This window comes from Streptomyces sp. NPDC048516 (assembly GCF_043199875.1).
Classification (GTDB): Bacteria; Actinomycetota; Actinomycetes; order Streptomycetales; family Streptomycetaceae; genus Streptomyces.
This window is the reverse complement of sequence record NZ_JBICWS010000024.1, coordinates 1-57671: the sequence shown is the minus strand read 5'-3', so window position 1 is coordinate 57671 and position 57671 is coordinate 1. Positions and strand designations below refer to the sequence as shown.

Annotated in this window: 43 protein-coding genes and 8 tRNA genes (1 of these 51 running past the window's edge); 21 read left to right on the top strand and 30 right to left on the bottom strand. The window is 71.1% G+C overall.

From position 1 onward, the window contains the following. The 5 genes from ACGFR7_RS32695 to ACGFR7_RS32675 all read right to left on the bottom strand — a co-directional run. On the bottom strand, window positions 1–819 hold the beginning of the coding sequence (locus ACGFR7_RS32695) for an alpha/beta hydrolase (protein WP_393326203.1). 879 nt of this gene lie to the left of the window's left edge; 819 of the gene's 1698 nt are visible here — the first part of the coding sequence; the start codon lies at window positions 817–819; the stop codon falls past the left edge of the window. Window positions 820–1950: 1131 nt separating this feature from the next. Continuing rightward, window positions 1951–2023: transfer RNA gene (locus ACGFR7_RS32690), tRNA-Lys, on the bottom strand. A gap of 204 nt (window positions 2024–2227) precedes the next feature. Beyond that, window positions 2228–4411: a DEAD/DEAH box helicase gene (locus tag ACGFR7_RS32685; RefSeq protein WP_393326201.1), complete on the bottom strand. Its 2184-nt coding sequence runs from the start codon at window positions 4409–4411 to the stop codon at window positions 2228–2230. Between the two features lie 324 nt (window positions 4412–4735). Next, window positions 4736–5278 carry a hypothetical protein gene (locus ACGFR7_RS32680; RefSeq protein ID WP_393326199.1) on the bottom strand — a complete coding sequence of 181 codons (543 nt, stop codon included), beginning with the start codon at window positions 5276–5278 and terminating at the stop codon, window positions 4736–4738. 264 nt (window positions 5279–5542) lie between these two features. After that, window positions 5543–5893, bottom strand: a complete 351-nt coding sequence (locus ACGFR7_RS32675; RefSeq protein WP_311625801.1) for a metallopeptidase family protein — start codon at window positions 5891–5893, stop codon at window positions 5543–5545. 121 nt (window positions 5894–6014) lie between these two features. Between ACGFR7_RS32675 and ACGFR7_RS32670 the strand changes: the two genes are divergently transcribed. The 4 genes from ACGFR7_RS32670 (at window position 6015) to ACGFR7_RS32655 (ending at window position 8116) form a co-directional block, all read left to right on the top strand. Further along, window positions 6015–7760 carry a metallophosphoesterase gene (locus tag ACGFR7_RS32670; protein WP_393326196.1) on the top strand — a complete coding sequence of 582 codons (1746 nt, stop codon included), beginning with the start codon at window positions 6015–6017 and terminating at the stop codon, window positions 7758–7760. Between the two features lie 82 nt (window positions 7761–7842). Continuing rightward, window positions 7843–7915: transfer RNA gene (locus tag ACGFR7_RS32665), tRNA-Glu, on the top strand. Between the two features lie 48 nt (window positions 7916–7963). Continuing rightward, a tRNA-Asp gene (locus tag ACGFR7_RS32660) sits at window positions 7964–8038 on the top strand. 4 nt (window positions 8039–8042) lie between these two features. Next, window positions 8043–8116, top strand: a tRNA-Phe gene (locus ACGFR7_RS32655). A gap of 92 nt (window positions 8117–8208) precedes the next feature. On the opposite strand, the gene ACGFR7_RS32650 is transcribed toward ACGFR7_RS32655, so the two are convergent. Next, the gene (locus tag ACGFR7_RS32650; RefSeq protein WP_393326194.1) at window positions 8209–8448 is read right to left on the bottom strand and encodes a hypothetical protein; all 240 of its coding nucleotides are present in this window, start codon (window positions 8446–8448) and stop codon (window positions 8209–8211) included. A gap of 66 nt (window positions 8449–8514) precedes the next feature. Beyond that, entirely contained in the window at window positions 8515–9606 is a 1092-nt protein-coding gene (locus ACGFR7_RS32645; protein ID WP_393326191.1) for an ABC transporter permease, read from the bottom strand. A gap of 135 nt (window positions 9607–9741) precedes the next feature. Between ACGFR7_RS32645 and hrpA the strand changes: the two genes are divergently transcribed. From hrpA to ACGFR7_RS32630, 3 genes are all read left to right on the top strand, one after another. Continuing rightward, window positions 9742–13875, top strand: coding sequence for an ATP-dependent RNA helicase HrpA (hrpA, locus tag ACGFR7_RS32640; protein WP_393326188.1), 4134 nt, complete (start codon window positions 9742–9744; stop codon window positions 13873–13875). A gap of 115 nt (window positions 13876–13990) precedes the next feature. Continuing rightward, a tRNA-Asp gene (locus ACGFR7_RS32635) sits at window positions 13991–14065 on the top strand. Between the two features lie 290 nt (window positions 14066–14355). After that, a complete protein-coding gene (locus tag ACGFR7_RS32630) occupies window positions 14356–14589 on the top strand; it encodes a DUF6274 family protein (RefSeq protein ID WP_393326185.1) in 234 nt (77 codons plus the stop codon). Between the two features lie 529 nt (window positions 14590–15118). On the opposite strand, the gene bldC is transcribed toward ACGFR7_RS32630, so the two are convergent. Next, window positions 15119–15325 carry a developmental transcriptional regulator BldC gene (gene bldC, locus ACGFR7_RS32625; RefSeq protein WP_003949541.1) on the bottom strand — a complete coding sequence of 69 codons (207 nt, stop codon included), beginning with the start codon at window positions 15323–15325 and terminating at the stop codon, window positions 15119–15121. A gap of 512 nt (window positions 15326–15837) precedes the next feature. Beyond that, window positions 15838–16674, bottom strand: coding sequence for a hypothetical protein (locus ACGFR7_RS32620; protein WP_393326182.1), 837 nt, complete (start codon window positions 16672–16674; stop codon window positions 15838–15840). A gap of 197 nt (window positions 16675–16871) precedes the next feature. Here ACGFR7_RS32620 and ACGFR7_RS32615 point away from each other — a divergent pair, with 197 nt between their 5' ends. Continuing rightward, window positions 16872–17990, top strand: coding sequence for a Leu/Phe/Val dehydrogenase (locus tag ACGFR7_RS32615; protein WP_393326179.1), 1119 nt, complete (start codon window positions 16872–16874; stop codon window positions 17988–17990). A gap of 319 nt (window positions 17991–18309) precedes the next feature. Then, window positions 18310–18561 carry a DUF3073 domain-containing protein gene (locus ACGFR7_RS32610; RefSeq protein WP_030086208.1) on the top strand — a complete coding sequence of 84 codons (252 nt, stop codon included), beginning with the start codon at window positions 18310–18312 and terminating at the stop codon, window positions 18559–18561. A gap of 173 nt (window positions 18562–18734) precedes the next feature. On the opposite strand, the gene purM is transcribed toward ACGFR7_RS32610, so the two are convergent. The 8 genes from purM to purS form a co-directional block, all read right to left on the bottom strand. Continuing rightward, window positions 18735–19802 carry a phosphoribosylformylglycinamidine cyclo-ligase gene (gene purM, locus ACGFR7_RS32605; RefSeq protein ID WP_350251772.1) on the bottom strand — a complete coding sequence of 356 codons (1068 nt, stop codon included), beginning with the start codon at window positions 19800–19802 and terminating at the stop codon, window positions 18735–18737. A 34-nt stretch (window positions 19803–19836) separates the two neighbouring features. Beyond that, window positions 19837–21396: an amidophosphoribosyltransferase gene (purF, locus tag ACGFR7_RS32600; protein WP_393326176.1), complete on the bottom strand. Its 1560-nt coding sequence runs from the start codon at window positions 21394–21396 to the stop codon at window positions 19837–19839. A gap of 316 nt (window positions 21397–21712) precedes the next feature. Next, window positions 21713–22510, bottom strand: coding sequence for a sterol carrier family protein (locus tag ACGFR7_RS32595; RefSeq protein WP_393326173.1), 798 nt, complete (start codon window positions 22508–22510; stop codon window positions 21713–21715). Between the two features lie 72 nt (window positions 22511–22582). Next, entirely contained in the window at window positions 22583–23428 is an 846-nt protein-coding gene (locus ACGFR7_RS32590) for a murein hydrolase activator EnvC family protein (RefSeq protein ID WP_393326171.1), read from the bottom strand. Window positions 23429–23461: 33 nt separating this feature from the next. Then, on the bottom strand, window positions 23462–23977 hold the full coding sequence (locus tag ACGFR7_RS32585) for an ArsR family transcriptional regulator (protein WP_393326169.1): 516 nt from the start codon (window positions 23975–23977) through the stop codon (window positions 23462–23464). A gap of 158 nt (window positions 23978–24135) precedes the next feature. Next, the gene (gene purL, locus ACGFR7_RS32580; protein WP_393326167.1) at window positions 24136–26385 is read right to left on the bottom strand and encodes a phosphoribosylformylglycinamidine synthase subunit PurL; all 2250 of its coding nucleotides are present in this window, start codon (window positions 26383–26385) and stop codon (window positions 24136–24138) included. Then, on the bottom strand, window positions 26382–27062 hold the full coding sequence (gene purQ, locus ACGFR7_RS32575) for a phosphoribosylformylglycinamidine synthase subunit PurQ (RefSeq protein WP_393326165.1): 681 nt from the start codon (window positions 27060–27062) through the stop codon (window positions 26382–26384). Before purQ ends, purL begins: the two co-directional genes overlap by 4 nt. Further along, entirely contained in the window at window positions 27059–27304 is a 246-nt protein-coding gene (purS, locus tag ACGFR7_RS32570; RefSeq protein WP_393326163.1) for a phosphoribosylformylglycinamidine synthase subunit PurS, read from the bottom strand. The genes purQ and purS overlap by 4 nt, the downstream gene beginning before the upstream one ends. Window positions 27305–27604: 300 nt before the next feature. Between purS and ACGFR7_RS32565 the strand changes: the two genes are divergently transcribed. The 8 genes from ACGFR7_RS32565 (at window position 27605) to ACGFR7_RS32530 (ending at window position 32613) form a co-directional block, all read left to right on the top strand. Then, the gene (locus tag ACGFR7_RS32565) at window positions 27605–27925 is read left to right on the top strand and encodes an Lsr2 family protein (RefSeq protein ID WP_086720559.1); all 321 of its coding nucleotides are present in this window, start codon (window positions 27605–27607) and stop codon (window positions 27923–27925) included. Window positions 27926–28044: 119 nt separating this feature from the next. Continuing rightward, window positions 28045–28116 (top strand) — tRNA-Gly (locus tag ACGFR7_RS32560). Between the two features lie 79 nt (window positions 28117–28195). Further along, a tRNA-Gly gene (locus tag ACGFR7_RS32555) sits at window positions 28196–28268 on the top strand. 193 nt (window positions 28269–28461) lie between these two features. After that, on the top strand, window positions 28462–29556 hold the full coding sequence (locus ACGFR7_RS32550) for an ABC transporter ATP-binding protein (protein ID WP_393326160.1): 1095 nt from the start codon (window positions 28462–28464) through the stop codon (window positions 29554–29556). Beyond that, the gene (locus ACGFR7_RS32545) at window positions 29553–30371 is read left to right on the top strand and encodes an ABC transporter permease (RefSeq protein WP_393326158.1); all 819 of its coding nucleotides are present in this window, start codon (window positions 29553–29555) and stop codon (window positions 30369–30371) included. Before ACGFR7_RS32550 ends, ACGFR7_RS32545 begins: the two co-directional genes overlap by 4 nt. 36 nt (window positions 30372–30407) lie before the next feature. Then, a complete protein-coding gene (locus tag ACGFR7_RS32540; RefSeq protein WP_393326155.1) occupies window positions 30408–31685 on the top strand; it encodes a sensor histidine kinase in 1278 nt (425 codons plus the stop codon). A 172-nt stretch (window positions 31686–31857) separates the two neighbouring features. Beyond that, the gene (locus ACGFR7_RS32535) at window positions 31858–32487 is read left to right on the top strand and encodes a DNA-binding response regulator (protein ID WP_393326153.1); all 630 of its coding nucleotides are present in this window, start codon (window positions 31858–31860) and stop codon (window positions 32485–32487) included. A gap of 53 nt (window positions 32488–32540) precedes the next feature. Next, window positions 32541–32613: transfer RNA gene (locus tag ACGFR7_RS32530), tRNA-Gly, on the top strand. Between the two features lie 232 nt (window positions 32614–32845). On the opposite strand, the gene ACGFR7_RS32525 is transcribed toward ACGFR7_RS32530, so the two are convergent. Further along, window positions 32846–33745: a phosphoribosylaminoimidazolesuccinocarboxamide synthase gene (locus ACGFR7_RS32525; RefSeq protein WP_393326151.1), complete on the bottom strand. Its 900-nt coding sequence runs from the start codon at window positions 33743–33745 to the stop codon at window positions 32846–32848. A 140-nt stretch (window positions 33746–33885) separates the two neighbouring features. Beyond that, window positions 33886–35169, bottom strand: a complete 1284-nt coding sequence (locus tag ACGFR7_RS32520) for an MFS transporter (RefSeq protein WP_393326149.1) — start codon at window positions 35167–35169, stop codon at window positions 33886–33888. Between the two features lie 101 nt (window positions 35170–35270). Between ACGFR7_RS32520 and ACGFR7_RS32515 the strand changes: the two genes are divergently transcribed. Further along, window positions 35271–36170, top strand: coding sequence for a LysR substrate-binding domain-containing protein (locus ACGFR7_RS32515; RefSeq protein WP_393326146.1), 900 nt, complete (start codon window positions 35271–35273; stop codon window positions 36168–36170). Window positions 36171–36304: 134 nt separating this feature from the next. Here ACGFR7_RS32515 and ACGFR7_RS32510 read toward each other — a convergent pair whose 3' ends face one another. The 3 genes from ACGFR7_RS32510 to purD all read right to left on the bottom strand — a co-directional run bounded on the left by ACGFR7_RS32510 (window position 36305) and on the right by purD (window position 41837). Further along, on the bottom strand, window positions 36305–37786 hold the full coding sequence (locus tag ACGFR7_RS32510) for a N,N-dimethylformamidase beta subunit family domain-containing protein (RefSeq protein WP_393326144.1): 1482 nt from the start codon (window positions 37784–37786) through the stop codon (window positions 36305–36307). A gap of 469 nt (window positions 37787–38255) precedes the next feature. Continuing rightward, window positions 38256–40085: a hypothetical protein gene (locus ACGFR7_RS32505; RefSeq protein ID WP_393326142.1), complete on the bottom strand. Its 1830-nt coding sequence runs from the start codon at window positions 40083–40085 to the stop codon at window positions 38256–38258. 477 nt (window positions 40086–40562) lie between these two features. After that, the gene (purD, locus tag ACGFR7_RS32500) at window positions 40563–41837 is read right to left on the bottom strand and encodes a phosphoribosylamine--glycine ligase (protein WP_393326140.1); all 1275 of its coding nucleotides are present in this window, start codon (window positions 41835–41837) and stop codon (window positions 40563–40565) included. A gap of 452 nt (window positions 41838–42289) precedes the next feature. Between purD and ACGFR7_RS32495 the strand changes: the two genes are divergently transcribed. After that, window positions 42290–43057: an SLATT domain-containing protein gene (locus tag ACGFR7_RS32495; protein WP_393326138.1), complete on the top strand. Its 768-nt coding sequence runs from the start codon at window positions 42290–42292 to the stop codon at window positions 43055–43057. Window positions 43058–43429: 372 nt separating this feature from the next. On the opposite strand, the gene ACGFR7_RS32490 is transcribed toward ACGFR7_RS32495, so the two are convergent. The 4 genes from ACGFR7_RS32490 to ACGFR7_RS32475 form a co-directional block, all read right to left on the bottom strand. Further along, window positions 43430–44080, bottom strand: a complete 651-nt coding sequence (locus ACGFR7_RS32490; protein WP_393326136.1) for a hypothetical protein — start codon at window positions 44078–44080, stop codon at window positions 43430–43432. A 95-nt stretch (window positions 44081–44175) separates the two neighbouring features. Further along, the gene (locus tag ACGFR7_RS32485; RefSeq protein WP_393326134.1) at window positions 44176–44853 is read right to left on the bottom strand and encodes a GntR family transcriptional regulator; all 678 of its coding nucleotides are present in this window, start codon (window positions 44851–44853) and stop codon (window positions 44176–44178) included. A gap of 164 nt (window positions 44854–45017) precedes the next feature. Then, window positions 45018–46388, bottom strand: coding sequence for an aspartate aminotransferase family protein (locus ACGFR7_RS32480; RefSeq protein ID WP_393326132.1), 1371 nt, complete (start codon window positions 46386–46388; stop codon window positions 45018–45020). Window positions 46389–46574: 186 nt separating this feature from the next. Next, entirely contained in the window at window positions 46575–47411 is an 837-nt protein-coding gene (locus ACGFR7_RS32475; protein WP_393326129.1) for a VTC domain-containing protein, read from the bottom strand. Window positions 47412–47980: 569 nt separating this feature from the next. On the opposite strand from ACGFR7_RS32475, the gene ACGFR7_RS32470 reads away from it, so the two are divergent. Together ACGFR7_RS32470 and ACGFR7_RS32465 are read left to right on the top strand one after the other, a co-directional pair. Beyond that, window positions 47981–49591 carry a serine/threonine-protein kinase gene (locus ACGFR7_RS32470; protein ID WP_393326256.1) on the top strand — a complete coding sequence of 537 codons (1611 nt, stop codon included), beginning with the start codon at window positions 47981–47983 and terminating at the stop codon, window positions 49589–49591. A gap of 310 nt (window positions 49592–49901) precedes the next feature. Then, the gene (locus ACGFR7_RS32465) at window positions 49902–51725 is read left to right on the top strand and encodes a serine/threonine-protein kinase (RefSeq protein ID WP_393326127.1); all 1824 of its coding nucleotides are present in this window, start codon (window positions 49902–49904) and stop codon (window positions 51723–51725) included. Window positions 51726–51765: 40 nt separating this feature from the next. Here the strand turns inward: ACGFR7_RS32465 and ACGFR7_RS32460 are convergent, their stop codons facing one another. The 4 genes from ACGFR7_RS32460 to ACGFR7_RS32445 form a co-directional block, all read right to left on the bottom strand. Continuing rightward, entirely contained in the window at window positions 51766–52608 is an 843-nt protein-coding gene (locus ACGFR7_RS32460; protein ID WP_393326124.1) for a M48 family metallopeptidase, read from the bottom strand. 4 nt (window positions 52609–52612) lie between these two features. Continuing rightward, complete coding sequence (locus tag ACGFR7_RS32455) at window positions 52613–56407, bottom strand: type I restriction endonuclease subunit R (protein ID WP_393326121.1); 3795 nt, start codon at window positions 56405–56407, stop codon at window positions 52613–52615. A 184-nt stretch (window positions 56408–56591) separates the two neighbouring features. Further along, on the bottom strand, window positions 56592–56855 hold the full coding sequence (locus ACGFR7_RS32450) for a hypothetical protein (protein ID WP_393326118.1): 264 nt from the start codon (window positions 56853–56855) through the stop codon (window positions 56592–56594). Window positions 56856–56917: 62 nt separating this feature from the next. After that, the gene (locus tag ACGFR7_RS32445) at window positions 56918–57331 is read right to left on the bottom strand and encodes a hypothetical protein (protein WP_393326116.1); all 414 of its coding nucleotides are present in this window, start codon (window positions 57329–57331) and stop codon (window positions 56918–56920) included. Between the last annotated feature and the right edge of the window lie 340 nt (window positions 57332–57671).

The window sequence follows — 57671 nt, the reverse complement described above, 5'->3', positions numbered from 1 at the left end:
CCGCTCTTGCTCGTCATCCGACAGCGGCGCTCTCGACTGATAGCTGACGATCAGCCGGTCGAGATTCTCACGGTTCGCTTTGTCTCTGATTGTTGCGGGGATGCCGTCGAGATTGCCGATAAGATCGGGGTGTAGCGCCTGCTGCTCCTCCCGCTCTTCGTCACTTAGGCCATTCCACCATTTATTAACGTCCTTGGGGTCCGCACCTTTTATGGGTGCGGAGTCCAATCCTAAAGCGTCCCCGGCTACCTTGGATACGCTCTTCGCGTCCCGCGCGGCATCGGCCGCATCAATCTTCAATCCACGGTTGACCCGTAACTTCGCCAGCAATTCGCGGTAGCGTGAATCAGTCTCGGTGGCCGCCTTGAGGGTGGCCGCTATGCCCTCTTCAATCTCTCTCCTGTGCTGCTCTTGCGGGGCCACCGGGTCCTCAGGTGCCGTTACAGGGATGTCACCCTCGTCTGCGTAATCGACCTTTCCTTTATCGCTGACCTGTAATCGGCGATCAGCTGCCTCATCCAGCCAAGATCTCAGATTCTTCTGGTGCCCTTTCAGCTCCGTGATCACACCATCCAAGGCCGCTCGAATGAGTGAGCACTCTTGGTGTCCGTATTGAAAATTAGAGCTGAGGGTATCTAATCTCACCTGAGCGATCTGGGCGTCTAACCCCACCCAGTCCTGTTCCAGGGGTCTGATTACGTAGCAGTTCATTCGATCGCGATATCCACCGAGCCTGGAAGCCATCTCACCCCACTCCCCCTTTGCCCTCTCCAGAACCTCGAATCGAAAATCGTCGAGCTCTCGTAACGCAATCACCATGAATCATCCAAAGGGGTTGTTTTCTTTACCGCTAAGGGGACCCTTCGCGGTAGGTCCAGCAACTGGGGACTTCCCTGTCGTCCTGAATGATGAGGAAACTTTTTCCTCATTTTTTTCGTGATTTTCTGCTGTCGCCCTGAGTATTTGCGAAACTTTTGCACATTCTCCTCCAACATCACCAAGGCGCCCATGCCAAGAGTCGTGTACGCGCATGAGCTCTTTGGCGAACGCGAAACCCTCCGTCTGCCAGTCGACGCCCCTGTGTTCGGAGTCGAGCTGATTGACAGCCGTACCGAGCCCGGAATGCATCTCGTCGGTATGAGTCGCAGCCTTCCGCAGCGATTCCGGCTTTACTTGCGAATCGAACATCCCCATCTTCAGCCCCCACGTACGCCACCTTGTGTACCCGCCGTGGAAGCGTTGCCGTCGCGCGTCCGTGCCGCGGAGCAACTAGCAGGCGAGCGTGCCGACTTGAGGGTAGCTGTCCAGTTCTGCCGGCGCGTGAGTACGGGTACCCAGATCAGGGTTCATTCGCGCACTCGTGCCCGACGGCGGCATGTGACGCTTGAGTCGGCCCGTATGCCTCGTCCGACAGGCCAGGTTGATGCCGATGGCGTTGGGTGGTCGGAGCAGGGCCGGCGCAGGACGCGAGGTGGGCGGCGCTCGGCTCCCCGCAGCGGAACTGGTGCCGTCCAGGACGGTCATGAAGGGTGGCACGCCTTGCCCGCCCACGCCGAGGTCTACGCCACGCTGTGCGGCCACCTGGGGCCGTCGTGCACCTCGACCCGAGGCGCCCTACCCCGCGCGCCGTGACACCTCGGCCCTTGAGCGCATCACCGCACTCACCGAGGAACCCGACCAGTCCCTGCGGACCGCGGAAGTGCCATCGGCAGGCACCAGGGCCTCGGCTCCGCGGCTTCCTGGTACCGGACCAGCACAGGAGGCGAAGGCCAACAGGACGGACAGGGCAGCCCTCTGCGCCGTCCCTCCGAGTGAATGCCCTTATAGGGCACCATCCGCCCGCCTCTCGGGCCGGCAGCGGCCCAGCAGGCCCCGCTTCAAGGCCCCCGAGACAGACAGCGGCCCCGCCGCCTGGATGCATCGTTCCAGGCGGCGGGGCCTTCACCGTTGTGGGCCATCAGGGGCTCGAACCCTGAACCAATGGATTAAAAGTCCACTGCTCTGCCAATTGAGCTAATGGCCCGCACCGAGCAGCATAGCCCGAGGTTGTGCCGCAGCCCGAAGGCATTAGGGATCGGGCTGCCCGGCGGGGTGCCGCGGGGCCCGTCGGCGAGCCGGGCGGGGTGCCCCGCTCGCCCCTCAACACGCAGGGCCCGTACGGCACTTGAGTGCGTACGGGCCCTGCGGTTCAGCGGGTGTGATCAGTGGGCGTGATCAGCGAGTGTGATCAGCCGTTGCGCTTCCAGCGCGGCTTGTCGTCACGGCGACCGCCGGAGCCGGTCGTGGCGCCACGGTGGTCGTCACGGCGGCCGTACGGACGGTCGCCGCCGGAGCGGTGGCCACCGGAGGACGGACGGCCGCCGGAGCGGTCGTCACGGTTGAACGGACGGTCGCCGCCACCGGAGCGGTAGCCACCGGAGGACGGACGGCCGCCGGAGCGGTCGTCACGGTTGAACGGACGGCTCGGACGGTCGCCGCGGTCGCGGTTGAAGCCACCGCCGGAGCGGTCGTCACGGCGGTCGCGGTCGAAGGACCGGCCACCGGAACGGTCGTCACGACGGTCGCGGTTGAAACCGCCACCCGAGCGGTCGTCACGGCGGTCGCGGTCGAAGGACCGGCCACCGGAACGGTCATCGCGGCGGTCGCGGTTGAAGCCACCGCCCGAACGGTCGTCACGACGGTCGCGGTTGAAACCGCCACCCGAACGGTCGTCACGACGGTCGCGGTCGAAGGACCGGCCACCGGAACGGTCGTCACGACGGTCGCGGTTGAAGCCACCGCCCGAACGGTCATCGCGACGGTCGCGGTCGAAGGACCGGCCACCCGAGCGGTCGTCACGACGGTCACGGCGCTCGAAGTTGCCCCGGTCGTCGCGGCGCTCGTCCGACGCTCCGGCCTGCGCCGGTACGGCGGCCTCGGCGGCGGCCTCGGCCTCGGCGGTGACGGCCGCGGCGGCAAGCGCCTCGGCCGGGTCCTCGCCCCGCTCACGGGCGGCGCGGGCGGTCAGCCGGTCGGCCTCCTCGCGCAGCTCGGTGGCGCGGCGCTGCAGACGCTCCAGCTCGCGGGTGACCTCGGCCACCTCGCGCTCGGCCTGCTTGGCGGAGTTGTTGGCACCGTCGGCCTGGACCTCGGTGAGCGAGCGCGCACCGGTGATCCGGGCGACGTCCTCGTCGAAGGCACCGGAGCCGCCGACGATGTGGCGCGAGGCGTCCACGCCCGCGTCCTCCATCAGGCGGAAGATCTGCCGGCGCTGGTGCGGCAGCGACAGCGAGACGACGGTGCCGGACTGGCCGGCGCGGGCGGTACGGCCCGAGCGGTGCAGGTAGTCCTTGTGGTCACCGGCCGGGTCGACGTTCAGGACCAGGTCGATGCCGTCGACGTGGATACCGCGGGCGGCGACGTCGGTGGCGACCAGCGCGTTGACGTAGCCGTCCTTGAAGTCCGCGAGCACCCGGGTGCGGGCGCCCTGCGTCATGCCGCCGTGCAGCGCGTCGGCCTTCACGCCGGACTCGACGAGCTGCTCGGCGATGCGGTCGGCGCCCAGCTGGGTGCGGACGAAGATGATGGTGCGGCCCTTGCGGGCGGCGATGGCGGCGGTGACCGGCGCCTTGTCCTTCGGCTTCACGACCAGGACGTGGTGGGTCATGGTGGTGACGTTGCCCTGGGCGCTGTCGACCTCGTGGGTGACCGGGTTGGTCAGGTAACGCTTGACCAGGGTGCCGATCTCGTTCTCCATGGTGGCGGAGAAGAGCATCCGCTGGCCGCCGCCGGGGATCTGGTCGAGCAGCTCGGTGACCTCGGGCAGGAAGCCCAGGTCGGACATCTGGTCGGCCTCGTCGAGGACCGCGACCTGGACGTTCTCCAGGGAGCAGGCGCCACGGTTGATGATGTCGCGCAGCCGGCCCGGGGTGGCGACGAGGACGTCGACGCCGCGCTCCAGGGCGTAGATCTGGTTGCCCATGGACGTACCGCCGCAGACGACCTTCATCTTCAGGCCGAGCACGTCGCCGTACGGCTGGAGCGCGTCCGCGACCTGCATCGCGAGCTCACGGGTCGGGGTGAGGATGATCGCGCGGGGCTTCTTCTTCTCGGTGTTGCCGCCGGCGAGCTGGGCCAGGGTCGGCAGACCGAAGGAGAGGGTCTTGCCGGAGCCGGTGCGGCCGCGGCCGAGGATGTCCTTGCCGGCCAGCGCGTCCGGGATGGTCGCGGCCTGGATCGGGAAGGGGGTGGTGACGCCGTTCTGCGCGAGCTTGCGGACGACGCCCTCGGGCAGTCCGAGGTCGGCGAAGGTGACGGTGTCGGTGGCGGCTTCGGCCGCGTCGGTCTCGGGCGCCTCGTCGGCCGCCGTCACCTCGGGAACCGTCTGCTCGTCGAGTGCGGGCATGACGGACTGCTCAGTGGAAATGGACATGCGAAATGCGAAACCTTCCGGAGTCTCGGCACGCGCCCAAACTCCGTGTGTTTCACACGACCGCCTCTATGCGGTCAGCCACGGCAAGGGAGAGAACGCGCCACGCGGCGCGCTTCTGTTCTGGCGCCGGGCAAATGGGATCAAACGATCTACCACCATACGCACTCCGCCCCCCGGATGGCAAATGACCTTCCGGCCCCTGCCGTCCGCCCCCTGACGCCCCCGCCCGCACAAGGCTGCGCTCCCCGGCGGCACCCCTCATCCCCGGCCGATACGCGCCTTCCGCCCCCTACACACCTTCCGCCCCTCCGCCCCTTTTCCCTCCTACGCCTCTTCCCCGTACGGATCCGGCTGCGACTGCGACGGAGACAACGGCGAGACGGGAGACGGTCCGGACGCCTGGGAGCTCGGCGGCGGCGGAGCACTGCTGGGCGGCGGGGTCGGCTGCGCGGTGGGGGCACCGGGCGGCGGCGAGGCCGGCGGGGTGGGGCGGTCGGGGCGGGACGGCGTGGGCTTCGGGTGTCCGGGGCGCCCGCCCTGGCCGTCGGAGCCGCCGTGGACACCGCCCGCCCCCGGCTCGGGCCCCGACGGCTGCACGGGCTGGGACGGCTCACCGGGCCCGGACGGCGTCGGTTTCGCGCTCCCCGGCTTCTTCTTCGCCTTGTCGTCCTCGCCGGCCGGGCGCCCGGCGCCGTGGTGGCCCATCCGCCGCGGCCCGCCGCCACGGCCGTCCACGGTCACCCCGCCGGGGCCGGGCAGCCCGCCCTCCCCGTCGTGCCGCGCGGTACTGCCGGACGGTCTCGGTTTTTCCGGATCGCTCACGCTCATACAGCCGGCCAGCGACGCGGCCAGCGCGGAGACGGCCACGGCCGCGGCGACGGCACGGGAGTGCCTGCGGCGCGCCGGCGGACGCGACGAGGGGGCAGGGGTGGCGGACGGCGACGGGGACGGTGTCGGCGTCAGGGACGAATGGCAGGGGCTCGGGCGCACGGCGGGACCTCCGGATCCGGAGCGCAGGGACAGCGGCACGGACTCCCTGCCCAACTCCCGCTCCCCACCCGAGGACACGCACCCGGCCCGGCCGATCGCGCCGACCGCCGCGGACCGGGCCCGGGGATCTCCCCGGCCGTACTAGCCGTAGCCGAGCGCGTGCAGCCGCTCGTCGTCGATTCCGAAGTGGTGCGCGACCTCGTGAACGACCGTCACCTCGGTCTCCGCGACCACGTCCTCGCGTGTGTCGCACATCCGCAGCGTCGGCCCCCGGTAGACGGTGATCCGGTCCGGCAGCACACCCGCGTACCACTCCCCGCGGTCGGTCAGCGGCGTCCCCTCGTACAGCCCGAGCAACTCGGGATCGCCGGCCGGGGGCTCGTCCTCGACGAAGACCGCCACGTTGTCCATCAGCCGGGTCAGCTCCGGCGGAATCCGGTCCAGCGCCTCGGCGACCAGTTCCTCGAACTCCTCGCGCGTCATTTCCAGCACACCACCATTCTCCGCCACCCGGACCCACCACCGATCGTCGCGTCCCGCCCGCCACTCCGCACCCCAACCGGAAGCCGCTGCTCCCCGCATAGCGGTGCCACCGGCCGGGCATACGGGACCAATGGCCCGCGCCGCGCGCTCCCGGACTCCGCACCCCGACTCCCCGCGCAACCCGCCGCACCGGCTGCTGTTCTCCTGGCTCCACGGCGTACCCGCACTGCCCGCAGCCGTCCGCCGCGCCTACCGCTCCCGCCGTACGGCACCGGCTGCCCCCGCCCTCGGCCCGTCGCGCTCCTTAGCCCACCCGGCCTCCGCCGCCCTGCCCGGTGCCGCCCCGCGCCGCCCCCTGCGCTCCGCCCTCGGCCTGATATCCGTGACCGTCCTCGGTGCCTGGCTGGGGCTGGTCCTGATCGGCGGCGTCCACGCCCCCGTCGGCCCGATGGACACCAGCATGGCGCTGCGCCCCTCGCTGACCGGCGGCACCAGGATCAATGTCCCGCCGCTCGGCGACCTGGAACTGAGCAGCCACTACGCACCCGTATCGCTCGATGTCGACGTCGACCGGCTGGACCCGGTCCGCTCCCAGGCGCTGGTCGACCACCCCGAGCGGTTCGCCGGCCTGCAGGACGAGGTCACCCATGACGTCACCCGCGGCGCCCTGGGGCTGGCGCTGCACTCCGCCCTCGCCGTGGCGTCCGGCGCGACCGCGCTGAGCCTGGCCGTCCACCGCCGCCCGCGCCGCGCGCTGGCCGCCGGAGGTCTGGCGCTCGCCCTGCTCGCCGCCTCCGCCGGCACCGCGTACGCCACCTGGAACCCCCGGTCCGTACTGGAGCCGAAGTTCTCCGGACTGCTCTCCTCGGCCCCCTCCGTGGTCGGCAACGCCCGCAACATCGTCAGCGAATTCAACGTCTACCAGAAGGAGTTGGCGCGCCTGGTGACCAATGTGACCAAGCTCTACGACGCCACCTCGACGCTGCCGGTCTACCAGCCCGACCCCACCACCATCCGGGTGCTGCACGTCTCCGACATCCATCTCAACCCCGGCAGCTGGCGGATCATCGCCTCCCTGGTGAAGCAGTACCGGATCAACGTGATCATCGATACCGGCGACACCATGGACCACGGCTCGGCCGCCGAGAACCACTTCCTGGACCCGGTCTCCGCCCTCGGCGCCCCGTACGTCTGGGTGCGCGGCAACCACGACTCGCGCGGCACGCAGAAGTACCTGACCGGCCGCACCCACGTCACCGTCCTCGACCGCGGCAGGGCCGTCCGGGTCGCCGGCCTGCGTCTCGCGGGCGTCGGCGACCCGCAGTTCACCCCGGACCGCTCCGTGGTGGCGGCCGGCGAGCCCGCCGAGCGCACCGCCGGCGGCAGGCTCGCCGACTCGCTGCGCACCCAGCGGCTGGCCGGCACCCCCGTCGACATCGCACTGGCCCACAACCCCACCGCCGTGACCGAGGCGGACGGCCTGGCCCCGCTGGCGCTGGCCGGCCACCTCCACCACCGCGAGATCACCACGCTCCCCCAGGGCACCCGGCTGATGGTCGAGGGCTCCACGGGCGGCGGCGGGCTGCGCGCTGTGCAGAACAAGAAGCCCGCGCCGGTCGAGGCGTCGGTGCTCTATCTGGAGCGGACGACGAAACGGCTGCAGGCGTGGGACGAGATCACCCTCGGCGGGCTGGGCCTGTCGCGGGCCGAGGTCAGCCGCCACCTCCCCCGCGAGAACCAACCCGGCGCCACGCCCTCGCCGTCCGGCTCCCCGCACCCGCCTCACTCGTCCGGACCCTCTTCCGGACTCTCTTCCGGACCCTCTTCCGGCCCGCTTCCGCGCCCGGCCAGGAGCCCTTCCGGCGGCCCCCGGTAAACCGTTTTGGCGAACGGTCCTCCCATCCCATATGCTTCTCACGTCCCCGACGGCGCCGGTAACGACGCCAAGGTGGCCACCAGCCCTCATCGTCTAGTGGCCCAGGACGCCGCCCTTTCAAGGCGGTAGCACGGGTTCGAATCCCGTTGGGGGCACGCATCACCGTGTGCGAGACTGGTTCACGCCGCTTTCGCACAATGCAAGGTCCTGTGGAGCAGTTTGGAGTGCTCGCCACCCTGTCAAGGTGGAGGCCGCGGGTTCAAATCCCGTCAGGACCGCTGCGGCTGGGTAGCTCAGTTGGTACGAGCGATCGCCTGAAAAGCGATAGGTCGCCGGTTCGACCCCGGCCCCAGCCACACCCATTGGGAGAAGGCCCCGATTCCTGGAATCGGGGCCTTTTCCGTGTGCGGTCGTTGCCGTGGCCGTTCCGACCGGTGCCGATGACGCCTTATGCCCGGTCGGCGGCCGCTTTCTCCGGGGCCCCGTCGCGCTCGCTCTTCGGCTGCGAGAAAAACAGCCAGGCGCCACCGCTCACCGCCCCCGTCGCCGTCGAGCCCACTGCCATCCGCACCAGCCGCCACCAGCCGTCCTCCCCGGCCGGCGGCGCGCCGAAGACCAGCCAGGCGGCAATTCCGAAACCGGCGGCCATCACTGCGATACCCGCCGTCCGTCGTAATCCGTTGTCCATGCCGTCATCCTCACAGGTGCGCGAACGCCGCGTAACCTCTTTTTCCGCCCAACGGCCCCCGCCACCTCACGCGTCCGCGACGGGCGCCACCGCCTCCTCGCGGCCACCCGGGTGGCGGTGCCGCCAGATCCAGAACACCGTGCACGAGAGCACCGACCAGCCGGCCAGCACCAGAAAGGGGAAGGCGTGCTGGTGGCCGCCGAAGTAGACGGCGGTGTGCTGGGCGTTGACCGAGCCGCCCGGCGGCAGCCAGCGGCCGACGAGTCCGAGGGCGGACGGCAGCAGCGGCCAGGAGACCGCACCGCCCGAGGAGGGGTTGCCCAGCAGCACCATCAGTCCCCAGGTGGGGATCATCGCCCAGCGCCCCATGAGGGTGTTGAACATCGTGAAGACCATGCCGGACGTGAACATCGTCAGCGCCAGGATCAGCCAGGACTCCACGAACGGCAGCCGCAGCGCGCCCAGCCACCAGTCGACCACCGCCGCGATGCAAAAGCCCCCCAGCAGCGCATAGACCGCGGTGCAAGCGATCCGCTCGGCCGGCTCCAGGCCGCGGGCGTGCACGCTGAGCTGGATGGCGCCGACGAAGCCGATGATCACCGCGGCCAGCGAGATGTAGAACAGCGCCAGACCGCGCGGATCGCCCTTCTGCAGCGGCTTGATGTCCCGGATCCGGACGTCCACGCCGATCTCCCTGCCGACCTTCGCGCCCGACTGGGTCAGCAGCTGCGCCACCGTGGCCCCCGAGGCACCGGAGACGTCCAGCTCCACGCCCCGGCCGCGGGCGCGCAGGATCGCGAACTCCTGCTGCTCGTCGACGGCCCGCCGGGCCCGGCCGTACGTGCGGTACCCGGTCAGCACGAGCGAAGCGTTCAGCGCCTTCTCCATCCCCTGGGTGAAGGCCTTCACCGGTGGGGTGTCGGGAGAGCCGACCACGGCGGTCGGGACGGACCGCGGGGTCGGGTTGGCCATGGCGTACGTGTACGAGCCGGCGAACAGGCCGGCCGCCGCGGCGACGATGAAGACCAGCACGGCCGCGGGGAAGTAGGGCGACTTCTTGAAGGCCGCCCACTTCTCCGCGCCCGTCCGCGGCCTGCCGTGCGCGCCGTGCGGAGCGGACGCCCCGGGCGGGCCGGAATCGCCGCGATGATCAGCCATAGGGACACGCTAAGGCAGCGACACGGGGCATACCCGGGCAGATGCCCCGTATGCGGCGGCCCGGGGGCCCGTGATCCGGCCGTACGGGCAAATGGTTCGCCAGTCGATTACGTGAGGTGAGATCCTGGGGGACGTATGTCCAGTCAGCCTGCCTCCGCCCTGCCCGACGGCGCTGCCTCCACCCCGCCCGGCACCCCCGCTCCCACCCTGACCGCTCTGCTGGAGCGGCTGCCCGAGCTGATGCTGCGCGACCAGCAGCGGCTGGGACGCCGGCTCGACGGCGCGCGCCGGATCCGTAAGCCCGAGGCCCGGGCCGCCGTGCTCGCCGAGATCTCCGCCGGCCTCGACGAGGCGGAGCTGCGGGTCGCCCAGCGGCAGGCCGCGGTGCCCGGGATCACCTATCCGGAAGAGCTGCCGGTCAGCCAGAAGAAGGACGAGATCCTCGCCGCGATCCGCGACCACCAGGTCGTGATCGTCGCCGGTGAGACCGGCTCCGGCAAGACGACGCAGATCCCCAAGATCTGTCTGGAGCTCGGCCGCGGCATCCGGGGCCTGATCGGGCACACCCAGCCCCGCCGGATCGCGGCCCGTACGGTCGCCGAGCGGGTGGCCGAGGAGCTGAAGACCCCGCTGGGCGAGGCGGTCGGCTGGAAGGTCCGCTTCACCGACCAGGTCAGCGGCGACACCCTCGTCAAGCTGATGACGGACGGCATTCTGCTGGCCGAGATCCAGACGGACCGCGAGCTGCGCCAGTACGACACGATCATCATCGACGAGGCACACGAGCGCAGCCTCAACATCGACTTCATCCTCGGTTACCTGGCACAGCTGCTGCCCCGGCGCCCGGACCTGAAGGTCGTGATCACGTCCGCGACCATCGACCCCGAACGGTTCGCGCGGCACTTCGGCGCCTTCGCCGCCGTGGACGCGAGGGACGGCCGGGAGGCCTCGGAGCCGTCCGGCCCCACCGGCGACGACGAGGCGAAGCCGAGCGCGCCCGTCGTGGAGGTCTCCGGCCGGACGTATCCGGTGGAGGTGCGCTACCGCCCGCTGCTGGAGGAAGGCGGCCAGGCCGCGAACAACCCGGAGGGCGACCGCGACCAGATCACCGCGATCTGCGACGCCGTGGACGAGCTGCAGGCCGAGGGCCCCGGCGACATCCTGGTCTTCCTCTCCGGTGAGCGGGAGATCCGCGACACCGCGGACGCACTCAACAAGAAGGCCCTGCCGTTCACCGAGGTCCTTCCGCTCTACGCCCGCCTGTCGCACGCCGAGCAGCACCGCGTCTTCCAGCGGCACACGGGCAGACGGATCGTGCTGGCCACGAACGTCGCCGAGACCTCGCTGACCGTCCCGGGCATCCGGTACGTCATCGACCCGGGCATGGCACGTATCTCCCGCTACAGCTACCGCACCAAGGTCCAGCGGCTGCCCATCGAGCCGGTCTCGCAGGCCAGCGCCAACCAGCGCAAGGGCCGCTGCGGCCGTACCAGCGACGGCATCTGCATCCGTCTCTACTCCGAGGACGACTTCCTCTCCCGTCCCGAGTTCACGGACGCGGAGATCCTGCGGACGAACCTCGCCTCCGTCATCCTGCAGATGACCGCGGCCGGCCTCGGCGACATCGAGAAGTTCCCGTTCATCGACCCGCCGGACCGCCGCAACATCAAGGACGGCGTCGATCTGCTGCGCGAGCTCGGGGCGCTCGACACCGAGCAGAAGCCCTCCCGGTCGGGACAGAAGGGGCAGCGGCTGACCCCGCTCGGCCGCAAGCTCTCCCAGCTGCCGGTCGACCCGCGGCTGGCGCGGATGGTGCTGGAGGCGGACCGCAACGGCTGCGTCCGCGAGGTCATGGTCATCGCGGCGGCGCTGTCCATTCAGGACCCGCGCGAGCGGCCCGCCGACAAACAGCAGCAGGCCGACCAGCAGCACGCCCGCTTCAAGGACGAGACCTCCGACTTCCTGGCCTTCCTCAACCTGTGGCGGTACATCCGCGAGCGGCAAAAGGAGCTGTCCTCCTCGGCGTTCCGCCGGATGTGCCGCAGCGAATTCCTGAATTACCTGCGGATACGTGAGTGGCAGGACATCTACTCCCAGCTGCGTTCGGTCGCCAAGACCATGGGCGTCCACCTCAGCGAGGAGGACGCGGCGCCGGACCATATCCACACCTCCCTGCTTTCCGGTCTGCTCTCGCATATCGGCCTCAAGGACACGGAGGCCAAGAACGAGTACCTGGGCGCCCGCAGCGCCAAGTTCGCGGTGTTCCCCGGCTCCGCGCTCTTCAAGAAGCCCCCGCGCTGGGTGATGTCGGCCGAGCTGGTCGAGACGTCGCGCCTGTGGGCGCGGGTGAATGCGAAGATCGAGCCGGAGTGGATCGAACCGCTCGCCCAGCATCTGGTGAAGCGCACGTACAGCGAGCCGCACTGGGAACAGAAGATGGCCGCGGTGATGGCCTACGAGCGGGTGACGCTCTACGGCGTCCCGATCGTCGCCCAGCGCAAGATCGCCTACGGCCGGATCGACCCGGAGACCTCGCGGGATCTGTTCATCCGCAACGCCCTGGTCGAGGGCGACTGGCGCACCCATCATCAGTTCTTCCATGACAACCGCAAACTTCTCGGCGAGGTCGAGGAGTTGGAGCACCGCGCCCGGCGCCGCGACATCCTCGTGGACGACGAAACCCTCTTCGACTTCTACGACCAGCGGATTCCGGCCGATGTGGTCTCCGGTGCGCATTTCGACGCCTGGTGGAAGAAGCAGCACCGCGAAGAGCCGGAGCTGCTGAACTTCGAGCACTCGATGCTCATCAATGAATCCGCCGAGGCCGTCACCAAGGACGACTACCCGGATTCCTGGCGGCAGGGAAAGCTGAAGTTCAAGGTCACCTACCAGTTCGAGCCGGGCGCGGACGCGGACGGCGTGACCGTCCACATCCCCCTCCAGGTCCTCAACCAGGTCTCCTCCGAGGGCTTCGACTGGCAGATCCCGGGCCTGCGCGAGCAGTTGGTGACCGAGCTGATCCGGTCGCTTCCCAAGCCGATCCGCCGTAACTACGTCCCGGCGCCGAACTTCGCCGCCCGCTTCCTGGACTCCACGGTCCCCCTGCAGGGCGCCCTGACGACCTCGCTGGCCGCGGGGCTGCAGCGGATGGTGGGCGTGCCCGTCGACGCCGCGGACTTCGATCCGGACAAGATCCCCGATCACCTCAAGATCACCTTCCGGGTGGTCGACGAGCGCCGTCGCAAGCTCGCCGAGGACAAGGACCTGGAGGCGCTGCGGCTGAAGCTCAAGCCGAAGACCAGGGCGGCCATCTCCAAGGCCTTCGAGCAGGCCGCCGAGCGCCCCGCCGGGGACCGCAAGGGCGGCGCGGGCGACGGGCAGGCGCCGGCCGGCCCGGAGCAGCGCACAGGACTGACCTCCTGGACGATCGGCACCCTGCCGCGCACCTTCGAGACCCGGCGCGGGGGCCAGCCGCTGAAGGCCTACCCGGCGCTGGTCGACGAGGGCAGCAGCGTCGCGGTCCGCCTCTTCGACACCGAGGCCGAACAGCTCACGGCCATGTGGGCGGGCACCCGCCGGCTCATCCTGCTGGGCATCCCCTCCTCCCCGGCCAAGTTCGCCCAGGGCAAGCTGAGCAATCAGCAGAAGCTGGCGCTGTCCCGCAATCCGCACGGCTCGATCGGGGCGCTCTTCGACGACTGTGTCACCGCCGCGGCCGACCGGCTGATCGCGGCCCGGGGCGGCCCGGCGTGGGACGAGGAATCCTTCCGCAAGCTCTTCGACGCGGTCCGCGCCGACCTGGTGGACGTCACGCTCAAGACCATCCAGCAGGTCCAGGAGGTGCTGGCCGCCTGGCAGGCGTGCGAGCGCCGGCTGAAGGACACGTCGTTCCCCTCCCTGCTCCCGTCGCTCACGGACGTCAAGGAGCAGCTGGCGGCGCTGATCAAGCCGGGCTTCGTCACGGCGCACGGCGCCAAGCGGCTGCCGGACCTGATGCGCTACCTGGTGGCCGCCGACCGCCGGCTGCAGCAGCTGCCCACCCACGCCGAGCGGGACCGCACCCGGATGGCGAAGGTGAAGGAGATGCAGGACGAATACGCCTGGCTGCTGGAGCAGTTCCCGCAGGGCCGCCCGGTGCCCGCCACGGCCCGGGAGATCCGCTGGATGATCGAGGAGCTTCGGGTGAGCTACTTCGCCCATGCTCTGGGCACCGCGTACCCGGTCTCCGACAAGCGGATCGTGAAGGCGGTGGACGCCGCCGCGCCGTAGGCGGGGCCCTCTCCCGCCCCGGAAACGGGGCCGCCGGTAGCGAGTTCGACCGCACCCCCTGACCTGCTGTACAGTCTTGTTTCGCAGCCCGCCGCAAGCGGAAAGCGAAACGCAAGGTCCTGTGGAGCAGTTTGGAGTGCTCGCCACCCTGTCAAGGTGGAGGCCGCGGGTTCAAATCCCGTCAGGACCGCATCATTTACGGCCCGCATCCTTCTCGGATGCGGGCCGTTCTGCTGTGCGGAGCGGTCCGCGCCTGGTGTGCGGCCACCGGACGCCGGCCACCGCACACCCCGTCAGGACCTGCCCCTGCGGCCCGTATCGAGACCCCTCGCGGGCCGCCGGCCCCGGGTCGCGCCGCTGCCCGCCTCCCCCGCTCGGCCGAATGCGGTGCGTAGCCGGTTTGCTGCCCGCCGTATTGACTGCGGCACGCACCACCGGTACTCACTGAGGAAGGGCACGGGGGCCGGGGAGGTATGCGCGATGACGACTGCGGTACGGCACGAGACCAGGGCGCTGTTGCGGGCCCACCTGCTGGCGGCCACGGGCTATCGGCACCTGATGCGGCACTGCCCCATCTGCCATCAGCTGCTACGGCTCGCCATGGAGCCGCACACGGCCCGCTCCGCGGCTCCGCCGCCCGCGGCCGCCCCCGCCCCGCCGCCGGCCGTCTGTGAGCCGTCGGCGGCCGAGGGCGAAAGTCCCGTGGGTGGATGACCCACGGCGCCTGCGCCCTCACTCGCACGGTGGCAGGCCGTTGGGCGCGGTGGGAGGAGTTCTCTACCGCAGCGGACGTATCGTCTTCAAGCGCCGCGTAGTGTGACGGGTGTCACCGAACTTGTTTGGCGCGATGCGGAACTTACACCCCCCATACAAGCGGTCAATTTAATATGTGCAATTGCACCACCCGTGAACGGCTCAGTAACGAGCCCGCAGGGTCCGCACGCAGAGGCCCCCACAAGCCCCGTGAAGGCACCCTGACCGGCGTCCGGGGTGGCGTTGGCGCCGTGCCGACCCGCCCGCCCCGAAGGGCCCTGGAGCGGGCGCACACAAAAAGATCGCGCTGGACCCGGCGGAGTCCAGCGCGATCGATGACGTACCCAAGATGGGGCGGGTGTGGGGCCTGTGGGGGCAGGCGCCGCGTCATATGAAGCTGTGTAAAGCAAGGTGAAGCAGGTCGAGCTAGGGGTACAAAGCAGGCATTTTCGGGTTGGGGGCCCCGAAAACGACCTGGTTATGCGGTTGTTCAGGCCTCGCTGCGCTGCTGCGGAATGCCCGCGAGCAGTGCGCGGACCTCAGCCTCGCGGTAACGCCGATGCCCTCCGAGCGTGCGGATGGACGTGAGCTTGCCTGCCTTGGCCCAACGGGTCACCGTCTTCGGGTCCACGCGGAACATCGTGGCAACCTCGGCAGGGGTAAGCAGCGGCTCGGCGTCAGGGGTGCGAGCGGTCATGAGCGGCCTCCTCGGGAGAACCGAACCATCACGGTTCTTTCCTCTAAATTCTGCACCTTGACCCACGTTGCCCGAAATGGCGGACGCGGGCCGAGTCGGTTATAGGACGAACGGCTTGTCCTCGGCACTACAACTACACCATCTGTCCAGCCACGTCGGCCAAACCGATGGAATTGCCCTCTCAGGTGTTCAACCTCGGCGGAAGCCGATGGACCGTGCCATAGCGGACAGTCACTCGTCCGTGACGATCAGTCACAACGTGAACAGACGCCACGAGACCCCTCAAGGAGCGCAATACCGATCTATCCGCCCTTAGTTGGACGGAAGGAGCCCACGTCGGGCTCCTTGTCCTATTTTGGCACGAGGGTATGGCTTGGGAGCAAGACCCGAAGTCAGTGCTTTAGGTCACGCTTGAGGCAATCGCCCGGATCAGGACCTACGTCCCTTCCCGTGCGAACACCGAAAAGCGAAAGCAATCATTCCGCATCATGATCCCCGGACCGCACCGGCCCTCAGCTGGAGAACTGACGTTCCCGCACCGCACGCCACCGCTGGGAAAGCTTCTCGTACGCGACCCCGGCCCGCTCGCCGTCCCCGTCGCGCAGCGCCGCCAGCCCCTCCGCCACCTCGGCGGCGGAACGGTCCTCGGCAAGCTGCTCCTCGGGCACCGCGTGCACCAGCCCTCCGTAGTCCAGCTCCACGAGCGAACGCGGATGGAATTCCTCGAGCCAGCGCCCCACATCTACCAGGCCGTCGATCAGCGGCCCCTCTTCCAGGGCGTCGCGCAGCGTGCGCAGCCCCCGGGCGACCCGTCGCCGTGCCTGCACCATGGGTGTCCGGTAACGCATCACGGGCGCCTGGTCACCCTTTGTGTACTCCCGCTCGCCGTCGTCGAACAGCACGAACCAGCGGACCGGGACGTGCCAGGCCGCACCCCGGATCCAGGGCCTGGCGTCCGGGTTGCGCTCCCGCCACCGCTCGTAGTCGCCGGCCGCCTGCAGCCGCACCACCGGGGGCAGCGCCGCGTCCAGCACCGACGCCGGCAGCAGCTCGTCCAGCGCCTCCAGGGCCTGCCAGCCGCGCAGCCGGGTGCGCCACGGGCAGACACACGTCACCTCGTTCACGACGGCGATGAAGGCGTCCGCGCTCTCGTGGACCGGCACCGGCGCCGGCGGGGTCGCCAGCAGATCGGCCAGCGCCCGGCGCTGCTCGTCCTGGGCGGTGGGGGTGTCCTCCCGTTTGGCATAGCGCGCCCAGTGGGAGCGCTCCGGCTCGGGGAACGCAGCCAGCGGCTCGTAGACCCGTAGATATGCCATGTACGGGACCTTCACCGACGACGCCAGGGCCACGCCCGCTCCTTCAAAGGGGAAGTCCGCCGCCGGGAGATCCCGAGGGCCCCCGCCGGCCTGCGATACGACCAGATCGTCCCATGCCCGTCCCTCGGGAGAGGGTGATCCTGGGCACCCGACCGATCAACCGGTCCCGCAGGTCTTACGCTCTTTGCAACCGGCCCTCCCCACCCGTCGGAGGGCACCCTTCGCGACTTATGGGAGTCACCACCGTGACTGACGTACGTCCGGCCCACGCCGGCACCGACGGCGGCGTTCTGCACACCCTGTTCCGATCGGAGCAGGGGGGCCATGAGCAGGTCGTTCTCTGCCAGGACCGTGCCAGCGGCCTCAAGGCCGTGATCGCCATCCACAGCACCGCCCTGGGCCCCGCCCTCGGCGGCACCCGCTTCCATGCCTACGCCTCCGAGGAGGAGGCCGTGCTGGACGCCCTCAACCTGTCGCGCGGCATGTCCTACAAGAACGCCCTCGCCGGGCTGGACCACGGCGGCGGCAAGGCCGTGATCATCGGTGACCCCGACCTGATCAAGACCGAGGAACTTCTGCTCGCCTACGGCCGGTTCGTGGCCTCCCTCGGCGGCCGCTACGTCACCGCCTGCGACGTCGGCACCTACGTCGCCGATATGGATGTCGTCTCCCGTACGAACAAGTGGACCACCGGCCGCTCCCCGGCGAACGGCGGCGCCGGTGACTCCTCCGTCCTGACCGCCTACGGCGTCTTCCAGGGCATGCGCGCCTCGGCCCAGCACGCCTGGGGCGACCCGACGCTGCGCGGCCGCACGGTGGGCATCGCGGGGGTCGGCAAGGTCGGCCACCTCCTCGTCGAACACCTCCTGGAGGACGGCGCCCAGGTCGTGATCACGGACGTCCGCGCCGATTCGGTGGCGCGGGTGCGCGCCAAGTACCCGCAGGTCACGGCCGTTGCGGATACCGAGGAACTGATCCGCACCGAGGGCCTGGACGTCTATGCCCCGTGTGCGCTGGGCGGTGCGCTGAGCGATGAGTCGCTGCCGGTGCTGACCGCGAAGGTGGTGTGCGGCGCGGCCAACAACCAGCTCGCCCACCCCGGCGTCGAGAAGGACCTCTCCGACCGCGGCATCCTCTACGCCCCCGACTACGTCGTGAACGCCGGCGGCGTCATCCAGGTGGCCGACGAGCTGCACGGCTTCGACTTCGACCGCTGCAAGACCAAGGCGGCGAAGATCTTCGACACCACGCTGGCGATATTCGCTCGCGCGAAGGCCGACGGCATTCCGCCCGCCGCGGCCGCCGACCGCCTGGCCGAGCAGCGCATGGCGGAGGCGCGGCGCCCCTGACCCAGGCCAAAAATGCGCCCTTGCGGGCCGGAAAGACAGCTCTGCGGGACCCGTCACGGGCGGCCGGGGGAGACATCCCTCACCACCCGTCGGCGGGTCGCCGTACAGGACAGGTTAAAATCGCAGTTGACCAGCGGGGACGGGGCACCTTGCCGGTCGTGCCGAGCGGCGGGTGATGCGGGCGACGTACCGTATGGCCGCGGAAGCAGGTACCGTTAAAGCCCTACGGGCCGGTCTCTCTGTCGAGAGCCCGCTCTGATCCATGAACGCGTGTCAAGACTCTGGGGCCATCGAGCCCCGTCATTGAGGGGGTCGACCCATGGGGCGCGGCCGGGCCAAGGCCAAGCAGACAAAGGTCGCCCGCCAGCTGAAGTACAGCAGCGGTGGGACGGATCTCTCACGACTGGCCGACGAGCTGGGTGCATCACCGTCGAACCAGCAGCCTCCGAACGCCGAGCCGTTCGAGGAGGACGAGGACGACGACCCGTACGCACGGTACGCAGATCTGTACAACAGCGACGACGACGAAGAGGACGAGGGCGACTCGTCCCAGCAGCGTCGTCGCGCTTGACTCTCTGCGCGCTCGCGGCACCCATAACAGCATCACGGACCCGGTCCGGGGCATCGCCCGGACCGGGTTCTGTGCTGCCCGGATGACCATGGGCGCGGTGGCCGCACCGACGGCCGCCGGGAAGAAGGGCGCCTGTCCTGGCCCGTGCGGGGCTGTGGAAGGCGCCCGTCCGCTCAGCGCGCGTAGTCACCGGTCAGGGTCACTGCCTCTGCGCGGTCACCGCGGTCGGTGATCTCGCCGCTGACCCAGGCGTCCACGCCACGGTCGGCCAGCGTGGTCAGGGCGGCCTCCACCGACCCCTGCGGGACGACGGCGATCATGCCGACGCCCATGTTCAGGGTCTTCTCCAGCTCTCCGCGCTCGACCGAGCCGGCCGAGCCGACCAGGTCGAAGACCGGGCCCGGCGTCCAGGTGGCGCGGTCGACGGTGGCGTGCAGGCCGTCCGGGATCACCCGGGCGAGGTTGTTGGCCAGGCCGCCGCCGGTGATGTGCGAGAACGCGTGCACCTCGGTCGTACGGGTCAGCGCCAGGCAGTCCAGCGAGTAGATCTTGGTGGGCTCCAGGAGCTCTTCGCCGAGCGTGCGGCCGAACTCCGGGATCTCCCGGTCCAGCGCCATTCCCGCACGGTCGAACAGCACATGGCGGACCAGCGAGTACCCGTTCGAGTGAAGCCCGGAGGACGCCATGGAGATCACCGCGTCGCCCGTACGGATACGATCCGCGCCCAGCACCCGGTCCGCCTCGACGACGCCGGTGCCGGCACCCGCGACATCGAACTCGTCCGCGCCCAGCAGCCCCGGGTGTTCCGCGGTCTCGCCGCCGACCAGCGCACAGCCGGCCAGCACACAGCCCTCGGCGATGCCCTTGACGATCGCGGCGACCCGCTCGGGGTAGACCTTGCCGACGCAGATGTAGTCGGTCATGAACAGCGGCTCGGCGCCGCAGACGACCAGGTCGTCGACGACCATGCCGACGAGGTCGTGACCGATGCTGTCGTAGACGCCCATCTTGCGGGCGATGTCGACCTTCGTGCCCACGCCGTCGGTCGCGGAGGCGAGCAGCGGGCGCTCGTACCGCTTGAGGGCGGAGGCGTCGAAGAGGCCGGCGAAGCCGCCGAGCCCGCCGACGACCTCGGGGCGGGTGGCCTTCTTCACCCACTCCTTCATCAGGTCCACGGCGCGGTCGCCGGCTTCGATGTCAACGCCCGCGCTCGCGTAGCTGGCACCAGTGGTCTCTGACATGACGGAGAACTTTCGTGTCGTGTGGGTACGAGCTCTACGGGCGACGCAGCGCGTCGGCCCCGCCGATCCCGGCGGTGAGCGTCTGGACGCCGTCCACGTCGGACGTGGCCCCGCTCGCGGTCTCCGACTCCAGGAGGTGCTTGCCCAGCAGCCCCGGGTCGGGCAGCTCCATCGGGTACTCGCCGTCGAAGCAGGCGCGGCACAGGTTCGGCTTGGCGATCGTGGTCGCCTCGGTCATGCCGTCGATGGAGATGTACGCGAGCGAATCGGCGCCCAGCGACTTGCCGATCTCCTCCACGCTCAGCCCGTTGGCGATCAGCTCCGCGCGGGTGGCGAAGTCGATGCCGAAGAAGCACGGCCACTTGATCGGCGGGGACGAGATCCGGATGTGGACCTCGAGAGCACCGGCCTCGCGCAGCATCCGGACCAGGGCGCGCTGGGTGTTGCCGCGGACGATCGAGTCGTCGACGACCACCAGGCGCTTGCCGCGGATGACTTCCTTGAGCGGGTTGAGCTTGAGCCGGATACCGAGCTGGCGGATGGTCTGCGAGGGCTGGATGAAGGTCCGGCCGACGTAGGAGTTCTTGACCAGGCCGGAGCCGTAGGGGATGCCGCTGGCTTCGGCGTATCCGACGGCGGCGGGCGTGCCGGACTCCGGGGTCGCTATCACCAGGTCGGCATCGGCCGGCGCCTCGGCGGCCAGCTTGCGGCCCATCTCCACCCGGGAGAGGTACACATTGCGGCCGGCGATGTCGGTGTCCGGGCGGGCGAGGTAGACGTACTCGAAGACGCAGCCCTTGGGGCGGGCCTCGGCGAAGCGGCTGCTGCGCAGACCGTTCTCGTCGATGGCGACCATCTCACCGGGTTCGATCTCCCGGATGAAGCTGGCGCCGCAGATGTCGAGGGCGGCGGTCTCGGAGGCGACCACCCAGCCGCGCTCCAGGCGTCCGAGGACCAGCGGGCGGATGCCCTGCGGGTCGCGGGCGGCGTAGAGCGTGTGCTCGTCCATGAAGCAGAGCGAGAAGGCGCCCTTGACCTTCGGCAGGACGCGCGGGGCGGCCTCCTCGACGGTCAGCGGTTTGCCGTCCTCGTCGACCTGGCCGGCCAGCAGCGCCGTCACCAGGTCGGTGTCGTTGGTGGCCGCGACCTGGGTCGCCCGGCCGCCCTCACGGGGCAGCGCGGAGACCAGATCCGCCAGCTCGGCGGTGTTCACCAGGTTGCCGTTGTGACCGAGCGCGATCGAGCCGTGCGCGGTCGCACGGAACGTCGGCTGGGCGTTCTCCCACACCGAGGCACCGGTGGTGGAGTAGCGGGCATGGCCCACGGCGATATGGCCCTGGAGGGAGCCGAGCGAAGTCTCGTCGAAGACCTGGGAAACCAGGCCCATGTCCTTGAAAACGAGGATCTGGGAGCCGTTGCTCACCGCGATGCCCGCGGACTCCTGTCCACGGTGCTGCAGCGCATACAGCCCGAAATAGGTGAGTTTGGCGACCTCTTCACCCGGAGCCCAGACACCGAAGACGCCGCAAGCGTCCTGGGGGCCCTTCTCGCCGGGGAGCAGGTCGTGGTTGAGTCGTCCGTCACCACGTGGCACGGCACCGAGTCTAGGGCAGGTCGCGCATTCATCCGAACCGGGGACGGCCTCGAAACTGGATGAGTGCATGAACGAGGGGCCGCGCGGCTTGGCGTGTCCACGCCCCGCAGGGGGCGGCCCATCGCCCCGGCGCACCTCGGATCCCTTGGCTCACCTGGCGTGCCGCCGGGTGCGGGGTCCGCGGGGCAGAGCGTGTGGATCTTGCGGTGCGGGGGCGCGTTCCGCTCCGTGTGAGATGCGCGACGCCGATCCGGCAGTCGTCGTGCGGACGCCGGGACGCCGCCCGCGGCGGGTGCGGGCGCCGGACCCGCCGTCGTCAGCTCAGCACGGGCAGATACCCGCCGATATCGGCCCGCTCGCCGCCGGCGCTGACCGTCGCCGCGTCCAGCTCCCCGTCCCAGGACGCGCGGCCGGTGGCCAGCCGGATCCAGGTCAGCGGGTCGGTCTCGACGACATTCGGCGGGGTGCCGCGGGTGTGTTTGGGGCCCGCCACGCACTGCACCACGGCGAACGGCGGGATCCGCAGCTCCACCGAACCGCCGGGGGCCCGGTCCGCCAGTACGTCGGCCAGCAGGCGGGTGGTGGCGGCCAGGGCCTGGCGGTCGAAGGGGATCTCCAGGCCGGTCGCCGCCGCGAGGTCGTCGCTGTGCACGACGAGTTCGAGACAGCGGGTGACGAGGAAGTCGGCCAGCGGCATCGCGCCGGGCAGGACCGGCAGCAGCCGGTCGTCCGGCTCCGGCGCGACGACCTCGGCGAACTCGGCGGCGGTGCGTTCCAGCAGCTCCACGGGGTCGTGCGCGTCGGCCAGGGCGCGGGTGCGCTCGTCGACGTCAAAGGCGCGCGGCGCGGCCGCCGACGGCCACTCCAGCAGGGTGGCCTCCGCCCGCGCCGGCACCGGCCGCTCCAGACTGCGCGCCACGCTCCCCACGGCCATGGACAGGTGCGCCACCAGCTCGCGCACCGTCCAGTCACCGAGCCGGGTCGGCAGCGCCAGCTGGCCCGGCGCAAGGGCGCGTACGGCCTCCTGGACGTGAGCGAGCTGGGCCGTGACGGCGCTGCGGGTCTTCTTCGGGTCGTACCGGCGGGGGCGCGGCTTCCGGGCGGCAGGAGGCATGTGCGTCAGCCTACGAGGCGCCTCTGACAGGCGCGGCCGAATGCGCGGGACGGGCGCCGGGGCGGCCGGCGCTCAGTCCGCCGGTGCCGACCGCGGCGCCCGGGCCTCGAAGACCGCGCCGTGGTGCGGGACGCCGACGCCCTGCCAGGTGAACGGGACGCCCTGGGCGGTGACCGGGTCGGCGGCGTCCATGAGCTGGAAGTGGACGTGCGGCTCGCTGCTGTTGCCGGAGTCGCCGCACTGGCCGAGGGTTTGCCCCATCCGCACCCGGTCGCCCGTACGGACGGTGAGCGAACCGCGGCGGACATGGGCGTAGAGCGCGTGGACGCCGTTGCCCAGGTCGAGGATCACATGGTTGCCGAGCATCGGGCGGGCGCCGCCGAGCGTGCGGGCCGGGCCCTCCAGGGCGAGCAGGTAGACGGCCGCGGGCCAGGACGTGCGGCTGAGATGGTCGCGCCGGCCGTCCTCGGCACGGACGACGGTGGCGTCGGCGACGGCGAGCAGGGGCGCGCCGAAGGCCGGGAAGTCCTCGTTGCGGCGGACCAGGGGCCACCAGCCGAAGCCGGGCCTGGAGCCCGGCTCCGGTTCCGCCACGATGTCGATCGCGTACGCCTGCCCGTAGGCCCGTGTGCCATGGCTGGGGACCTTGTCGGCGGGGCTGTTGAGGGCCTTCCAGCGGCCGGTGACCGGAGCGGCGACCGCCACCGGCTCGCGGGCCGCGCCCGTCGCGCCGTCCGCCTCCGCGCGGGCCGCCCGGCGGTTCACCCCGAATGCGATCAGTATCCAGAAGGCCAGGGGTACCCAGCCCCACCAGTACGGAATGTCGGTGAAGAAGCCCGCGACGAAGATCACGAGGAAGATCAACAGGCAGGCACGTGCGGCGTTCCTGGCGAGCTTGCGTTCAGTGGTGGACTTCATTCCGTCTCCCCCGTGAGGTCGTGTGGCCGGGCGTCAGCACCCGGCGGCGGTCAGCATCACCAGCAGCGGCACGACGCGGCCGGCCGGAACCTCGTAGCGGCCGCGGGCGGCCGTCTGCAGCCAGCCGGCGGCGGTCAACTGCCGCAGGTGGTGGTAGATCTGGCCGGTCGTGCCCGTGCCGTCGAGTTCGGTGAGTTCGGCGGCGGTGCAGCGGCCGCCGAGGATTTCGCGCAGCAGCCGCAGCCGCAGGGGCTGGCCCAGTGCGGCGAACGACTCGGCGGCGGCCGCCCAGTCGTCGTCCAGCAGGGCGTCGGTGGCCAGGCCGTACTGCCACTCGTAGCGCAGCCCGGCCGGCGTCCGTACGGCCCCGGTGAAGAGCACTCCGCCGTTGTCGGCGCCGAGTTCGGCCCACTGTTCCTTGAGGCCGCGCAGCGCCCACAGCTCCTCGTCCGGCTCCCGCTCGGGCGCGGGAGCCGGAGGGCGGGCGGCGGACCGCTCCAGCGCGGCCAGCCGGCGTTCCACCTGGGCCAGCCGCTGCTCAACATCCATAGTCAGAGATTACGTAATGACGTAATTCATGGCAATGGCTGCGGTGCGGGAAGGTGCGGGCAGGTACAGGCAGATGGGGGAAACGGCGACGGCCCGCCCCCATGGCGGGGACGGGCCGTCGGACCGTCAGTGGCGCGGCGTGGCGCCCGGGCTCCGTCTCAGGCGATCAGGCCCGGGATCGTCGCCTCGTGCGCGTCCTTGAGCTCGCTCAGCGGGATGCTGAACTGCCCCTGGACGTCGATCTCGGCGCCGTCGATCACACCGATCCGGGTGGCCGGCAGCCCCCGCGCACCGCACATGTCGGTGAAGCGGAGCTCCTCGCTGCGCGGCACGGCCACCACGGCCCGGCCCGCCGACTCGGAGAAGAGCAGCACGAACGGGTCGAGACCGTCGGGAACGACGAGGCGGGCACCCTTGCCGCCGCGCAGGCAGGACTCCACCACGGCCTGGATCAGACCGCCGTCGGAGAGGTCGTGCGCGGCGTCGATCATGCCGTCGCGGGAGGCGGAGATCAGCACCTCTGCCAGCAGCCGCTCGCGCTCCAGGTCCACCTTCGGCGGCAGACCGCCGAGGTGGTCGTGCACCACCTGCGACCAGGCCGAACCGCCCAGCTCCTCACGGGTGTCACCCAGGAGGTAGAGCAGCTGGCCCTCGTCCGCGAAGGCGATCGGGGTGCGGCGGTTCACATCGTCGATCACGCCGAGCACCGCGACGACCGGGGTCGGGTGGATCGCCACCTCGCCGGTCTGGTTGTAGAGCGACACATTGCCGCCGGTGACCGGGGTGCCGAGGGTCTGGCAGGCGTCGGCGAGTCCACGGGTGGCCTCGGCGAACTGCCACATCACCGCCGGGTCCTCGGGCGAACCGAAGTTCAGGCAGTCGGAGACCGCCAGCGGCTTGGCACCGGACGCGGCGACGTTGCGGTACGCCTCGGCCAGCGCCAGCTGCGCGCCGGTGTACGGGTCGAGCTTGGCGTAGCGCCCGTTGCCGTCCGTGGCGAGCGCGACACCGAGGTTGCTGTCCTCGTCGATCCGGACCATGCCGGCGTCCTCCGGCTGCGCGAGGACGGTGTTGCCCTGCACGAACCGGTCGTACTGATCGGTGATCCACGCCTTGGAGGCCTGGTTGGGCGAGGCCACCAGCTTGAGGACCTGCGCGCGCAGCTCGTCCGCGTCCGCCGGACGGGCCAGCTTGGCCGCGTCGTCGGCCTGGAGGGCGTCCTGCCAGTCGGGCCGGGCGTACGGGCGCTGGTAGACCGGGCCCTCGTGGGCGACGGTGCGCGGCGGCACGTCCACGATCTGCTCGCCGTGCCAGAAGATCTCCAGCTGCGAGCCCTCCGTCACCTCACCGATGACGGTCGCGATGACGTCCCACTTTTCGCAGATCTCCAGGAAGCGGTCGACCTTGCCGGGCTCGACGATCGCGCACATCCGCTCCTGCGACTCGCTCATGAGGATTTCCTCGGGCGAGAGGGAGGAATCGCGCAGCGGCACGGTGTCCAGCTCGACGCGCATTCCGCCGGAGCCGGCCGAGGCCAGCTCGCTGGTGGCGCAGGACAGCCCGGCGCCGCCGAGGTCCTGAATACCGTCGACCAGGTCCGCCTTGAAGATCTCCAGGGTGCACTCGATGAGCAGCTTCTCCTGGAAGGGGTCGCCGACCTGGACGGCGGGGCGCTTGGTGGGCTTGGAGTCGTCGAAGGTCTCCGAGGCCAGCACGGAGACACCGCCGATGCCGTCGCCGCCGGTGCGGGCGCCGTAGAGGATGACCTTGTTGCCGGCGCCGGACGCCTTGGCGAGGTGGATGTCCTCGTGCTTCATGACGCCGATGCAGCCGGCGTTGACCAGCGGGTTGCCCTGGTAGCAGGCGTCGAAGACGACCTCGCCGCCGATGTTGGGCAGGCCCAGGCAGTTGCCGTAGCCGCCGATACCCGCCACCACGCCCGGCAGGACGCGCTTGGTGTCGGGGTGGTCGGCGGCGCCGAACCGCAGCGGGTCCACGACCGCGACGGGGCGGGCGCCCATGGCGAGGATGTCGCGGACGATGCCGCCGACGCCGGTGGCCGCGCCCTGGTAGGGCTCGATGTACGAGGGGTGGTTGTGGGACTCCACCTTGAAGGTGACGGCGTAGCCCTGGCCGACGTCGACGACACCGGCGTTCTCGCCGATGCCGACGAGCAGCGCGTCGTTCTCCGGGGCCTTCTCGCCGAACTGCTTCAGATGGACCTTGCTGCTCTTGTAGGAGCAGTGCTCGGACCACATCACCGAGTACATGGCGAGTTCGGCGCCGGTGGGACGGCGGCCGAGGATCTCGCGGATGCGCTGGTACTCGTCCTGCTTCAGGCCGAGCTCGGCCCACGGCTGGTCGGTGTCCGGCGTCTCGGCGGCGTGCTTGACGGTGTCGAGAGTCATACGTTGACCAGCTTCTTCAGGATCGAGGTGAAGAATCCGAGGCCGTCGGTACGGCCCGTACCGATCAGCGGCTCCACGGCGTGCTCGGGGTGCGGCATGAGGCCGACGACGTTGCCCGCCTCATTGGTGATGCCGGCGATGTCGCGGAGCGAGCCGTTGGGGTTGCCGTCCAGGTAGCGGAAGGCGACCCGGCCCTCGGCCTCGAGCATGTCGAGCGTGCGCTCGTCGGCGACGTACCGGCCGTCGATGTTCTTCAGCGGGATGCTGATCTCCTGGCCGGACGTGTAGTCCGCGGTCCAGGAGGTCTCCGCGTTCTCCACCCGCAGCTTCTGGTCGCGGCAGATGAAGTGCAGATGGTTGTTGCGCAGCATGGCGCCGGGCAGCAGGTGGGTCTCGGTGAGCACCTGGAAGCCGTTGCAGATACCGAGGACCGGCATACCGGCCCTGGCCTGCTCGATCACGGTCTCCATCACCGGCGAGAACCGGGAAATGGCACCGGCCCGCAGATAGTCGCCGTACGAGAAACCGCCGGGCAGCACCACGGCGTCGACCTGCTTGAGGTCCTTGTCGCGGTGCCACAGCGGCACCGCTTCGGCGCCGGCGACCCGGACCGCGCGCTGGGTGTCGCGGTCGTCGAGCGTGCCGGGGAAGGTAATGACTCCGATCCGCGAGGTCATGAGTCGACCCGCACGGTGAAGTCTTCGATGACGGTGTTGGCGAGGAAGGTCTCGGCCATCTCTTGGATGCGAGCGAGGGCGGCGGCGTCGACCGGACCCTCCACCTCAAGTTCGAAACGCTTGCCCTGACGGACGTCGGCGATCCCCTCGAAGCCCAGGCGTGGCAGTGCGCGCTGCACCGCCTGCCCCTGCGGGTCGAGGATCTCCGGCTTGAGCATGACGTCGACTACGACGCGTGCCACTGGCACTCCCGGTGGTGTGGTGCGTAAGGCGGTGTCCTCACAGTACCGTGTTCGAAAATCTACGCGCATAGATATGCGGACGGCCCGATCACGGTCCGGTATCGGAAGGAGTGCAGCTCAGGAAAAATTCTCGAAAAGATCCGGGGTCCGGATTGCGGGAAGACACGCTGACGAAATTAACTGGGCTTCACAATGCAATGCCCATCGCTGTACAAATGAAAAAGCATTGATCCCAATCAGCCGGATCCGGAGCATCACCCCACGTCAACAAGGGGTCGCTCCCCGAAAGGACCGATATCCGTGGCGCAGCGCGTAGTAGTAACGCTCTCCGATGACATCGACGGAGGAGAAGCCGCAGAGACGGTCGCCTTCGGATTGGACGGGAAGTCGTACGAGATCGACCTCAATCCCGCCAATGCGAAGAAACTGCGCGGTGCCCTCGCCCCGTTCGTGGAGGCCGGCCGCAAGCGGGCCAAGTCCGGCAAGGCCTACCACCGGACCGCGGTGAACCCCGACCCCGCGGCCGTCCGCGCCTGGGCCCGATCCCACCAGATGGACGTCCCCCCACGCGGCCGGATCCCCAAGAAGGTCTACGAGGCCTTCAACGCCGCCAACCACTAACCGACTTCAGCGCGTCCCCCGGCTCGGGCACAGCCGACTTGCACAGCACCCCTACTGATCAGCTAGAGTCTGGAACACGCCGAGGGGCGAGGCCGAAAGGCCGGACCTCACGGAGTCACGCGGGTGTAGCTCAGTAGTAGAGCGCCCTCTTTCCAAGAGGGAGGCGCAGTGTGCAATCCCTGTCACCCGCTCTGACAGCTCGACCGTTCCCGGTCATGGGATCAGGTACAGTAGCTGTCGCGCCGCTCGGTGAAAGCCGAGTGGATGCCTGCGGACGTAGCTCAGTTGGTAGAGCGCAACCTTGCCAAGGTTGAGGTCGCGAGTTCGAGCCTCGTCGTCCGCTCAGAAAAAGAAGGCCCCGGTCATTGCGACCGGGGCCTTCTTCCTTTTCCGGTGATCATGTCGTGCCCTCCTCCCTCCCTCTCTGTCGTGCCCTCTCCCTTCCCTCCCTCCCGGTGATGGCAACTGACATTTGTCATCGGCTGCGATGACAGGACGCACTGCCCGGAAACGTGATCCGGCGAAACGCTGGGCTCATGAACATCGGGGAGAAAACCATCGCGGAGACCGGCCGCGGCGGCGCCGGGAGCACGAGCTCCGGCGTCGGTGTGATCGAAGTCACCGAACTCCGCAGGCGCTACGGCGGGGCCGGGCGGCCCGGTAAGGAGAAGGGGGAGCCGGGCGGGCGGAGCACGTCCGGTGAGCAGGCGGGTGGGCGCAGCCGGCCGGGCGGGCGGAGCAAGTCCGGCGCGGGGGAGAGCTATGAGGCCGTGAGGGGCATCGACTTCACCGTCGACCGGGGCGAGCTGTTCGCGCTGCTCGGCACCAATGGTGCGGGCAAGACCTCCACCCTCGAACTGCTGGAGGGCCTGGCCGCGCCCACGTCCGGGCGGATCCGGGTGCTCGGCCACGATCCGTTCCGGGAGCGGGACAAGGTGCGGCCCCGTATCGGCGTCATGCTGCAGGAGGGCGGGTTCCCCGCCGAGCTGACGCCGGCGGAGACCCTGCGGATGTGGGCGGGGTGCACCACCGGGGCGCGACCGGTCGAGGAAGCCCTCGGCTCCGTGGGACTGGACCGGCGCAAGGACGTCCGGGTCAAGCAGCTCTCCGGCGGCGAGCGCCGGCGGCTGGATCTCGCCCTCGCGCTGCTGGGGCGGCCCGAGGTGCTGTTCCTGGACGAGCCGACGACCGGGCTGGACACCGAGGCGCGGCATGCCACCTGGGAGTTGGTCCGCGAGCTGCGGGACTCCGGGACCACGATCGTGCTGACCACGCACTACCTCGAGGAAGCCGAGGAGCTGGCGGACCGGCTGGCGATTTTGCACAGCGGACGGATAGCGGCGGCGGGGTACGTCGCGGACGTGGTCGCCGCGCACCCCTCACATCTCTCCTTCGAACTGCCCGACGGATTCCATGTCGGCGATCTCCCGCCGCTGGGGGAACTGGGAGTCATCGGCCATGAGACGACCGGGCGCACGGTCCGGCTGCGGACGGACGAACTGCAGCGGGCCGCGACCGGGGTGCTGCTCTGGGCGCAGGACAAGGGGATAACGCTGCGCGGTCTGGACGTCAGATCCGCGTCCCTGGAAGAGGCATTTCTGCACATCGCAAAGGGGCTGGAGAACACATGAGTGCGGGTACAAGCCAAGCTGTCGGCGATGAGCGGGGGAGAATTCCTGCGGAAACCCGCACTGCCGGCCGTCTGCGCGCCCTGGGCCGGGCCGAGTTGACGCTTCTCGGCCGCAACAAGTCCGCGCTGTACACATCGTTGTTCCTCCCGATTGTCATCGCCTTCGCCATGAAGCAGACGGTCGGTTCGATGAACCTGGCCGGCACGGGGCTGTCGGTCGAAACAGTGCTGTTGCCCGGCGCTCTCGGCTACGTTCTGCTCTTTGCCGTCTACTCCAACCTCACCGTCGCCTATGCCGCCCGGCGCGAGGAACTGGTGCTCAAACGCCTGCGCACCGGAGAACTCCGGGATCTGGAAATCCTGACCGGCACGGCGCTCCCCTCGGTGGTGATAGGGCTGGCGCAGTGCGCGCTCTTCGTCGTGGTCGGCGGCCCGGCGCTGGGCACCGGCCTGCCCTCCGCACCACACCTCCTGATCGCCGGAGTGTTGCTCGGTACGGTCACGGTGGTCGGGCTCGCCGCGGTCTCCTCCGTCTTCGCGAGGTCGGCCGAGGCCGCTCAGCTGACCGTTATGCCCTTCATGATGCTGTCCATGGGCGGGTCCGGGATGGTGGTCCCCTTGGACGTCCTTCCGGATCGGATCGCCGCGTTCCTCGAATTCCTGCCGCTGTCGCCGGCGATGGAGCTGATACGGGGCGGCTGGACCGGTGGCGGGGACCTCAAGGCGACGGTGGGGCAGCTGATCACCGGCTTGGCCTGGGCCGGGCTCGCGCTGTTTGCTGTGCAGCGGTGGTTCCGCTGGGAGCCGCGGCGCTGACGACGCGCGAGATCAGACGACGGGGGCGGGCAGCGCATGATCGGGCGGCTACGGGCGATGTGGCACCGGCGGAGCCAGGTGGGCATGGTCGAGGCGTACTTCCGCTGGACGTTGTATGCCCTCCCCTGGCTACCTGTGATCGGCGGCGTGATGCCCGTCATGGGCCTCACGGGCAGCAGCCCGTTGCCGGTCGCCTTGGCCGTCGGCGCCAGTGGGCTGAACGTGGTTCAGGGCGTGCTGTCCGTGCCGCTGTTCAACCGGGCATTGAACCGCTATCTGAAACTGGGGGCGACACCACGTGGCCTGCTGCTCGTCTCGGGTGTGCTGACGGTCGCCGCCGGAGTCGCCTTGGTCGCGCTGGTCGCGGTCAACGGCATCGGCCGCGACCACGCCCCCGACGAAAGCCTGGCCACGGTGTCCATCGCCCTCGGCGCCAACCTCACGCCGTTCTCCATGGCGCACAGCCTGGTGGTGACCAAGCGCAGCTTTCTGGCAGCGCTGGCCGCCGCCACGGCGGTCCTCATCCTGCTGTTCGGGGTGCTCACGGGCTCCTGGCTGGGGGCACTGGCCGTATCGAGTCTGCTGGTCTTCGCCTGCCTGTGGAGCTTCGTGATAGCGCGGCCCACGGGCTGGCTGCTCGGTGTGGTCCGGAAGCTGGACGCGGCGCGCGGTACCGAGGCGCGGCTCGCGGTCGCCGAGGAACGGCTGCGTTTCGGCCGGGATCTGCACGACGTCATGGGCCGGAATCTGGCGGTGATCGCCCTGAAGAGCGAGCTGGCGGTCCAGCTCGCCCGGCGGGAGCGGCCGGAGGCCGTGGAGCAGATGGTGGAGGTGCAGCGGATCGCCCAGGAGTCCCAGCGCGAGGTACGGGAGGTGGTGCGCGGTTACCGCAAGGCGGATCTGCGGGCGGAGTTGGCCGGGGCCCGCTCCATCCTGCGGGCGGCCGGGGTGGACTGCCGTATCGAGGGCGAGGACGCCACGCAGCTGCCGCCGGAGGTGGAGTCGGCGCTCGGCTGGGTCGTACGGGAAGGCACCACGAACGTCCTGCGGCACGCCGCCGAGGTGCGGCACTGTGCGGTGCGGACCCTGATCGATCCGCACCGCTCGGTACTCGTGATGACCATGGAGAACGACGGTGTCACCACCCACCGGACGGTCACCACCGGGGCCGACCGGCTGCCCGGCAGCGGCCTCAAGGGACTGCGGGAACGGCTGCAGCCCTTGGGCGGCACCCTGGCGTCGGGCCCGGTCCTGCAGGGCTCCTACCGTCTGACGGTCGAGCTGCCGATACCGATGGGGGCGGCGATGGGGTAGGGAGGGGTGCGGGCGGCGCGGGCGAACGGCGTGGTGCGGGCGAACGGCGTGGTGCGGGCGAACGGCGTGGTGCGGGGGTTCGGCGCAGAAAGCTCGGCGCGGGATTCGGTACTGGGGTCCGGTGCGGGGGTCGGGTGCGGGGATTCTCGGTAGGCGGAGAGGTGGACAGCGGGTGAGTGACGGGGTGCGTGGCGAGGTGATCCGGGTGTTGCTCGCGGATGACGAGCATCTGATCCGGGGTGCGCTGGCGGCGTTGCTGTCGCTGGAGGACGATCTGCTGGTGGTGGCCGAGGCGGCGTCGGGACCGGAGGCGCGGGCGATGGCCCGGGCCCACAGGCCGGATGTGGCGGTGCTGGATCTGCAGATGCCGGGGGCGGACGGTGTGGCAGTGGCCACATCCCTGCGGGGTGAGGTGCCGGGGTGCCAGTCCATGATCGTGACGAGTCACGGCCGGCCGGGGCATCTGAAGCGGGCACTGGAAGCCGGGGTGCGGGGGTTCGTTCCGAAGACGGTGTCGGCGCAGCGGCTGGCGGAGATCATACGCGCGGTCCATGCCGGAAACCGTTATGTGGACCCGGAGTTGGCGGCGGATGCCATCAGTGCCGGGGAGTCTCCGTTGTCGGCCCGGGAGGCAGAAGTGCTGGAATGCGCCGAGGACGGGGCGCCGGTCGCGGAGATCGCGGAGCGGGCCTCGCTGTCGCCGGGGACGGTGCGGAACTACCTCTCGTCGGCGACCGCGAAGCTGGGCGCGGAGAACCGTCACGCCGCGGCGCGCCTCGCCCGCGAGCGAGGTTGGCTATAGTGGTGCCCGCACCGCGCGGCGGCGACTGGTTTCAGGAGCTGTGCACGGAGCATGCGGACGTAGCTCAGTTGGTAGAGCGCAACCTTGCCAAGGTTGAGGTCGCGAGTTCGAGCCTCGTCGTCCGCTCAGAAGACAAGGCCCCGGCCGGCAGTGATGCCGGACGGGGCCTTTTCGTGCGCCCGGGGCGCGATGCGGTGTCGCCCGGAGTGTGGTGTCGCCGGGGCACCCCGCCTGGGCACCCATAGATTGCCCCTCCCCTTCCGGCCCGGGTTCCGGCCAGGCCGGGTCGGGAGCCGGCCCGGGGTGGGGCCCGGGCCGGAAAAGGGCTCACGCCCAAGGGCTCACGCCCAGACGAGACTCACGCCCAGCTGAGACCCGTGAGGCGCTCGTAGGCCTCGACGTACTTGGCGCGGGTGCTCTCGACGATCTCGTGCGGGAGGGCGGGCGGCGGCAGCTCGCCCGTGCGGTCCCAGGCCGCGGCGGGAGAGGTCAGCCAGTCGCGGACGAACTGCTTGTCGAAGGACGGCTGGGCGCGGCCCGGCTGCCACAAGTCGGCGGGCCAGAAGCGCGAGGAGTCGGGCGTCAGGACCTCGTCGGCCAGGGTCAGCCGCTCACCGTCGAAGCCGAACTCGAACTTGGTGTCCGCCAGGATGACGCCGCGCTCGCGGGCGATGTCGCGGGCCCGGCTGTAGACGGCGAGGGTCGTCTGCCGGAGCTGGGCGGCCACATCGGCGCCGATCTGGTGGACGACCTCCTCGTAGGAGACGTTCTCGTCGTGGTCACCGACGGCGGCCTTGGTGGCCGGGGTGAAGATCGGCGCGGGGAGTTCGGAGCCGTCGACGAGGCCTTCGGGGAGGGCCAGCCCGCAGACGGTACGGGTCTGCCGGTATTCGGCGAGGCCGGAGCCGGTGAGGTAGCCGCGGGCCACACACTCGACGGGAACCATCCGCAGCGACTTGCAGACCAGGGTGCGGCCCGCCCAGTCGGCGGGAGCGCCGGCCGGGACGTCGGTGGAGAGGACGTGGTGGGGGGCCAGGTCGGAGAGCTGGTCGAACCACCACAGGGACAGCTGGGTGAGGATGCGGCCCTTTTCGGGGATCTCGGTGGGCAGCACCCAGTCATAGACGGAGGTACGGTCGCTGGCGACCATGATCAGGTCGCCGGCGGCGTTCTGGTAGAGGTCGCGCACCTTGCCGGTGTGCAGGTGGGTGAGTCCGGGAACCTCCACCGGCTCGGGCTTTTCTACAAAACCGGGCACGCTTCCTCCGCGTAGGTTGATCCAGGAGTCCTACCGATTCTCCCTTACGCGGGCCGGTGGTGGCGGACGGGGGGCCGGTACGCCGGGGGAGCTGGGTGCCTGGCCGTGCGAGCCGGGCGTCAGGCGGCGGGGGCGGGACGTCATGCGGTGGGGCGGGCGCCCTGGCGGCCACCTTGCCGGACGCCCCGGCGAGCACCCCGGTGGGCGATCAGCGCGAGGGTGGCCGCGGCCGGGACTGCCACCACGAGCAGCACCGTGGCCGGGGCGAACAGACCCGTGAGCAGCGTGATCGCGTACGGGGTGCAGAAGCCCAGGTAGCACAGGGCCCAGAAGCGGGCGGTCAGACGGGCCAGCCGGTCCGGGGGCGCAAGGGCGGCGACCTCGGTGAGGCCGTAGGCCACGCACAGTCCGTATCCGGCGCCGAGTGCGGCGGCGGCGAGCAATGCGGCGTCCGGCCGGATACGGGCGACCGCGAAGGCGGCGAGGAGCAGGCCGACGATGACGGCGGCGAGGCCGGTCACGGCGGTGGCGGTCCGGTGGCGGGCGGCGAGGCGTCGGGCGAGGGGAGCGACGGCCAGGCCGGCGCCAGGGGTGACGGCGGTGACGAGCCCGGCGTACACGGTCTGCCAGCCGGTGAGCTCCGCATCGACGAGCCCGGGGAGGGTGGCGAGGGCGATGCTGGGGGCGACGAACACCCAGGGAGCAACGGGGGCGACCAGACGGCGGAAGGCCGGGCCGGGGGCTGGGCCGGGCGCGGGCGCGTCAGGCGTGCGGGCCGCCCCCAGCCCGCCGGTGCGGGCCGTTTCCGGTGTGCGGGACGCCAGGAGCGCGGCTGTCACGGAGAGGGCGAGGTGGGGCAGGTATGCGGTGATCATGGGCGCCGGGGCCCACTGGGCTATCAGCGCCGCCACCAGCCCGCCGGTGGCGAAGCCCGCGGAGAGGAAGAGTCCCGAACGGCGGGCCGCGGCGCCGGCCGTCGAGCGGGTGTCGTACGGAGGCGAGGACAGCTCCTTGATCCATGCGCTGCCGGCGCTGAGCAGGGCGCCGGCCCCGATGCCGGTCAGGAAACGGCCGGGCCACAGCAGGCCGGTGGCCGTCGAACCCGCCATCAGCAGCACGGTCGCCAGCGCGGAGAGCGCGAGGGCGGCGAAGACGACGGGGCGGCGGCCGCGGCGGTCGGCGGCCGGACCGCCCAGGAACAGACCGGGGATCAGGCCCAGGACATAGACACCGAAGAGGGCGGTGGTCGTGGCCTCGGTCAAACCGAGATCCGAGTGGTAGGCGCCGAGGAGGGCGGAGAACTGATTGGCGCTCCAGCCCGAGGTGGTCATCACCCAGCCGGTACGCAGCCAGTGGCGGTGACGGGTCGGACGGCGGGCGGTCCGGGTGGTCCGGGAGGCGGCGGGGGGTGCCGTGGTCGTCATGGAATGTGTTGTACGGGCCGCACGGGCCGCGGCGCCTCCCCCGTTCAGGAAAACTGAACGGCCCCCGATGGCAGGGCGAGTCCGGAATTATCGTGGGCCTCATGGATCTGCGGCGGCTCTCCTCCTTTCTTGCCGTGGTCGAGGAAGGGCACTTCGGGCGGGCGGCGGCCCGGCTGTTCCTTTCTCCCGCGGCGGTGACCGGCCATGTACAGCAACTGGAGCGGGAGTTCGGCACCCTCCTGCTGGAGCGCAGCCCGGTGGCGCCGACCGCGGCGGGGCGGCGGCTGGTCTCCCACGCCCGTACGCTGCTCGCCGCCGCCAACGCCGCGATGGACGATGTGGCGGACGCGGCGCAGGGGACGGCCCCCGCCCGGCCGCTGCGGGTCGGTGTCATGGGGCACGGGTCGGCCGAGGTGACCCCGGCCGCGATCAGTGCCTTCCGCCGGGCACGGCCCGACGTCCCGCTGTCGCTGGTGCAGTTGACCTTCACCGAGCACTGCAGTGCGCTGCGCGAGGACCGGGTGGACGTGGCGTTCGTGCGGCCGTTGGTCCGGAGTGCGGAGATCGAGGCCGATGTGCTGACGACCGAGCAGCGGATCGTGGCGGTGCCGGCGGCGTCCTCGCTCGCGGACGCCGCGCACGAAGGGGTACGGATGGCGGACATCATCGACCTGCCGTATCTGCGGCTGCCCTCGCACACGCCGCAGCCCTTCACCGACTACCTGTACTTCAACGAGGGCCAACGGCGTGGCCTCGACTACGCGCTGACCCCGCAGGACGTGCTGACGAGCGTGGCGGCGGGGCGGGGAGCGGGCTCGGGGCTGAAGTCGTTCGCGCGCTACTACCCGTGGCCGGGGGCGGTGTTCGTACCGGTACTGGATGCCCCCTGGGCGCAGAGCGTGCTCGCCACTCGCGCCGGGGACCCGAATCCGGAGGTGCGGATCTTCCGGGCCCTGACGGTCGCTCTGGCAAGGGAGTTGGGGCCGTCCGCCGCGCGGTAGCGGGCGGGGCGCTGGCACGGCCGGGCGGGGGCGGACGGCGGGCGCGGGCAGGCCCCTCTGCGGGCGCGGCGTTCGTGCGGGTGGGGCCTGGCGCGGTCGCGGGGTTGCGCGGGCGGGGCGGGCTGCGGGTGGGCTCAGTCGCGCTTGCAGATGCGGTCGAGGAGGTTGGCGGTGGCGCGTTGGATGCGTTCGTCGACATGGCCGGGGCGGTCGAGGGCCGGGGACCAGGCGAAGGTGCCGGAGGCGAAGACCCAGGCGCCGCTGGGGGCGCGGTAGAGGGAGGTCTCCTGATGGCGGCGGGCGCCTTCGCTGTCGCGGTAAGGGGAGTGCGCGAGCAGGATGCGTTCGGTGTGCTCGGGGAGGCTGGTGCGCGGGAAGTAGCGGTCCGCCTCGCCGGCGACCAGACCGGGAAGCTCGTCGCCTTCGTGCGCGCCGGTGGCCTCCCACAGCCAGTGGCCGCCGTTGCGTACGACCATGGGGGCCGGCTCGGGGACCCGGCCGGCGTACTGGATGCCCATCAGCCGCTGTTCGGGGTTCCCCAGCTCCCGCCACAGTGCGGGACGTCCGGGGCCCTGCCGCTTGCGGCAGTGGAGCAGCGCGTCCGGGCCCGAGGGCGAAGGGGAGAGATCGACCTGCCAGTACATGGTGTTGGCGGAGAGGAAGACGAGGGAGGTGCCGGTGTCGCGGGCGTGCTCGACCGTACGGCGCATGGGCACCGACCAGTACTCGTCGTGGCCGGGGAAGACCAGGCCGCGGTAGCGGGACGGGTCGACCCGTCCGGCGTGCAGATCGCGGGCATCGGCGTAGGCGAGGTCGTAGCCGTAGCGCTCGGCCCAGCGGATGAAGTCGTAGGCGTGGCCGACATGGAGGGGCAGTCCCGCGCCGGCATAGGGGCGGTCGAAGGAGACGGTGGTGGCGGCGTCCCCCTCGCCGAGCAGCGCGCCCTCCTCGTCCCAGGCGTGGTAGAGGCTGGCGCCGGTCCGGCCGTCCTCCGGGTAGAGGTTGTAGGCCTGCCACGTGATGTCGGGCAGCAGCAGGAGGAGGTCCGCGGGCTGGTGATCGCGGACCGTGAAGGGGATGTGGGAGCGGTAGCGGCCGTCGGCGGTGGTGAGCACGGCGACATAGGCGCCGAGCTGCCAGGACGTGGGGACCTGCAGGCGCCAGGAGAGCCACCAGTGGTGGCAGGAGGCCGTGCGGTCGGCGGTCAGCGGGGGCGGCTGGACGATACCCGCCAGGCGGGGGCTGTTGGTGATCTTGGCAGCGCCGGCGCCCGCGTAATGGCCGATGCGGTAGATGTCGATGTTGAAAGGCTGGGGCGGGTCCACCGAGACGCGGAAGTCGATGGCCTCGCCGGGGGCCACCGCGCCGGGGCCGGCGAAGCCCTTGATCTGGCGGTGGACGTCATCGGCGGTACGCGGTCCGTTGTGCTTGCCGGGGTCGGGCACCGGCAGTGCGCCCTGGGCGACGGCGGGGTCGACGTACCAAGGAATGATGCGGCCGGAGTCGAAGTAGTTCTCGCTGCCGCGCAGCCAGGGCAGCGGGCCCTGCCCGAACGGGTCCGTGACCGCGTGGGCGAGCGCACCCGACTCCCAGCGCCTGATCTGATCCGTCGCCACCTTCACTCCCCTCCCGCATCCCCATCGGCCGCAGCCGATCGAGCCGCTACTGCGCCCGGCCGGGCGAACCCGGCCGGCCATCCCCCAGCACATCACATTACGCACTCACTTCGTCACCCTTCGTCGTGAATTTAGAGGGTGCAGCCCCCGAAATGCGAACTGGAAGGGAACATTCAGCCGGTGGCGCGGAAGACCGGGGACGAGGCGTCCGGTCCCCGCCCGGGGGCTGAGTGCTGCCTTGGGCGCTGCCTTGCCTGCGGCCTTGCCTGCGGCTTTCCGATTGCTCTGGTCGTTCCGGTTGCTCCGGTTGCTCCGGTTGCTCTGGTTGCTCCGGTTGCTCCGGTTGCTCTGGTCGTTCCGGTTGTTCCAATCGCTCCGGTCGCTCTGGCCGTTCCAGTCGCTCCGGTCGCTCCGGTTGCTCTGGCCGTTCCGGTTGCTCCAGTCGCTCCGGTCGTTCCGGTTTTTCCTGTCATACCAGCCGGACCGGCTTCTCGGGGCGTACGCCGACCGTCGTCAGCCAGCCGCGGAGCGGCTCCGCGTCGCCGTCGTCGACCAGGCTGAGTACCGGGCGGCCGAGGTCGGCGCGGCGGGCGCCGCCGACCAGCAGCGCCGGGCCGTCGAGCCAGTCCAGGCCGGGGGCGGCGCCCGCGGTGTCGACTGCGGCACAGCAGACCATGGCGGTGACGTGGTCGGCGAGGAGTTCGCGGCCCGTACGGGGCGGCTGCAGCGGGAACAGCGGGAGGCCGCCCTCGGACACCATGCCGTCGCCCCAGGCCACACCGATGCCTGCGTCCTGCGCCGAGCCGCAGCGCGCGGCCTGGCGAGCCGCTTCCTCGCGCTCCTCGCGCTCGACCTCCGCGCCCAGGCGGGCGGCGACCAGATCGCCCGCCCGCTCGCCCTGGGCGAGCCGGTCGATGACACGGGCGAGCGTGGGGCCAGGGGCCGGTGCGGCCGGCGGGGCGCCGCGATGACCGGTGGACGGCGGGCCCCCGGCGGGGCGGTCCGCCGGGTGGCGGCCCGCGGGCGTACGAGGGGCGGAGCGGGCGTACGAGAGGGGCGGGGCGCAGGCGGGGTCCGGGGCCGCCGCTGTGGGCGGGGCCGCCGGGAGCGCGGTCACCGGGAGGTTGTCGAGGACGCGGTGGAGGCGGGCGGCCTCCAGGCGCCATTTACGGTCCACGACCTCTTCCGGGTACTGGTTCCAGCCGACCGGCGACCAGTCGGGCCCGGGCTCGGCCGGGCCGCCGTGGAAGAGGCGGGCGGCCAGCAGGGAGGCGGCGCGGTCGATGGCGCCCGGCTCCTCCAGGAGGTCGCAGGCCGGGCGCTCGCCGAGACGGGAGGCGAAGCCGTTGGCGAGGCGGTCGCGGCGGGAGAGTTCGGTGAGCGCGGAGACCACGCCGGCGTCCAGCCGGGACGGCCAGCGGCCCATCCGCCAGGCGGGCAGCGCCACCCGGGTCAGCAGCCGGTCCCAGCCCGCATAGGCGAGACCGACCTGTTCCTGGGCGACGATACGCAGGCCGTAGTCGACGGTCTGTGCGCGCTCGGAGGCGGCGGCGGCGACGGCGCGCTCCATGATCGTGGCGTGTTCGCGGCCGGCCCGCAGCAGCAGTCGTGCCACCCGGCCCACGAAGCGGAGCGGGAGGGCGCGCAGCGGACCCCGGGCGCGGGCCGATACGGCGACCGCGGCGTCCAGGCCGCGGATGAAGCGGCGGGCGGCCGCTATGTCGGGGTGGGCGGACGGGCCGGTGCCCGCGACGACCGGGGCCAGCAGGGCCCGCAGCTCGGCGACCCGCATCCACCACAGGAAGGGCGAGCCGATGACCAGGACCGGCGCCTCGGCCGACCGGCGTCCCTCGCGCGGTGCCGCTCCCCTGCCGCGGCGCGGCGGGCCGTGGGCACGGTGTGTACGGTCCTCCAGCCAGCTGTCGCAGTCCGGGGTGAGCGCTATGGCCGAGGGCGCGGGGACTTCCAGGCGGTCGGCGAGATCGCGGACGAGGCGGTAGAGATCGGGGGCCGATTTCTCGGAGATCGGCACGGACGGACTGAGGGCGGGTCTGGCACGCGCCACGACGGCCGTGACCAGCGCCGCCAGGAGCAGGCTGAGCACTCCGAGACCGCCGGCGATCCAGCCGGCCAGCTCCCAGCCGGTACCCGCGCCGAGGTGGCCGGTCGCCCGGCCGGTGAACAGCACCACGGCCACGGCCGCCGGCAGCAGCGCGACGGCCAGCGCCGTGCTGCGGATCCGCAGCACGGCAAGGGCGCGGGCACGCGCCGCCAGGACGCCTGTTTCCGGACTTGCCACGAGCCTGTACACCCCCTGCTGTCCTGATGGAGCCGGACGGAGAGAACACGGGACGGACGTACGAGATATGCGCGGTGAGAGGAGCGAGGGCACTCCACCACCACTGTGGCACCGGCCACTGACATCGCAATGCCGGTGAGCCACTTGCCGGACGCCACCGTGGCAACCGTGCCGGATTCCGGCCCGCCGGCCACAGGACGCTTGCGCCGCACCCTAGTTGGGGGTGCGGGCCTCGTCAGCCGTATACCTGGTGCGGTCACTCGATGGAATGGCTTTGGGCAAAGCCGGGAACCCGTGCGCGATGGGTATGGGCCGTGGACACTTCGGCCCGGTCTGCACCACGAGGACTGGGGCATATGTCACGGTATGTGGCATATGCCCCAGGAGAGATGTCGCCCAAGAGGTCACCGAGGACGGCGCCGGACGCGGCACCGACCGGCGGCGCAGGCCTGGGCGGGCACCGGGCGGAGGCGCCCCCTAGACGCCCGCTGTCCCCGCCGCCGCGTCCGCGACCTTGGCGGCGATGTCCGTGCGGTGCTGCGAGCCGTCCAGGGAGATCCGGCCGACGGCGCGGTAGGCGCGCTGCCTGGCGGTGGTGAGGTCGGAGCCGGTGGCGGTGACGGACAGCACCCGGCCGCCCGCGCTGAGCACCGCGCCGCTCTCGTCGCGCTTGGTGCCGGCGTGCAGGACGTACGCCTTGGGGCCGTCCCGCTCCGCGACGTCGGCGAGACCGTCGATCGGGTCGCCGGTACGCGGGGTGTCCGGGTAGTTGCGGGAGGCGATGACGACGGTCACCGCCGCACCGTCGCTCCAGCGCAGCGGCGGGAGGGTGGCGAGGGTGCCGGTGGCCGCGGCGTGCAGCAGACCGGCGAGCGGGGTCTTGAGGCGGGCGAGGACGACCTGGGTCTCCGGGTCGCCGAAGCGCGCGTTGAACTCGATCACCCGCACTCCGCGGGAGGTGATCGCCAGGCCCGCGTAGAGCAGCCCGGAGAAGGGGGTACCGCGGCGGCGCAGCTCGTCCACGGTGGGCTGCAGGACGGTGGCCATGACCTCGTCGACCAGCTTGGGGTCGGCCCAGGGCAGCGGGCTGTACGCACCCATGCCACCGGTGTTGGGGCCCTGGTCTCCGTCGTAGGCGCGCTTGAAGTCCTGGGCGGGCTGCAGCGGGACGACGGTGACGCCGTCGGTGACCGCGAAGAGCGAGACCTCGGGGCCGTCCAGGAACTCCTCGATGACCACGCGGTCGCAGGCCAGGGCATGCGCGCGGGCCGCCTCGACGTCGTCGGTGACCACGACGCCCTTGCCGGCGGCCAGGCCGTCGTCCTTGACGACGTACGGGGCGCCGAAGGCGTCCAGGGCCGCGTCGATCTCTTCCCGGGTGGTGCACACATAGCTGCGGGCGGTGGGGACGGCCGCGGTGGCCATCACGTCCTTGGCGAAGGCCTTGGAGCCCTCCAGCTCGGCTGCCTGGGCCGACGGGCCGAAGACCGGGATGCCGCGGTCGCGTACGGCGTCCGCGACGCCCGCCACCAAGGGGGCCTCGGGGCCGACGATGACCAGGTCGGCCTGCAGACCGACGGCGAGTTCGGCGACGGCCGCGCCGTCGAGGGCGTTGACCCCGTGCAATTCGGCCACCTCGGCGATACCGGCGTTGCCGGGAGCGCAGTGCAGCGCGGTGACGTCGGGGTCGAGGGACAGAGAGCGGCACAGGGCGTGTTCGCGGGCGCCGCCGCCGATGACGAGGACCTTCACGGTGGCAGCCTAGACGAGAGTGCCGGGCGGCCGGACGTCGGCCGGGCGCGGGCGGCGAAGAGGCCAGGAGCGGCTGGAAACCGCGCGTCGCCGCGGTGGCAACTCTTTCGGGTGAGATCCCCGGCGGCCTTATATCCGATCCCGCCCCCCTTCCGGGCGGAAAGAGCGTGATCGTGGGGCCGACGCCAGCCGTTCGGCGGTAGGAAGGGGCTGGGCGGCGCCACGGTCGTCTCGTACATCACGCATGCACCGCGCGCATATGTCGCGTATATGTCACGCAGGCATTGCGCGTGTCGGTCAGGCGGATGCGTCACGCAGGCATCGCGCGTATCCGTTCACGCGCATACGTCAGGCAGGCAGGCATCGCGCGCATACGTCACGCGCACACGGCACGCACCGCACGTGTCCGTGGAGAGCCACAGAGGCTGTGGAGACAGAGAGGGAGTGCACGGGTGAGTCATCCGGAGATGCAGCCCGAGGGGCCCCCTCGGGAGGGCGGCAGCCCCACCCGGGAGAGCGGCAGCCGGGGCCGCGGCCGGAGGGATCTTGCGGGGCGGGCCTTTCCGCTCGGCGACTGGGGGGAGCCGTCCGACCGCCTGGACGCGCTCTATCTCTGGAGCGAGGAGGGCGCGCTGCGCAGCGCCGACTGGTATCTGCACGGCCGGCGGGCCAAGCGCCGCAGCGCGCGGATGCTGCGGGTGGGGGCCGCGGCCGGGGTGACGGCGGGCGGCGTGCTCCCGCTGCTGGATCTGGCCGGAACCTGGCAGGGCGGGGCGCCCTGGGGCGCCCTGTCGCTGCTGCTGGCGGCGGTGTGTGTGGGCTGCGACCGGTATTTCGGGGTGACCGCCGGCTGGATGCGGGACCTGGCGACCGCCCAGGCGATTCACCGGCGGCTGGAGGCGCTGCAGTTCGACTGGGCGGTGGAGAGCGTGCGCGAGGTGCTCGGGCCGGCCGAGGGCACGGCGGGTGAGGCGGCCGAGCGCTGTCTGGGCGTGCTGCGGCGGTTCAACGAAGACCTCGGGGAGCTGGTGCGGGCCGAGACGGCCGACTGGATGGCGGACTTCCGGGCCGATTCGCTGCGGCTTGCCGCGGCGCACGGGGGCGGCTTCGCCGCCGTGGAAGCGCGTCAGGAGGCGCCGGGCCCGCCGGGGCGGTTTGCGGTGCCGCAGCGGGCGCGGCCGAACATGCCGCGGCAGCGGCCGCCGGAGGCGCCACGCTGATTCGCTGCGCTTTGCCTCGGCCCGTTTTCGGCTGCCCGCCGTAGGGGTTCGCCGCCGTTGCGCCTGGCGGCGGGCCGGTTCGCTGCGCTTTGCCTCGGCCCGTTTTCGGCTGCCCCGCCGTGGGGGCTTCTCGCCGTTGCTCCCCCACTGCCTGAAGGGCGTGGGAGGTACCCCCAGCGGCGGGCCGGGGGCCGCTGCGCGGGGCTGTGGGTGCGGGGACGCGCCTCCGGGGCCGGTGTGCGGGACTGCTTCGCTTTAGGCTCCGCTGCGCTCCGCCTTTGCTCTTTCTTGGAGCCTTCGGAAGCAAAGCCCCGCACACCGGCCCCTCCGGCCCGTCCCCTCCCGTAGGTGGATAAGTGAACGTGAGTGGGGTCAACTGAAGACGATCATGGAGCCTTGGCCCAGGCTTCGGGTGGCGGCCGCGTGCAGGCCGAGCCATACGTGCCGTTCCCGGGCGAACGGGCTGTTGTCCAGGGGGACCGCGTCCGCCCGCTCCTCCAGGGAGGTGGGGCCGGCCGGCGGTGCGGGGGCGGCCGGCGGATTGGCCGGATCGATACCGAGGGATGGCGCAACGAGTTCGAGGTCGCGCAGCAGACCGTGCGAGGAGCCCAGCGGGCCGCCGCCCTCCAGCAGTTCGTCGCCTGCGAGCGGGTGCGGGAAGTCGACCGGGACGTAGGCACCGGCGTGGTCGTAATGCCACACGAGATGGGACTGCTGCGCGGTGGTCTCGAACATCTCCAGCAACTGCTCGTAGTCTCCGCCCAGTTCGTCGACCGGGGTCACCTCCAGGTTGCACAGTCGCAGCAGGTAGGCGCGGCGCAGGAAGTGCAGTGCGTCGTAGTCGAAGCCGGCGACGGGCGCGACGTCACCGGACAGGCCGGGCATATAGCTGAAGACCGGGACCGGTGGCAGACCCGCTTCCGTCAGGGCCTTGTCGTAGGCGGCGATCTCTTCGGAGAACGGGTTGTCGGGGCTGTGGCACAGCACATCGACGAGGGGTACCAGCCACAGGTCACATGCCACGAGTATGGGCTCGCTTCCGGTCGGGGACGGGGACACCGGCGCACGTACAGCTACGGGTACGGCCCATTACGGCCGATGGTCGGGACAGCGTAGTGCTACCCGCGCGTTCCGACGAGAGCGAGGGAGTGCTCGTTGTACTCGGCGATCAGCCGCTGGGCCGCGGGCAGGTCGTGCTGGAGCAGGGCGTCGGCCAGCGCGCTGTGGCCCTGCCACAGCTGCCCCTTGAGGTCCCCCTCGCGGCGCAGCAGCGGCACCGCGAACATCCAGGTCTGGACGCGGATCCGGTCCAGGAAGTCGCTGATGTAGGCGTTGTTCACGATGCTGCTCAGCTCGCGCCAGAACCGCAGGTCGTAGCCGATCAGGACGTCCAGGTCGCCGCCGCGCGCGGCCCGTTCGGCCTCGTCCGCGCGGCGCCGGATGGAGATCAGCACCTCGGCGGGGGTTTCCCGCAGGGCCCGGTCGGCGCCGCTGCGGAAGATGCCCTCGATGACCAGGGTGCGGGCCTCGACCATGGCGCGGAAGTCGCCGGCGGTGAAGGCGTGCACCTTGAAGCCGCGGTGCTGTTCGACGTCGAGCAGGCCCTGGGCGCAGAGGTCGAGCAGTGCCTCGCGCACGGGGGTGGCGGAGACGCCGTACTGTTCGGCGATCTCCTTGACGGTGAAGGGGTGGCCGGACGGCAGCCGGCCTGCCAGGACCTCGTCGCGCAGGGCGTCGGCGATCTGCTGGCGCAGGGTGCTGCGTCGTATGACTGAGCTGTCTCCGCCGGCGGCCATCGTGTGCGTCTCCTTCGACGTCGCTGACCGCGCAGGTGGGAGCGGCCCCCGCCCACGATAGGCGAGGGCCGCACCTCGATGCCGCCCGAGGTTACCGTCGGTCCGCCGGACGGCGTGTCCGTGACCTGCGGTTCCGCTCCCCCGGCGGCGTTGCCCGTAGAGGCTCAGACGGTGTGGGCGTCGGCCGCCGACAGGGCCTCGTCGAGGGCGGCAAGGCCCTCCTTGGCCTCGGCCTCGGTGATCGTGCAGGCCGGGACGGCATGCGTCCGGTTCATGTTCACGAACGGCCACAGACCGCCGCGCTTGCAGGCCGCCGCGAATTCGGCCATCGGGGCGTTGGCGGCACCGGCGGCGTTGTACGGGACCAGCGGCTCGCGGGTCTCCTTGTTCTTGACCAGGTCCAGCGCCCAGAAGACGCCCATACCGCGGACCTCGCCGACGGACGGGTGCCGCGCGGCGATCTCGTGCAGCGCGGGGCCGATGACCCGCTCGCCGATCTCGGCGGCGTTCTCCACGATCCGCTCCTCGGCCATCGCGTTCATGGTGGCGACGGCGGAGGCGCAGGCCAGCGGGTGGCCGGAGTAGGTCAGACCGCCCGGGTAGGGGCGCTGGTCGAAGGTCGCGGCGATCTCGGCGCTGATCGCGACGCCGCCCAGCGGGACGTAGCCGGAGTTGACGCCCTTGGCGAAGGTCAGCAGGTCGGGGGTGACGCCGAAGTGGTCGGCGGCGAACCACTTGCCCGTACGGCCGAAGCCCGCCATGACCTCGTCGAGGATGAAGACGATGCCGTGGCGGTCGCAGATCTCCCGGACGCCGGCCAGGTAGCCGGCCGGGGGGACCATGATGCCGGCGGTGCCCGGGACGGTCTCCAGGATGATCGCGGCGATCGACTGCGGGCCCTCGAAGGCGATGGTCTGCTCCAGGTGCGCGAGGGCGCGCTCGCACTCCTGCGCCTCGTTCTCGGCGTGGAAGGCCGAGCGGTAGAGGAACGGGCCCCAGAAGTGGACGACGCCCGCGGAGGCGGTGTCGGAGGGCCAGCGGCGGGGGTCGCCGGTCAGGTTGATCGCGGTGGCGGTGGCGCCGTGGTACGAGCGGTAGGCGGAGAGCACCTTGGCGCGGCCGGTGTGCAGCCGGGCCATCCGGACCGCGTTCTCCACGGCCTCCGCGCCGCCGTTGGTGAAGAAGATCTTGTCGAGGTCGCCGGGGGTGCGCTCGGCGACCAGCCGGGCGGCCTCGGACCGTACGTCCACGGCGAATCCGGGCGCGATGGTGCACAGCTTGGCGGCCTGCTCCTGGATCGCCGCGACGACCTTGGGGTGCTGGTGGCCGATGTTGGTGTTGACCAGCTGCGAGGAGAAGTCGAGGTAGCGGTTGCCGTCGTAGTCCCAGAAGTACGAGCCCTCGGCGCCGGCGATCGGCAGCGGGTCGATCAGGCCCTGCGCGGACCAGGAGTGGAAGACGTGCGCGCGGTCGGCGGCCTTGACGGCCCGCCCGGTGGCGGGATCGGCGGCGGGGGCGGAGGGCGTCGTGGTCACGGTCAGTACCTCGGATCGGGTCGCTCGGGTCCGCCGTGGGACGGTCGCGGCGAACGCCCTCAGCGTAGGGATCACGGCCTGCCGGACGGTACCGACACTGTGTGTGACTCCACCCACGACGCGCGGACATTCTGTCCAGAATCGTGGGCGGCCCGCCGCGGTGACCCATGGCGGGGCGCAGGGTGGTCAGGGCGCCGCGGGAAAGGCCGTCCGTACGGCCTGGGCCTGGCGCCAGTGGCCGGCGGCCAGCTCCGGGCGCAGTGCCGACAGGCCGCCGCAGTAGCGGGTGAAGGCGGTGGCCTGGACACCGTGGCCGCGCAGCAGCCGGTCCGCGTCGGTCAGCCGGGCGGAGTCGGTCAGCCGGGCGGCGTCGGTCAGCCGGGCGGCGGTCCGGATCTCGACGAGTACCAGTCCGCCGTCGGCGCGTACCGTGCGGCCGGACTCCAGGTCCCGGCAGCGCAGCGCGGCGTCACAGGTGATGCGCCGGCCGTCCGCGACGAAGGTGGCGCGGGTGTAGTCGGTCTCCAGGGCGCCGTCGAGGTCGGTGGGGGCCGCGAGGCCGTAGGCGCGGTCCAGTACGGCGGCGAGGAAGCCGCGCGGGGCCGCGCCGAGGGCCGGGTCGCCCGGCAGCAGCGGCCGCCGGTGCTTGACCGTCTCGCCGTGCCGTCCCGTGAGCTTGACCTCGAACTGCCGCTCCCCGATGTCCTCGTACCGCCGCTCGCGGATCGTGTAGCGCAGCGGCAGGCCCTGCCGGTGGGCGTGGAAGGAACGCAGGTCAGGGGTGTCGTAGTGGAAGGAGCGGTAGCGGAACCAGCGGCGTCCGTTGATGCACAGCGCCGCGAACGGGCCGCCCGGCCTGCCGTGGTCGGTGAGTTCGGCCGCGAAGGCGGCGAAGACCTCTACCGGGACGAGATAGCGGCGGTCGAAACGGGCGAGGAGTTCGGCCCGCGCCTGGACGTCGGCGAGCGGCACGGGGCGCGCGGCCATGGCGGCGCGGGCGAGGGCGCGTACGGCGGGGATCACACGGTCTCCTTGGCAGTCGGGCGGGCACGGGGAGGGGAAGGGGGACGTGCGGGACCGGGGAGCGCGCTGTTCCGTTGCTGTTTTCGTTGTTGCGCCGTGGACGTGGTGTCGGGGTCGGGGCCGCGGTCGGCCTCGGGTGGTCGCGGTGCTCGCGGTAGGCGCGGTAGGCGTCGAGGTACGCGTACGACGTTCCTCGCCCCCGGAAAGTTCCGGGACGCGGAAACAGATATCCGGCACCGTCGTATCCCGGCCACCGTCGGGCGGTTCATGGCGGCGCCGCTGGAACTCTCTGCGCCGCCGGCAGAGTGGGGCCGCGGCGTGGGAAGAGCGGGCCGCCGCCGCGGGTTACCGCCGGCTGCGGGGGCGTGACGGACCTGCGGCCTGCCAGGGGCCGAGGCGCCCTCGCTATCCTCACCGCGGAGGAGGGGGCGCGGGCAGCCGGGTGCACAGGCGGCCCGCCCACTCGCCCGCGGGGCGGATTCGGGGGGAAGGGGCGGCAGATCGTGGAACGGCCAAGACATGCGGGGCGGCAGGAGTGGCAGGGGCGCGCGGAAGTGCCGGCGGGGCTGATGCCGCTGGGCGCGCAGGATCCGCCGCGGATCGGGGACTACCGCCTGATCGGGCGGCTCGGCGAGGGCGGCATGGGGCGGGTGTTCCTGGCCCGTTCGGACCGCGGCCGTACGGTAGCGGTCAAGCTGGTGCGTGCGGAGCTGGCCGGTGAGGAGGAATTCCGGGCGCGCTTCCGGCGGGAGGTGCGGGCCGCGCAGCAGGTCGCCGGGGAGTGGACCGCGCCCGTACTGGACGCGGACACCGAGGCCGAGACCCCCTGGCTCGCCACGGGCTATATCGCGGGGCCTTCCCTGCAGCAGGTCGTCGGCGGCAGCGGCACCCCGCTGCCCGAGCGGACGGTATGGATCCTGGCCGCCGGGCTGGCCCGCGCGCTGGGGTCGATCCATGCCGCCGGAATCATCCACCGCGACCTCAAGCCGTCCAACGTGCTGCTCACCATCGACGGGCCGCGGGTCATCGACTTCGGCATCGCGAGGGCCCTGGAGGCGGTGTCCGGCCACGGCGTGACGCATACCGGCGGGGCGATCGGCTCCCCGGGCTTCATGTCGCCGGAGCAGGTGCGCGGCGCGCCGCTGACCCCGGCCTGCGACATCTTCAGCCTCGGTGCCGTGCTGGCGTACGCGGTGACCGGGCGGCAGCCGTTCGGGACGAGCGACAGCGTCGCGCACGCGGTGATGTTCCGCATCGCCCAGGAGGAGCCCGACCTCTCCGCGGTGCCCGAGGGGTTGCGCGGGCTGATCGCCGGCGCGCTCGCCAAGGACCCCGGACAGCGGCCCACGCCAGCGGAGTTGGTGGCACGGGCGGAGGGCGGCAGCGGTGGCGGGGACCGGCCGGGTGCGGACGACGAGCCGTGGCTGCCGGGGGCGCTGACCGCGCGGCTGGGGCGGCACGCCGTGGAACTGCTGGCGGCGGAGAACCCGCAGAACCGGGACACCGCCCGGGACGGGGAGCCGCCCACCGCCGTCGTGCCCACGCCCTCCGCAGCGGGCCGCGCCCCGGCCACGCCGCCACCGCCGTCCCGTGGCCCGGCGGCGTACCCGCCCGCCGCCACCGCACCCCGCCCTGACGCGGCGCCGTCTCCCGCCCCGGCCGGTAGGCCGCCGCGCCGCCGCGGTGCCGGTGCCGCCCTGGTCACCGCTGCCGCGCTGGTGCTCGCCGGGGCCGGTGCGGTCGCCGCGTACGCCCTGATGAGCGCGGACGGCAGCGGCCTGCGCTCGACGGACGCCGACGACGCGGGCGGCACCGGCGCCCAGAGGACGGCGGGGTCCGCGAAGGGCCGGCTTCCCGCGGACTACCTGGGCACGTGGGAGGCGACGCTGGGCGACTCCCACGACGAGATCCGGCGCTTCACCCTCACTCAGGGCAAGGCCGGTGACATCGTGCTGACGATGACGGCGACCGGGGCGGACTACCGCTGTGAGTTCGCCGCCGCTCTGGCCCATGCGGGGCCGCCGGTCCGCCTCGGCCCCTCCACGGTGGTGTCCGGGCCGGACGGCTGCTCCCCGGGCTCGGCCAGCACCCTGGAGATGGTGAACGGCAAGCTGCGCCGCACCTCCGACGACGGAAAGGCGCTGACGTACCGCAAGCTGCCGTCCGACAAGAGGAGCTGACGGCCCGGAGGAGCTGACGGCCCGGCGCACCGGAGGAACTGGCAACCCGGATAAGCAGGCGCCCCGGAGAACCGGAGAAGCTGACGGGCCGGAGGAGCTGACAGCCCGTTGGGACGCGCTCGGCCGCGTTTCCCCTCCTGCGCCCCCTGCCCGCGCCCCCGTCGCACCCCTCGCTCCCGTTCGGGCACCGATTGTTCTCCCGTCGTGACGATCTCTCGGCCCTGGCGCGATCCGCGGCCGCCTACGCTCGGAGCACGCCTGCTGCCGGAACGCGCCTCAGGCACGCAACGAGACGGGGGAGGGCGCCCTGATGGACGGCCTGCGGGAGCTGACGGCCGACGATCCGCAGTGGATCGGGGACTACCGGCTGCTCAGCCGTCTCGGCAGCGGCGGGATGGGCCGGGTCTACCTCGCCCGTTCCGAGGGCGGCAGGACCGTGGCCGTGAAGCTGGTGAAGGCCGAACTCGCCGCGGAGGAAGAGTTCCGGGACCGCTTCCGTGCCGAGGTCGCGGCCGCGCGGCGGGTCGGCGGGCGGTGGACCGCGCCGGTCCTGGACGCGGACACCGAGGCCCCGGTCCCGTGGGTCGCCACCGGCTATATCGCGGGCCCGACGCTGAGCGAGGTCGTCGGCGGCACGTACGGCCGCATCCGGAACCCGGGCCCCCTGCCGCTGTATTCACTGCAACGGCTGGCGTACGGGCTGGCCTGCGCGCTGCGCGACATCCACGGCGTCGGCCTGGTGCACCGCGACCTCAAGCCGTCCAATGTGCTGCTCACCATCGACGGGCCGCGGGTCATCGACTTCGGCATCGCGCGCGCCCTGGACGCGGTCGGGGACCGGACCCGGACCCGCACCGGCACGGTGCTCGGCTCGCCCAGCTTCATGTCGCCCGAGCAGGTACGGGGGCACCGCGCCGGCCCGCCCAGCGACGTCTTCTGTGTGGGGTCGGTGCTGGCGTACGCGGCGACCGGGCGGCAGCCGTTCGGCAGCCCGGCCTCGGGCTTCCACTCGGTGATGTTCAAAATCGCCCAGGAGGAGCCCGAGCTGACCGGGGCGCCCGACGGCATCCGCGGCCTGATCCAGGACTGCCTGTCCAAGGACCCGGACGCGCGGCCCTCCCCCCGCGAGATCGCCGACCGTACCGGGCCGGTGCCCGGCGGCCCGTTCGCCGCCCCCTGGCTGCCGGCGGAGCTGATCGCAAGTCTGGGACAGCACGCCGTACGCCTCCTGGACACCGACACCCCGCCCGGGGGCCGGCCGCCGACGCTCACGTCCACCCGCCTCTCCCCCGCTCCGGCATCGCCGCCCTTGGCCGAGCCCTCCGCACCGGCGCCCCGCCGGCGCCGGCTCCCCCTCCTCCTGGCCACGACCAGTGCCATCGCCGCGGCCGCCGCCACCGCCGTCGCGGTCCCGCTGCTGAGCGGCGGCGCGAGCGCCGACCAGAGCGCGTCCGACATCCCGGCACGCTTTGTCGGCACCTGGTCGGGCCCGATGCTGCGGGACGGGGAACCCACGGGGCAGCAGCGGCGGTTCGTGATCACCAATGGCACGGTCGGCGAGGTGGTCGCCAACAGCACCAGCCTCGGCGCCACCTATGAATGCCGCAGCGACGGCAAGCTGGTGTCCGTCACGGCGCACGACGGGCACCCGGCGCTCCGGCTGGACACCAAGGTCGTACGGTCCGTCCCCGCGGGCCGCTGTGCCGCGCTCGGCGAACACACCCTCCAAGCGGGCAAGGGCGGCACCCTGAACTGGGCGGCGGCCGGGCGCACCGCGACCCTGCACCGCACCGGACCGGCCCAGGCCGCCGTCCCGGCCGGCTTAATCGGTACCTGGCAGCGGCCGAACGCCGACGGCTACGGCAGCCGGCGGCTCACCCTCAAGCAGGCCCCGGCGGGCAGCACGGTCCTCACCACCGTCGTCGCGGGCCGCGGCGGCCGCTGCACGACGCATGCCGACCTGTTCGCGGCGGAGGGCGACAGACTGACCCTCGGCCCGTCGGTCGTCGCCCGGCCCGCGCCCGGCTGCGCCCCGGGCAACAGCTCCGTCCTCCGCCTGAACCCCGACGGCACCCTGCACCACGAGTTCCTGGGCCACGACAAACAGCCGCGCACCTACTCCAGGGCGAAGTAGGCGCGCGGCTGCTGACTCGGAACGCCCGGCTCCTTGCCCGCTACGGCAGCGTCCCCACGTCCCCCATCCACACACGCCGTCCCAGCTCGTCCAACTCGGCCTTCAATCGCTGGCATTCCGGCAGCGCTCTGCCCAACAACCGCCAGTAGTCAGCGCCGTGCCCGGCCACCCGGACGTGGGCCAGTTCATGAGCGATCACGTAGTCGACGAGATGGATCGGCAACTGGAAGACAGCCCAGTGCAGTGCCACGCGGCCGCTGCCGTCCGGCCCGGCCCGGTATGTGCCCCACCGGTGGCCCAGGTCCCGGACCTCTACCCGCGGCTCGGCCACGTCCATACGGGCAGCCCACGGCTGCAACCGCCCCTGCACCCAACGCTGACCTGCTTTGCTGTACCAGGCGGCGATGGCCTTCCGTGCCTGCTGCGGTTCGACGGCCACCGACCGGCTCAGCCGCAGTCGGCCCGCCACCAGGCGCACGGGCGCATCTGACTGGCCTTGGCCCTCGTGTCCGTCTTCCTCTTGGCCCATGCCCACCGGCTCGTCCACGAGCAGCAGCTTGTAATCCCGCCCGAGGTAACGGTGGATTTCACCGTCGTACAGCGTCCGCACGGGGTGCAGCTGCCGCCGTTCTTCGCTCAGCAGCAGCTTGCTCTCGATCCACCGCCTGTTGTCCCGGACGAATCTTTCGGCACGGCGGAGGCTGCAATCCTGAGGACTACGCAACGTGAGCGAGGCGTCTCTCTCGATAGTCAGCCCCAGCCGCACACGACGCGCACTGACGCGTACATGGAGTGACAGCCCGTCCACGACGAGCGTCTGCCCCTCGGCGAGACGACCATCGCCGGAGCCCACGGCGGCGGCAGGAGCAGACGGTGGAGACACCCAGCTATTGTCCCCTGCCCTCGGCCTGGAAGCCCGCATGCTGCTGTGTGCCATAGCTCGCCAGCAGCTCCGACAGCTGCCCGAGCGCGGCACGGCCTCCGCTGACCGGGCGCAGCCCGGACCTGCGCAGGCACTGCCAGATGTGCGCGTCGAGCTCACTGACGTGGGCGGCCTCCGCAGCGAAGGAGGCCCGGGTGACGTGGCCGACGATCACGTCCTTGACCTCGACCACGAGCCGGCGGAGAAATTCCGGGGCCGGAGCGTCGAAGCGGGAGTCCTGCTCCAGCTTCTCTTTCAGGAGCACGTACAGCCGCTGCTCCATCACCGACAGACCGGCGGCTTCGGGGTCCGCCTCTTCCGCCCGACGGGCGCGCTCGACGAGGGGGCCCACCTCCCGCCGGATGTCCTCCCAGCGCCCGTCGAACTCTTCCAGGACCCGCTCCAGCTCCTCGGAGAGCTGCCGGTACACCGGGCGGCCCTCCTGATCCTGCTCGATCCGCTCCTCCAGGTGGTACCGGAGCGCCTGGACCTGTTCCGCCGCGGCCTCCCTCACCGGCAGCCGATCCACGATCTCCTCGAAGTCCGGAGCCAGGATCGACACGGGCGCTATGACCTGCTCGATCTTCTGGACCTCCAGATGGTCGGCGATCAGCGCGCGGACCTTCCGGCCGTACCCCCGCATCGAGAAGCCACCGCCCGGGGCGTCGCGGTAGTGCCGGCGTACCCGCATCTGGAGCACGCTCCAGCGACGGACGTCCGGGATCTGGTCAAGCGCCTTCTCGTGCGGCAATACGCGGTCCACCGCGTCCAGAAACGTTCCGAGCTTCCGGTCGAAATCGGCCCGCCGCGCAGGTTCGTGCAGGGCGAGCATGGCGTGCGAGAGGCCTCCCCGGGTTCCGAGATCCTCCTTGTCGACCCCCACCTCGGCGAAGAACTTCGCAACCTCCTTGGCCGCGTGTTCCATGCCCTGTGCCTCGTCAGCCATGTCCCGCAGTGAGTCGACCACTGGCGGATCGTCCCTGTACGCGGCGAGGGTGATGCCCAGGTTGTTCAGCACGCCGTAGTAGTCGACGACCAGCCCTTCCTTCTTCTCGGGGGCGGGCCGGTTGACGCGGGCGATCGCCTGCAGGAGCTCGGCATCCTGGATCGGCCGGTCCAGATACAGGGCCTGCTCGATCGGCGCGTCGAAGCCGGTGAGCAGCATGGACTTCACGATCAGGAAGGCGATCGGGGGCTCGCTGTCTTCCGCCTTTGTGTGCGGCGGCAGTTCGCTCCAGGGATTCATGCTGGCGACCCGGCCGGCGAGCACCGGATCGGGCTCCGGTACGTGCGTGACCATCCAGGGGTTGTCCGGCGGCAGCTCCGGGAAAGGCTGCAGGAACCGCTCGATGTGGTCACGCTGGCACGCCTCATCGGTCCATTCCCGCCAGGTGCCCGCCTTCCGCTCCGATCCGGCGGAGATGACGGGGACGAAGTCCATCCGCCGCAGCACCGCCTGGTACTGCCAGGCACGCAGCAGCCGCATTTCCTCCTCGTTGTACGACTCGGGGGCCCGCCCGCGCAGCGCCTCACGCCGACCGGACCTGTCGAACTCCTGCACCTCCGCCAGGAGTTGCGCCCGAGCGTCCCTCAGCGCGTGCCGGTACCACACGGCCGCACGCCTGCTGACGACGGCCAGCTGCGCCTTGAAGCCCCCGGTGAGCGGCCCCGTCACATAGTGCGCGAGCATGTTGTACGCCTTGCTCCGGATCAACGGCGCGGACTCAGCCACATCCCGGCCCGAAGGCGTTCCGTACGCGTCCCGTACGCGCTGTCGTTCGGCCTCGTCCAGCGGCTCGATCAGGTCGGCGAAGCACTCGTCCAGCTTCCGCTTCTCCTGGACCTCGGCCGACGTCGCGCGCCCCTCGTACCGGACGGGGACGATCACCTTGTCCTTCTCCGCCTCGTCCATCCGGTACGTGTCGAGGAAGGCCGGCCTGCCGCCGGGCTCCCGACTGGGCTCCAGCCCGAAGATCCTGCCGGTGTCGGACAGCCGCCCCTGCATCAGTGGCGTACCGGTGAAGCCGACCCGGGCGGCGTTCGGCAGCGCCTTCCGCAGACAGGCGTGCAGGACGGAGGTGTGCGAGCGGTGTGCCTCGTCGACCAGGACCAGCACCTTCACCGAGTCGCTGCACTCGGGGAACACCCGGGCGGCGGCCTTCAGTGTCTCTTCGTCCGGCGACGGATCCGCCACCTCCTCGGGGCTCGCGCCGCCGGCGACGCGGTCACGCGCCTGCTCGAATTCCGCCGTGAGCGACTTTTCCTCGCCGTCAGCCGTACCCGCGGTCTGCTCCGGCCCGTCCGCAGCCTCCGCACCGACGCCGTCCGCCCCCTCCGTCTCCCGCGGAATCCCCGGCAGGTCGCCGAGGAACTTCTGGATCGTCGCGAAGATCACCGCTCGGCCGCCGTGTTTCCCGGCCCGCCGCAGCATGCCCTCCAGATCCGCCCGGGACGCGGCTTCCCGTACATCGCTGCCGCTCAGCGCGACGGACTTCTTGAGCTGCCGCTGAAGATCCCTGCGGTCGGTGATCGCCACGAGGGTGATCTGGTTCAGTTCCGGATCCCGGCTCATGTGCAGCCGCCGGGTCAGGAACTTCATCGTGAAGCTCTTGCCGGCTCCCTGCGTATGCCAGATCACGCCACCGCGCTCGTCACGCTCCGCGCCCGGATCCAGCCGGCTACGGCCGGTACGCAGCTTGCGGACGATCTTCTCCGTGGCCCGGTACTGCTGATGCCGGCAGACCACCTTGGCCGTCTTCGGCTTCTGCGCGGACGTCCCGGCGCTGCCCTTGCCGGCCGACCGCGCCCCCGCGCCCTTCCTGCCCTTCGCGCCCTTGCGGCTCTTGAGAGGCATCTCGAAGACGTAGTGGCGGATGATGTTCAGAAGGTTCTGCGGCTTCAGCACCATCGCCGTCAACTGGTGCTGCAGAGTGGGCTGCTCCTCGGGACCGAGCAGCTTCCAGCCGCGCAGCTCCTGCCGGAGCACGTCCAGCTCTTCGTAGTCCGGCTCGGTACTCCGCCACAGCGCGTAGTGCTCTTCCTCGGAGGAGATCGTCCCCAGCACCGCCTCCTTGCCGTCGGCGGCCACCAGGAGCTGTACGGGCGCGAAGAACTCCGGAATGCCCCGCGGGACACTTCCGCGCTCCCGTATGTCCTCATCCAACGGCCTGCCCGTGTATCCGCGCAGATCCTGGATGGCCTCGCCCAGCGGATCCTGCCGGTCGGGAGACTTGCACTCGATCACCACGATCGGGATGCCGTTGACGAACAGGACCAGGTCGAAAAACACGTCCTTGCCATCGGCGTTGCGGACGCACAGCTGATCGACGACGAGAAAATCGTTCCGCGCCAGCGCCTGTTCCCGGCTGCCTTCCAGCGCTTCCGTCCCCCAGTCGGCGAACTGCACTTTCACATCCCGCTCGTCGGGCCCCTTCTCCAGGGCACCGTGCAGCAGGAGCGTGGTGACCTCCTCGTTGGCCTCTTCGAGCGTCCGCGTGACCACGTTCCGCGCGGCCTGCTTCAGCCGGTCGAGGGAGCGGAGCGCGTCGGTTTCCGTCATCCAACCGCTCGTGGCACCGGGCAACTTGTTCGTACGCCGTAACGCGGACACCGCCCGCTTGGCGAGAAAGATGTCGCCGTATGCACGCTCCTCGGCAACCTGGAGATCCGGACCGTGGACGTGCCGCCACCCCATCTTCTTGAGGTGCGTCAGAAGCGGCAGCTCCGCCTCGTCCCGCTCGGTCGTTCCCCTGACCACCATGCGTACGCGCCTCTCCCCTGGACCGGCTGTGCCACCCGCCGATCCATTGTGCGCCTTGGACGCATGTTCTCGTCGCGCGCAGGAAAAATGGCCGTCCGGCCCCGGAGAGAATGATGGCGGGGCCGGACGGGCCAGGAGGCGTTCGCGGGATGTCGTAGCCTTCCGCGTCCGCCAAAAACTTGGCCTACAAGTGACGTACTCCCTGGCGCTTTTGGACGCTCTCCCGACAGTCCGGCAGCGGCCCGGCGACGGCCGGACCGCCTGCGAACGGTCCGGTCATGGTCACCGGCGGGTCGTCGAGCGCGTAACACAGCTGCGCATGCAGGAGTTCGGCCTCGCCGGGCGCAAGCCGCAGCGCGACATCCCCGTCGAACTCTCCATCGCGCCGCAGCCACAGATGGATCGCGATCTGCCCGTCGTCCTCACGCTGCACGGGCTTGCTGGGCACACGGCTGATCCGCAGTCCGCGGAGGGTGCCGGCGGTGCGTGTCGCCGGTGTACGGCTTTCCATCAGGCCGCCGCCCCCGCCATGACGGGGCGAGGTGCGCCCGGGACGGGGCAATACGCGCCCGGGGCGCCGACGAGGTGCCCGTGAATGACCCACGGGCCGACGTCGATCCCATCGAGCGCAAGCGCCAATGCGGCACGGCGAGCGTGCTGTTCGTACGCAAGGAGGTAGGGGCGGACGAGCGGGCTGGGGCCGTCGAGGACGGGGGCGTCGGCGGACGCTGCGGTGCGTGGATGGCGTACGGCCGATGGGTTTCGAGGCGCGGCGACCGTACGGGCGGCTGTCCGCGAGGCGCGGGTGGGGCGGGGCGGGCGGGCGCCCTTCGCTGCGCGGTGCCTCCCCGCAGCGAAGGGGAAGACCAACTCGATGATCCGGACGAGTGCTCGTTCAACGGCGATCTGGATACGGTGGGACACGCTGACGCTCCTCATAAGCGTTGGTCGGCCCCGGGGCGCGCTCACGCTGCCGGGGCGTCTTGCGTCTCAGCTCAACTCGCAGCCCAGTGAGCCGCGTTGGCAACAACGGTAGCGACAACGCCGGTGAACTTACAACGTGTTGTATCCAAGTCTACACGAAAGAGGCATACACGCACACCTGGCCTCAGACAGCAGCAAGCCCCCTCACCTGCGGCGATGAGGGGGCCAGTCAAGCGAGGGGCCTCACTAGGCACTGTTTCTCGGATCACGTTCGGAGCCAGATGGCGAGGGCTGCGAGTGTGACGGTGCCGAGGTAGATGTAGGCGCGTTTCTCGTAGCG

Coding starts and splice junctions, on each gene's coding strand:
- ACGFR7_RS32670 (WP_393326196.1), top strand. CDS start 6,015: ATGGCCCGCGCCGCGCGCTCCCGGACTCCGCACCCCGACTCCCCGCGC.
- ACGFR7_RS32470 (WP_393326256.1), top strand. CDS start 47,981: ATGCCGCTGGGCGCGCAGGATCCGCCGCGGATCGGGGACTACCGCCTG.
- ACGFR7_RS32545 (WP_393326158.1), top strand. CDS start 29,553: ATGAGTGCGGGTACAAGCCAAGCTGTCGGCGATGAGCGGGGGAGAATT.
- ACGFR7_RS32550 (WP_393326160.1), top strand. CDS start 28,462: ATGAACATCGGGGAGAAAACCATCGCGGAGACCGGCCGCGGCGGCGCC.
- ACGFR7_RS32485 (WP_393326134.1), bottom strand. CDS start 44,853: ATGGCCGCCGGCGGAGACAGCTCAGTCATACGACGCAGCACCCTGCGC.
- bldC (WP_003949541.1), bottom strand. CDS start 15,325: ATGACCGCTCGCACCCCTGACGCCGAGCCGCTGCTTACCCCTGCCGAG.
- ACGFR7_RS32595 (WP_393326173.1), bottom strand. CDS start 22,510: ATGCCTCCTGCCGCCCGGAAGCCGCGCCCCCGCCGGTACGACCCGAAG.
- ACGFR7_RS32520 (WP_393326149.1), bottom strand. CDS start 35,169: ATGACGACCACGGCACCCCCCGCCGCCTCCCGGACCACCCGGACCGCC.
- purL (WP_393326167.1), bottom strand. CDS start 26,385: ATGACTCTCGACACCGTCAAGCACGCCGCCGAGACGCCGGACACCGAC.
- purQ (WP_393326165.1), bottom strand. CDS start 27,062: ATGACCTCGCGGATCGGAGTCATTACCTTCCCCGGCACGCTCGACGAC.
- purM (WP_350251772.1), bottom strand. CDS start 19,802: ATGTCAGAGACCACTGGTGCCAGCTACGCGAGCGCGGGCGTTGACATC.
- ACGFR7_RS32515 (WP_393326146.1), top strand. CDS start 35,271: ATGGATCTGCGGCGGCTCTCCTCCTTTCTTGCCGTGGTCGAGGAAGGG.
- hrpA (WP_393326188.1), top strand. CDS start 9,742: ATGTCCAGTCAGCCTGCCTCCGCCCTGCCCGACGGCGCTGCCTCCACC.
- ACGFR7_RS32585 (WP_393326169.1), bottom strand. CDS start 23,977: ATGGATGTTGAGCAGCGGCTGGCCCAGGTGGAACGCCGGCTGGCCGCG.
- ACGFR7_RS32645 (WP_393326191.1), bottom strand. CDS start 9,606: ATGGCTGATCATCGCGGCGATTCCGGCCCGCCCGGGGCGTCCGCTCCG.
- ACGFR7_RS32465 (WP_393326127.1), top strand. CDS start 49,902: ATGGACGGCCTGCGGGAGCTGACGGCCGACGATCCGCAGTGGATCGGG.
- ACGFR7_RS32650 (WP_393326194.1), bottom strand. CDS start 8,448: ATGGACAACGGATTACGACGGACGGCGGGTATCGCAGTGATGGCCGCC.
- ACGFR7_RS32540 (WP_393326155.1), top strand. CDS start 30,408: ATGATCGGGCGGCTACGGGCGATGTGGCACCGGCGGAGCCAGGTGGGC.
- ACGFR7_RS32615 (WP_393326179.1), top strand. CDS start 16,872: ATGGGAGTCACCACCGTGACTGACGTACGTCCGGCCCACGCCGGCACC.
- ACGFR7_RS32590 (WP_393326171.1), bottom strand. CDS start 23,428: ATGAAGTCCACCACTGAACGCAAGCTCGCCAGGAACGCCGCACGTGCC.
- ACGFR7_RS32630 (WP_393326185.1), top strand. CDS start 14,356: ATGACGACTGCGGTACGGCACGAGACCAGGGCGCTGTTGCGGGCCCAC.
- ACGFR7_RS32455 (WP_393326121.1), bottom strand. CDS start 56,407: ATGGTGGTCAGGGGAACGACCGAGCGGGACGAGGCGGAGCTGCCGCTT.
- ACGFR7_RS32685 (WP_393326201.1), bottom strand. CDS start 4,411: ATGTCCATTTCCACTGAGCAGTCCGTCATGCCCGCACTCGACGAGCAG.
- ACGFR7_RS32610 (WP_030086208.1), top strand. CDS start 18,310: ATGGGGCGCGGCCGGGCCAAGGCCAAGCAGACAAAGGTCGCCCGCCAG.